General features: G+C 73.9%; 50 protein-coding genes and 2 pseudogenes. 26 read left to right on the forward strand and 26 right to left on the reverse strand.

Going from position 1 to position 55,974, the window contains the following annotated elements:
* Nucleotides 1-289: pseudogene (locus H300_RS0116705) on the forward strand (ISAs1 family transposase); the annotation flags it as partial.
* Here the strand turns inward: H300_RS0116705 and H300_RS27365 are convergent.
* Both H300_RS27365 and H300_RS0116715 read right to left on the reverse strand, forming a co-directional pair.
* Complete coding sequence (locus H300_RS27365; RefSeq protein WP_486583915.1) at nt 282-1,124, reverse strand: SDR family NAD(P)-dependent oxidoreductase; 843 nt, start codon at nt 1,122-1,124, stop codon at nt 282-284. The pseudogene H300_RS0116705 and the gene H300_RS27365 sit on opposite strands and share 8 nt — an antisense overlap.
* Nucleotides 1,121-2,128, reverse strand: coding sequence for an MDR family NADP-dependent oxidoreductase (locus H300_RS0116715; protein WP_028428341.1), 1,008 nt, complete (start codon nt 2,126-2,128; stop codon nt 1,121-1,123). Before H300_RS0116715 ends, H300_RS27365 begins: the two co-directional genes overlap by 4 nt.
* A gap of 227 nt (nt 2,129-2,355) precedes the next feature.
* Here H300_RS0116715 and H300_RS0116720 point away from each other — a divergent pair, with 227 nt between their 5' ends.
* On the forward strand, nt 2,356-2,961 hold the full coding sequence (locus H300_RS0116720) for a class I SAM-dependent methyltransferase (RefSeq protein WP_028428342.1): 606 nt from the start codon (nt 2,356-2,358) through the stop codon (nt 2,959-2,961).
* A gap of 198 nt (nt 2,962-3,159) precedes the next feature.
* Here the strand turns inward: H300_RS0116720 and H300_RS0116725 are convergent, their stop codons facing one another.
* Nucleotides 3,160-4,734: a DHA2 family efflux MFS transporter permease subunit gene (locus tag H300_RS0116725; protein WP_028428343.1), complete on the reverse strand. Its 1,575-nt coding sequence runs from the start codon at nt 4,732-4,734 to the stop codon at nt 3,160-3,162.
* Nucleotides 4,735-4,923: 189 nt separating this feature from the next.
* Here H300_RS0116725 and H300_RS0116730 point away from each other — a divergent pair, with 189 nt between their 5' ends.
* Together H300_RS0116730 and H300_RS0116735 are read left to right on the forward strand one after the other, a co-directional pair.
* Nucleotides 4,924-6,486 carry an FUSC family protein gene (locus H300_RS0116730; RefSeq protein WP_028428344.1) on the forward strand — a complete coding sequence of 521 codons (1,563 nt, stop codon included), beginning with the start codon at nt 4,924-4,926 and terminating at the stop codon, nt 6,484-6,486.
* Nucleotides 6,487-6,788: 302 nt separating this feature from the next.
* The gene (locus H300_RS0116735; RefSeq protein WP_028428345.1) at nt 6,789-7,835 is read left to right on the forward strand and encodes a lactonase family protein; all 1,047 of its coding nucleotides are present in this window, start codon (nt 6,789-6,791) and stop codon (nt 7,833-7,835) included.
* Between the two features lie 139 nt (nt 7,836-7,974).
* Here H300_RS0116735 and H300_RS0116740 read toward each other — a convergent pair whose 3' ends face one another.
* A complete protein-coding gene (locus tag H300_RS0116740) occupies nt 7,975-8,901 on the reverse strand; it encodes a sirohydrochlorin chelatase family protein (RefSeq protein WP_106966858.1) in 927 nt (308 codons plus the stop codon).
* Between the two features lie 249 nt (nt 8,902-9,150).
* Complete coding sequence (locus H300_RS0116745; protein WP_028428347.1) at nt 9,151-10,116, reverse strand: BadF/BadG/BcrA/BcrD ATPase family protein; 966 nt, start codon at nt 10,114-10,116, stop codon at nt 9,151-9,153.
* A 220-nt stretch (nt 10,117-10,336) separates the two neighbouring features.
* Between H300_RS0116745 and H300_RS0116750 the strand changes: the two genes are divergently transcribed.
* The gene (locus H300_RS0116750; RefSeq protein ID WP_028428348.1) at nt 10,337-11,014 is read left to right on the forward strand and encodes a uracil-DNA glycosylase; all 678 of its coding nucleotides are present in this window, start codon (nt 10,337-10,339) and stop codon (nt 11,012-11,014) included.
* 52 nt (nt 11,015-11,066) lie between these two features.
* Here the strand turns inward: H300_RS0116750 and H300_RS27370 are convergent, their stop codons facing one another.
* The 3 genes from H300_RS27370 to H300_RS0116765 all read right to left on the reverse strand — a co-directional run bounded on the left by H300_RS27370 (nt 11,067) and on the right by H300_RS0116765 (nt 13,494).
* Nucleotides 11,067-11,300 carry a hypothetical protein gene (locus H300_RS27370; protein WP_051270119.1) on the reverse strand — a complete coding sequence of 78 codons (234 nt, stop codon included), beginning with the start codon at nt 11,298-11,300 and terminating at the stop codon, nt 11,067-11,069.
* Between the two features lie 237 nt (nt 11,301-11,537).
* Nucleotides 11,538-12,623 (reverse strand): glycosyl hydrolase, encoded by a 1,086-nt coding sequence (locus tag H300_RS0116760; protein WP_028428349.1) that lies wholly within the window; start codon nt 12,621-12,623, stop codon nt 11,538-11,540.
* Between the two features lie 211 nt (nt 12,624-12,834).
* Nucleotides 12,835-13,494 carry a DUF305 domain-containing protein gene (locus tag H300_RS0116765; RefSeq protein ID WP_028428350.1) on the reverse strand — a complete coding sequence of 220 codons (660 nt, stop codon included), beginning with the start codon at nt 13,492-13,494 and terminating at the stop codon, nt 12,835-12,837.
* A gap of 188 nt (nt 13,495-13,682) precedes the next feature.
* On the opposite strand from H300_RS0116765, the gene H300_RS0116770 reads away from it, so the two are divergent.
* On the forward strand, nt 13,683-15,164 hold the full coding sequence (locus H300_RS0116770) for an LVIVD repeat-containing protein (protein WP_028428351.1): 1,482 nt from the start codon (nt 13,683-13,685) through the stop codon (nt 15,162-15,164).
* On the opposite strand, the gene H300_RS0116775 is transcribed toward H300_RS0116770, so the two are convergent.
* From H300_RS0116775 to H300_RS0116800, 6 genes are all read right to left on the reverse strand, one after another.
* Entirely contained in the window at nt 15,133-15,807 is a 675-nt protein-coding gene (locus H300_RS0116775; RefSeq protein WP_028428352.1) for a TetR/AcrR family transcriptional regulator, read from the reverse strand. The two genes, H300_RS0116770 and H300_RS0116775, sit on opposite strands and share 32 nt — an antisense overlap.
* Nucleotides 15,808-16,049: 242 nt before the next feature.
* Nucleotides 16,050-16,223 (reverse strand): hypothetical protein, encoded by a 174-nt coding sequence (locus tag H300_RS31535; RefSeq protein WP_158678377.1) that lies wholly within the window; start codon nt 16,221-16,223, stop codon nt 16,050-16,052.
* Nucleotides 16,224-16,451: 228 nt separating this feature from the next.
* The gene (locus H300_RS0116785) at nt 16,452-17,156 is read right to left on the reverse strand and encodes an HAD family hydrolase (protein ID WP_028428353.1); all 705 of its coding nucleotides are present in this window, start codon (nt 17,154-17,156) and stop codon (nt 16,452-16,454) included.
* A gap of 10 nt (nt 17,157-17,166) precedes the next feature.
* Entirely contained in the window at nt 17,167-18,108 is a 942-nt protein-coding gene (locus H300_RS0116790) for a M56 family metallopeptidase (RefSeq protein ID WP_028428354.1), read from the reverse strand.
* A gap of 120 nt (nt 18,109-18,228) precedes the next feature.
* Nucleotides 18,229-18,846 carry a DUF5134 domain-containing protein gene (locus H300_RS0116795; protein ID WP_028428355.1) on the reverse strand — a complete coding sequence of 206 codons (618 nt, stop codon included), beginning with the start codon at nt 18,844-18,846 and terminating at the stop codon, nt 18,229-18,231.
* A 103-nt stretch (nt 18,847-18,949) separates the two neighbouring features.
* Nucleotides 18,950-19,342 (reverse strand): glyoxalase superfamily protein, encoded by a 393-nt coding sequence (locus tag H300_RS0116800; RefSeq protein WP_028428356.1) that lies wholly within the window; start codon nt 19,340-19,342, stop codon nt 18,950-18,952.
* A 75-nt stretch (nt 19,343-19,417) separates the two neighbouring features.
* Between H300_RS0116800 and H300_RS0116805 the strand changes: the two genes are divergently transcribed.
* The gene (locus tag H300_RS0116805) at nt 19,418-19,975 is read left to right on the forward strand and encodes a GNAT family N-acetyltransferase (RefSeq protein WP_028428357.1); all 558 of its coding nucleotides are present in this window, start codon (nt 19,418-19,420) and stop codon (nt 19,973-19,975) included.
* On the opposite strand, the gene H300_RS0116810 is transcribed toward H300_RS0116805, so the two are convergent.
* Nucleotides 19,959-20,642, reverse strand: coding sequence for a glycerophosphodiester phosphodiesterase family protein (locus H300_RS0116810; protein ID WP_028428358.1), 684 nt, complete (start codon nt 20,640-20,642; stop codon nt 19,959-19,961). The genes H300_RS0116805 and H300_RS0116810 overlap by 17 nt on opposite strands.
* A 276-nt stretch (nt 20,643-20,918) precedes the next feature.
* On the opposite strand from H300_RS0116810, the gene H300_RS0116815 reads away from it, so the two are divergent.
* The 3 genes from H300_RS0116815 (at nt 20,919) to H300_RS0116825 (ending at nt 24,255) form a co-directional block, all read left to right on the forward strand.
* Nucleotides 20,919-22,340, forward strand: a complete 1,422-nt coding sequence (locus H300_RS0116815; protein WP_028428359.1) for a DUF6421 family protein — start codon at nt 20,919-20,921, stop codon at nt 22,338-22,340.
* A 77-nt stretch (nt 22,341-22,417) separates the two neighbouring features.
* Nucleotides 22,418-23,197: an SDR family NAD(P)-dependent oxidoreductase gene (locus H300_RS0116820; RefSeq protein WP_028428360.1), complete on the forward strand. Its 780-nt coding sequence runs from the start codon at nt 22,418-22,420 to the stop codon at nt 23,195-23,197.
* Nucleotides 23,194-24,255 carry a threonine aldolase family protein gene (locus H300_RS0116825; protein WP_028428361.1) on the forward strand — a complete coding sequence of 354 codons (1,062 nt, stop codon included), beginning with the start codon at nt 23,194-23,196 and terminating at the stop codon, nt 24,253-24,255. The genes H300_RS0116820 and H300_RS0116825 overlap by 4 nt, the downstream gene beginning before the upstream one ends.
* Before the next feature lie 48 nt (nt 24,256-24,303).
* On the opposite strand, the gene H300_RS0116830 is transcribed toward H300_RS0116825, so the two are convergent.
* Nucleotides 24,304-25,017 carry a lysophospholipid acyltransferase family protein gene (locus H300_RS0116830; protein WP_028428362.1) on the reverse strand — a complete coding sequence of 238 codons (714 nt, stop codon included), beginning with the start codon at nt 25,015-25,017 and terminating at the stop codon, nt 24,304-24,306.
* A gap of 274 nt (nt 25,018-25,291) precedes the next feature.
* On the opposite strand from H300_RS0116830, the gene H300_RS0116835 reads away from it, so the two are divergent.
* The 5 genes from H300_RS0116835 (at nt 25,292) to H300_RS0116855 (ending at nt 29,898) form a co-directional block, all read left to right on the forward strand.
* Nucleotides 25,292-25,612, forward strand: coding sequence for a thioredoxin family protein (locus H300_RS0116835; RefSeq protein ID WP_028428363.1), 321 nt, complete (start codon nt 25,292-25,294; stop codon nt 25,610-25,612).
* 196 nt (nt 25,613-25,808) lie between these two features.
* Nucleotides 25,809-26,339 carry a flavin reductase family protein gene (locus H300_RS27375; RefSeq protein ID WP_051270129.1) on the forward strand — a complete coding sequence of 177 codons (531 nt, stop codon included), beginning with the start codon at nt 25,809-25,811 and terminating at the stop codon, nt 26,337-26,339.
* A gap of 220 nt (nt 26,340-26,559) precedes the next feature.
* A complete protein-coding gene (locus H300_RS0116845; protein WP_028428364.1) occupies nt 26,560-27,345 on the forward strand; it encodes an electron transfer flavoprotein subunit beta/FixA family protein in 786 nt (261 codons plus the stop codon).
* Nucleotides 27,346-27,444: 99 nt separating this feature from the next.
* A complete protein-coding gene (locus H300_RS0116850; RefSeq protein ID WP_028428365.1) occupies nt 27,445-28,407 on the forward strand; it encodes an electron transfer flavoprotein subunit alpha/FixB family protein in 963 nt (320 codons plus the stop codon).
* Between the two features lie 207 nt (nt 28,408-28,614).
* Nucleotides 28,615-29,898, forward strand: coding sequence for a DUF6986 family protein (locus tag H300_RS0116855; RefSeq protein ID WP_028428366.1), 1,284 nt, complete (start codon nt 28,615-28,617; stop codon nt 29,896-29,898).
* A gap of 127 nt (nt 29,899-30,025) precedes the next feature.
* Here the strand turns inward: H300_RS0116855 and H300_RS0116860 are convergent, their stop codons facing one another.
* Nucleotides 30,026-31,012, reverse strand: a complete 987-nt coding sequence (locus tag H300_RS0116860) for a LacI family DNA-binding transcriptional regulator (protein ID WP_051270130.1) — start codon at nt 31,010-31,012, stop codon at nt 30,026-30,028.
* 175 nt (nt 31,013-31,187) lie between these two features.
* On the opposite strand from H300_RS0116860, the gene H300_RS0116865 reads away from it, so the two are divergent.
* A complete protein-coding gene (locus H300_RS0116865) occupies nt 31,188-32,129 on the forward strand; it encodes an ROK family protein (RefSeq protein WP_028428368.1) in 942 nt (313 codons plus the stop codon).
* Between the two features lie 107 nt (nt 32,130-32,236).
* Complete coding sequence (locus H300_RS0116870) at nt 32,237-33,391, forward strand: NUDIX hydrolase (RefSeq protein ID WP_028428369.1); 1,155 nt, start codon at nt 32,237-32,239, stop codon at nt 33,389-33,391.
* A gap of 10 nt (nt 33,392-33,401) precedes the next feature.
* On the opposite strand, the gene H300_RS0116875 is transcribed toward H300_RS0116870, so the two are convergent.
* Nucleotides 33,402-34,760 carry a dipeptidase gene (locus H300_RS0116875; protein WP_028428370.1) on the reverse strand — a complete coding sequence of 453 codons (1,359 nt, stop codon included), beginning with the start codon at nt 34,758-34,760 and terminating at the stop codon, nt 33,402-33,404.
* Nucleotides 34,761-34,935: 175 nt separating this feature from the next.
* Between H300_RS0116875 and H300_RS0116880 the strand changes: the two genes are divergently transcribed.
* Nucleotides 34,936-36,189: a geranylgeranyl reductase family protein gene (locus tag H300_RS0116880; RefSeq protein WP_051270121.1), complete on the forward strand. Its 1,254-nt coding sequence runs from the start codon at nt 34,936-34,938 to the stop codon at nt 36,187-36,189.
* 54 nt (nt 36,190-36,243) lie between these two features.
* Here H300_RS0116880 and H300_RS0116885 read toward each other — a convergent pair whose 3' ends face one another.
* Nucleotides 36,244-36,990, reverse strand: coding sequence for a maleylpyruvate isomerase N-terminal domain-containing protein (locus tag H300_RS0116885; RefSeq protein WP_028428372.1), 747 nt, complete (start codon nt 36,988-36,990; stop codon nt 36,244-36,246).
* A gap of 155 nt (nt 36,991-37,145) precedes the next feature.
* On the opposite strand from H300_RS0116885, the gene H300_RS0116890 reads away from it, so the two are divergent.
* The gene (locus tag H300_RS0116890; RefSeq protein ID WP_028428373.1) at nt 37,146-38,375 is read left to right on the forward strand and encodes an ROK family protein; all 1,230 of its coding nucleotides are present in this window, start codon (nt 37,146-37,148) and stop codon (nt 38,373-38,375) included.
* A 116-nt stretch (nt 38,376-38,491) separates the two neighbouring features.
* Nucleotides 38,492-38,875, forward strand: a complete 384-nt coding sequence (locus H300_RS0116895) for a PPOX class F420-dependent oxidoreductase (RefSeq protein WP_028428374.1) — start codon at nt 38,492-38,494, stop codon at nt 38,873-38,875.
* Nucleotides 38,876-38,952: 77 nt separating this feature from the next.
* Here H300_RS0116895 and H300_RS27380 read toward each other — a convergent pair whose 3' ends face one another.
* Both H300_RS27380 and H300_RS27385 read right to left on the reverse strand, forming a co-directional pair.
* On the reverse strand, nt 38,953-39,453 hold the full coding sequence (locus H300_RS27380) for an ATP-binding protein (RefSeq protein WP_486583916.1): 501 nt from the start codon (nt 39,451-39,453) through the stop codon (nt 38,953-38,955).
* Nucleotides 39,454-39,665: 212 nt separating this feature from the next.
* Complete coding sequence (locus tag H300_RS27385; protein WP_051270122.1) at nt 39,666-40,052, reverse strand: hypothetical protein; 387 nt, start codon at nt 40,050-40,052, stop codon at nt 39,666-39,668.
* Nucleotides 40,053-40,150: 98 nt separating this feature from the next.
* Between H300_RS27385 and H300_RS0116910 the strand changes: the two genes are divergently transcribed.
* Together H300_RS0116910 and H300_RS0116915 are read left to right on the forward strand one after the other, a co-directional pair.
* Nucleotides 40,151-41,293, forward strand: a complete 1,143-nt coding sequence (locus H300_RS0116910) for a PLP-dependent cysteine synthase family protein (RefSeq protein WP_486583917.1) — start codon at nt 40,151-40,153, stop codon at nt 41,291-41,293.
* Between the two features lie 129 nt (nt 41,294-41,422).
* Nucleotides 41,423-43,879, forward strand: a complete 2,457-nt coding sequence (locus H300_RS0116915; protein ID WP_028428376.1) for a hypothetical protein — start codon at nt 41,423-41,425, stop codon at nt 43,877-43,879.
* On the opposite strand, the gene H300_RS0116920 is transcribed toward H300_RS0116915, so the two are convergent.
* Nucleotides 43,849-46,269 (reverse strand): right-handed parallel beta-helix repeat-containing protein, encoded by a 2,421-nt coding sequence (locus tag H300_RS0116920; RefSeq protein ID WP_028428377.1) that lies wholly within the window; start codon nt 46,267-46,269, stop codon nt 43,849-43,851. The two genes, H300_RS0116915 and H300_RS0116920, sit on opposite strands and share 31 nt — an antisense overlap.
* Nucleotides 46,270-46,441: 172 nt before the next feature.
* Nucleotides 46,442-47,050 carry an Rv1733c family protein gene (locus H300_RS0116925; protein WP_028428378.1) on the reverse strand — a complete coding sequence of 203 codons (609 nt, stop codon included), beginning with the start codon at nt 47,048-47,050 and terminating at the stop codon, nt 46,442-46,444.
* A gap of 434 nt (nt 47,051-47,484) precedes the next feature.
* Between H300_RS0116925 and H300_RS0116930 the strand changes: the two genes are divergently transcribed.
* A complete protein-coding gene (locus H300_RS0116930) occupies nt 47,485-48,897 on the forward strand; it encodes a family 2B encapsulin nanocompartment shell protein (protein ID WP_028428379.1) in 1,413 nt (470 codons plus the stop codon).
* A 139-nt stretch (nt 48,898-49,036) separates the two neighbouring features.
* The gene (locus H300_RS0116935) at nt 49,037-50,404 is read left to right on the forward strand and encodes a family 2B encapsulin nanocompartment shell protein (protein WP_028428380.1); all 1,368 of its coding nucleotides are present in this window, start codon (nt 49,037-49,039) and stop codon (nt 50,402-50,404) included.
* A 93-nt stretch (nt 50,405-50,497) separates the two neighbouring features.
* Here the strand turns inward: H300_RS0116935 and H300_RS0116940 are convergent, their stop codons facing one another.
* Nucleotides 50,498-52,876, reverse strand: coding sequence for a phosphoketolase family protein (locus H300_RS0116940; RefSeq protein WP_028428381.1), 2,379 nt, complete (start codon nt 52,874-52,876; stop codon nt 50,498-50,500).
* 121 nt (nt 52,877-52,997) lie between these two features.
* On the opposite strand from H300_RS0116940, the gene H300_RS0116945 reads away from it, so the two are divergent.
* Both H300_RS0116945 and H300_RS30370 read left to right on the forward strand, forming a co-directional pair.
* On the forward strand, nt 52,998-53,447 hold the full coding sequence (locus tag H300_RS0116945) for a cyclic nucleotide-binding domain-containing protein (RefSeq protein ID WP_028428382.1): 450 nt from the start codon (nt 52,998-53,000) through the stop codon (nt 53,445-53,447).
* 686 nt (nt 53,448-54,133) lie between these two features.
* Nucleotides 54,134-54,491: pseudogene (locus tag H300_RS30370) on the forward strand (DUF779 domain-containing protein).
* A gap of 60 nt (nt 54,492-54,551) precedes the next feature.
* Here H300_RS30370 and H300_RS0116950 read toward each other — a convergent pair.
* Together H300_RS0116950 and H300_RS0116955 are read right to left on the reverse strand one after the other, a co-directional pair.
* Nucleotides 54,552-55,409 carry an MOSC N-terminal beta barrel domain-containing protein gene (locus tag H300_RS0116950; RefSeq protein ID WP_028428383.1) on the reverse strand — a complete coding sequence of 286 codons (858 nt, stop codon included), beginning with the start codon at nt 55,407-55,409 and terminating at the stop codon, nt 54,552-54,554.
* Nucleotides 55,410-55,476: 67 nt separating this feature from the next.
* Complete coding sequence (locus tag H300_RS0116955) at nt 55,477-55,932, reverse strand: DUF6643 family protein (RefSeq protein ID WP_028428384.1); 456 nt, start codon at nt 55,930-55,932, stop codon at nt 55,477-55,479.
* Between the last annotated feature and the right edge of the window lie 42 nt (nt 55,933-55,974).

Consider the following 55,974-nt stretch of genomic DNA (forward strand, 5'->3'; position numbering starts at 1 on the left):
GGTCTACGTGATCACGAGCTTGGACGTCTTCGACGCCACCCCGGCCGAACTCGCCTCCTGGATCAGAGGTCACTGGGGCATCGAGAACCTCCTGCACCACGTCCGTGATCGGACCTTCCGCGAGGACGACTCCAAGGTCCGCACCGGACACCTGCCCCGTACCATGGCCGGCCTACGCAACCTCGCCATCAGCATCTTCCGGCAGAACGGCGACACCAACATCGCCGCCGCCCTCCGGCACACCGGCCGCGACCACCGGCGGCCTCTGACAGCTCTGGGCCTTACGTGATCAACCCGGACAGATCGCGATCACGCAATGACCTTGGGCCGGGGACGCCGCGGAAGCGGAACGGTTCCGGCTCCCGGCCCGCCTGGATCACCCAGCACTCCCCGGTGCCGTCCCCGAGGACCAGGCGCAGCACGGTGTCGGCCACGGTCTGCGTGGGGATGATCGGGGTCCCCTGCCGGGCGAGGATGTCGCGCAGCTCGTCGATGATCGGAGTCTCCGCGTATCCGGGGCAGAGGGCGTTGAAGCGGATGCCTTCGGGCTCCAGGGCGGGGCCGAGGGAGCGGGTGAGGCCCACGACGGCGTGCTTGTTGGCGGCGTAGAGGGGGTCGAGGGGCACCGCGGCGAGCCCGGCCAGGGAGGCGGTGGCGATGATGCAGCCGCCCCCGCGTGCCCGGAGAGCGGGGAGGGCGGCGTGGGTGCCGAAGACGACGCCGTCGAGGTTGGCGCCCATCGCGCGGCGGTAGCGTGCCAGGTCGAAGTCCTCGCCGACCCCGCACCCGGTGGAGACACCCGCGTTGAGGACGGCGATGTCGACACCGCCGCACAGCTCGACGGCGTACTCGACCAGGGATCGGTTCGCGTGCGGGTCGGACACGTCGCAGGCGTGGAAGTGCCCGCCGATCCGGTCGGCCACCTCCTGCCCGCCCTCCGTGTCGAGATCGGCGACCACGACGTCCGCGCCCGCGGCGGCCAGGGTGAGGGCCGTGGCCCGGCCCAGACCGCCGGCTGCGCCGGTGACGAGGGCGGTCTTGCCGTACAGCGGAGTGGGGTCCTGCGCCGCGGTGCTGCCGGGAGCCGTAGCGGGGCCGGCCGCCGTCGGCCGGTCGCCGCTCACGTCAGTTCCAGGACGAGCTTGCCGGTGTTCTCCCCGCGGAAGAGCATCTGGAGGGTGGCGGGGAAGTCGTCGACCGTGCCCCGCACGAGGTGCTCCCTGACCTTGACGCGGTCCTCGGCGATCCAGCCGGCGACCTCCCGTGCGGCCTGCGGATAGCGCTTGGAGTAGTCGAGGACGACAAACCCCTCCATCCGGGCGCGGCGGACCAGCAGGGAGAGGTAGTTGGACGGTCCGCGGACGCCGGTGTCGCTGTTGTACTGGCTGATCGCCCCGCACACGACGACCCGGGCGTGCATCGCGAGCCGGGTGAGCGCGGCGTCGAGGATGTCGCCCCCGACGTTGTCGAAGTAGACGTCGATCCCGTCGGGTGCCTGTTCGCGCAGTGCGGCGCGGACGTCGCCGGTCCGGTGGTCGATGGCGGCGTCGAACCCCAGCTCCTCGGTGAGCAGGGCGCACTTGGCCGCTCCGCCGGCGATACCGACGACGCGGCAGCCCTTGACCTTGGCGATCTGGCCGACCATGGTGCCCACGGCGCCCGCCGCGCCCGAGACCACGACGGTTTCGCCCGGCTCCAGGGCGCCGACGTCGAGCAGGCCGAAATAGGCCGTCATGCCCGGCATGCCGAGGGCGCCGAGATAGGTCGGGGCGGGTGCGAGGGAGGTGTCGATCTTCCGGACGCCCTTGCCGTCGGAGACGATCTGCTCCTGTACGCCGAAGGTCCCCACCACATGGTCGCCCGGCTGGAACTCCGGGTGGTGCGAGGCCGTCACCTCGACGATCGACGCCGCCCGCATGACGTCACCGATGCCGACCGGCGGCAGGTACGAGGGGCGGTCGTCGAGCCAGCCGCGCATCGCCGGGTCGAGCGAGAGGAACCGGGTCCGCCCGGCGAAAGCGTGCGGTCCCGGCTCCTGAACGTCCGCGGAGACGTGTTCCCAGTTCTCCGGTTTCACGTCGCCCACGGGCCTGGACGCCAAACGGACTTGGCGGTTGGTCGCAGCCATGAAGCCTCCATGCGTCGATGACCCTCCGACCATACCGACCAGTAGGTACGTGCAGGGGTGTGAGATGTGTCACCCAGGGTGCCGCTGTCTGCCGCGCGCGGCTGGGACCGGGACGCGTCCCGGCGCAGCGCGGAGAAGCCGGAGCCCCGAAGCCCCAGTCGGTGACCACCGGCAGGCAGGCGGGAACGTCCGCCCTTCGGGGCGGAGAGGATGTCAGACTGGCTCGCATGAGCCGCTGGACGGAGTTGACCGGGAAGACGTCCGGGGAGGAGTACGCCGCACGGTTCGGGGCCCTGGCTCGCAGCGGTGTGGACGTGCACGGTGAGGCGCGGTTCTGCGCCGCGCTCGTGCCTGCCGGAGCGCGGGTGCTGGACGCCGGATGCGGTACCGGGCGGGTGATGATCCGGCTCGCGGAACTCGGGTACGACTGCGTCGGGGTGGATCTCGACGCGTCGATGCTGGCGGCGGCGCGGAAGCAGGCTCCGCGACTGCCGTGGTTCCAGCAGGACTTGGCAGAGTTCGATCCTGCGCTGCTCGGCATCGCAGCGGGCTTCGACCTGGTCGTCGCCGCGGGGAACATCTTTCCCCTGCTCGCTCCCGGCACCGAGACCGCCGTGGTGCGGCGGCTGTCCGCCGCCCTGCGCCCGGGAGGCCTCCTGGTCGCCGGCTTCGGCCTGGACGAGGTCCACCTGCCCGTGCCCCCGGGCCTCACGCTGCCGGAGTACGACGACTCCTGCGCCGCGGCCGCTCTCACTCTCGTCGACCGCTTCGCGACCTGGGACGCCGATCCCTACAACGGTGGCGGCTATGCGGTCAGCGTCCACCGCCGTTGACGGGCCGGATGTCCCGGCCGCCGGGGCCCCGGCGGCGCCGCGCGGCAGGTGGGGAGGCCGCCCCCTTAAGGCCTCCCTCCTCCCGACGGTGCGGGAGGGCACCCGGGGGGATTCGGAGCTGCTCGGGTGGAAGCCGTGGGGACGGCACCCCCGAAGCCCCCTGCCCGCTGCCCGGCGGGCGGTGGACGGAGGGCGCGGTCAGCCGGGCAGGGACCGGTCGACGGGCGGTGGACACCGCGGAGCCCCTCCGGGATCGAGCGGGGGTGCGCTCAGGGCGCAGTGCGTACGGCACTCGGGCGCCGCGGGCTGCGGCTCCGGGGCCGTGGTGCCGCCGGCCGCCAGCACGTCCCGCCGTACGGTCGCCGCGGCGAGGGCCGCGCCGACCACCAGCACCGCCGCGCACAGCACCATCGCCCGCCGGAAGGAGGCGTCGAAGGCCGCCGGGTCCCGGTAGGCGTCCTCGCCCATGCCGGAGAGCAGCGGCAGCGCCGCGACCGCCACCAGCCCGGCCGCCCGTGCCACCGCGTTGTTGATGCCGCTGGCCAGCCCGGCCCGCGAGACGTCCACCGAGGCCAGAACGGTCGCGGTGAGCGGGGCGACGAGCAGCACCATCCCGCAGCCCAGGACCAGCAGGGCGGGCAGCACCGCGGTCGGGTACGACGCACCCGGGCCCACCCGCACCATCAGGAGCATGCCCGCCGCGCACAGCAGGGGACCGGCAGTCAGGGGGAGCCGGGGACCGATGCGCCTGCCGAGGGCGCCGGACCGCGCCGACAGCAGCAGCAACAGCACGGTGGTCGGCAGCAGAGCGGTGCCCGCCGCGAGCGCCGAGTAGCCCAGCACCACCTGCAACTGCACCACGGAGAGGAAGAAGAACCCGCCGAAGGCCGCGTAGACGCAGAGCGTCACCGCGTTGACCGCGCTGAACTGCCGGGACCGGAAGATGCCGAGCGGCAGCATGGGCGACGCGATCCGCCGTTCCCGCACGACGAAGGCCACCGCCGGCACGATCCCCGCGACCGCCGCCACGGCCACGGCCGGGCCGGGATCCGGCTCGGCGGCGGCGATCAGGGCGTAGGTGATCCCGCCCAGCGCCAGCGCCGCCAGCGCGGCTCCGCCCGCGTCGAACCGGCCGTGCGCCGACGGATCGCGGGTCTCCGGGACGTGCCGCAGCGCCACCGGCACGCACAGCGCGGCGAGCGGCAGGTTCAGCAGGAAGACCCACCGCCAGCCGGGCCCGTCCACCAGCCAGCCGCCGATGAAGGGGCCGACGGCCGCCGCCACCCCGCCGAGCCCGGACCAGGCGCCGACTGCCCGTGCCCGGTCGTCCGGGTGGAAGGTGGCCTGGATCAGTGCCAGCGACCCCGGGGTGAGCAGGGCTCCGCCGACCCCCTGGAGTGCCCGGGCCGCGATCAGCGCACCGGAGTTCCAGGCCAGTCCGCAGAGCAGCGAGGCCAGGGCGAACCAGACCACTCCCACCACGAACACCCGCCGCCGGCCGAAGCGGTCGCCCAGCGCTCCGCCGAGCAGGATGAGCCCGGCGAGGGTGAGCAGGTAGGCGTTCACCGTCCACTGGAGCACCGACAGCCCCGCGTCCAGGTCCGCGCCGATGCGGGGGAGCGCGATATTGACGACGGTGCCGTCCAGCATCGCCATGCCCGAGCCGAGCACGGTGGTGAGCAGCACCCACCGGCCGCGTGGTGAGCCCATCCGGACCCGTTCGGCCGCTGGACCTCGGTCGGCGTCGGGGGAGGGTCGGGCAGCTTCGTCCATACCCGGATCATCCCCGCTCGCCGCCGCCGATGCGGCCCCGGCACTCCGGCCCGTCCGTGCCTGTCCGGCCCCGGGCGGCAGGCGGCCGGGTGCCGGCGGGCGGTCGGGCCCGACTGCGCTACGCTGACGGAAGGCGCTGCTGCTTCCGCGGCGCCTTTGCCATGCCGGGACGAGGAGAGGACGCAGCCGGTGCTCAAGAGGGTGTTCGTGGTTCCGGACCCGGGACGGCTGCGGCTGCGCAGCGCCATCCGGTCCGTCCTCGGCATCGGGGCCGCTGTGACCGCGTGTGCGGCTGCCGGGCACACGCTTCCCGCCGTCATCACCGGCGGGCTCGCCGCACTGCTGGCCCTCTTCACGGTCACCGACCCGACGGTGCGCGGCCAGGTCCGCACCACCGTGCTGCTTCCCGCTGTCGGGTTCCCGGTGCTGGCCCTCGCGGCCGGTCTGCACGACCACCCCCTGCTGCGCGACGCGTCGTTCCTCGCCGTGGCCGCGGCGGGCGTCTACGTCCGCCGCTGGGGTCCGCGCGGCCACGCGCTGGGCGTCTTCGGGTTCATGACCTTCTTCGTGGCGCAGTTCCTGCACACCCTCCCCGGCCAGCTCGTCGAGCTGTACACGGCGGTCGCCCTCGCGCTGCTCGCCTCCTCGACGGTCCGCTTCGGGCTGTGGTGCTACGAACGCCGGCAGCCGCCCCCGGCTGCTCCCGCGGTGCTGCCGGGCTCGGGCCTGGGGCGCACCACCACCCGGCAGGCGGTCCAGGTGGCCGCCGCCGGCGCCTTCGCCCTGGCCGCCGGGCAGCTTCTCTCGCAGGAGCGCTGGTACTGGGCGGTCGGGGCCGCGTGGTGGATCTTCGTGAACACCTCCTCGCGCGGCGAGACGCTGGTGCGCGGCTTCCGGCGGGTGTTCGGGACCGTCTGCGGGATCGCCGCGGGGCTGCTGATCGCTGTCCCGGTCCAGGGGGCCCTCGCGCCCACCGCCGCGCTGGTCGGCCTCTGCGTCTTCGCGATCTTCTACACGGCTCCGGTCTCCTACAGCTGGATGATGCTCGCGGTGACCCTGATGGTCGCGCTGCTGTACGGACTGCTCGGTGTACTCGACCCGGCTCTGCTGGCGCTGCGCCTGGCGGAGACCGGCGCGGGGGCGCTCGGCGCCGTGGCCGCGGTGCTGCTGGTGCTGCCCGTCACGACGCACGCCGCTACCCATGCCTGGGTCGAGCGCGCGGTGCATCTGGTGCACGGCTGCACCGCGGCCGCCGGGCGCCGCCTGGCGGGGGACCGGGACGCCGATCCGGCTCCGCTGGTCGCGGAACTGGAGGCGGTGCTCGGCCGGGCACGGGTCTCCCTGGCTCCTCTCCTGCACCCCCTGAGCCCGCTGCGCGCGCGCAAGGCGCGCGCCCGCCAGGTGATCGCGCTGCTGGACGACTGCGCGTACCAGGTGCGCGGGCTCGCCGCCGTCGCCGCCGATCCGCAGGCCTCGCACGACGACCGGCTGACGGAGGCCGCCCGGCGGGTCGAGTACGCCGTCCGCGCGGTGGTGCCGCGCGTACCGGCGTCCACCGGGCACCACCCGCCGCGCCCGGTGGCGATCGCGCCGCCGCCACCGGCACACATGCTCCGGGACCGGCACCGCCCCGCGGCCGCCGAGGCGGCCCTGGGGCACCTGCACGGTCTGGAGAGCCTGCTCACCGAGCTGGCCGGCCCCCTGCACAGCCCGCCGCGAGCCCCGCTGGCGGCGTCTCCTTCCGCCCGCTGAGCGAGTCCCTGCTCAAGTGGCCGGCTCGCCGCACAACCGTGTCGGCCGGGCGGCGCCCGTCCGCCTTGACCCCGCCCGTGCGGAGGAACCGCGCTCCAATCCGTACCGCGCCGGTGCGGGAGTGGAGTACGGCGCGTGGGCGGTATGTGACGGCGTGGGGCCTGTTCGACCAACAGACGGTAAAACCGCGAGGCGGCCCGGCCTTCGCCGCGAGTCTGGTCCAGACCAACTGTTACCGTCGGCTGGACAACTACCGGGGGTGTGATCTCTGCCCGGTGAACGGGCGGGAAAGAGGCGGTTCAGTGGGTGCCAGGGGCTACGGGCAAAGGGCGTACATCGGTTCCTTCACCTCCGCGGGTGGACTCGGCATCAGCACGGCCGAGGTCGACCCCGACGGCGGAGGGCTCCACCTGCTCGACCACACCGACGCGGTCGCCGACCCGTCGTACCTGGCGCTCGCGCCTGGTTCCGGGACCCTCTACGCGGTGAGCGAGACCGGCCCGGGAGCGGTCGCGGCCTTCTCGCTGGCCGATCCGGACCGTCCTGCGCTGTCCGGGCCCGCGGTCGCGGTCGGCGGCGACGCCCCGACCCACCTCACGGTCGCGGCCGGGAAGCTCTTCACGGCGAACTACGCCTCCGGCAGCGTCAGCGCCCTGCCTGTGGAGGCGGACGGGACCCTCAACGGCCACCCGCCCGCGGTCCTGCCCCACCGGGGCTCCGGCCCCGACGCCGAACGGCAGCAGGGGCCGCACGCCCACTCCGTGGTCGCCGACGCCGACTGGCGCTGGCTCCTCTCCGCGGACCTCGGCACCGACTCCGTATGGGTCTACCGGCTGGATCATGCGGCGGCCGAACCCCTCCCGCACCGCGAGTTCCCGCTGTGGTCCGGCAGCGGGCCCCGCCACCTGGCCTTCCACCCCGCGGACGAGTACCTCTACGTGATCAACGAGCTGGACTCCACGCTCGGGGTCTGCCGATGGCACGGAGTCGAGGGCACGCTGGAGCCGCTCGGCCGGTACAGCACCAGGACCGCCGGTGCGCAGGGCGACAACTACCCCTCCGCCCTCGTCGTCTCGGCCGACGGGCGGTTCGCCTGGGCGGCCAACCGGGGGGACGACAACATCGCGGTCCTGGCCCTGGACGGGGACGCCGTGACCCTCACGGAGACGGTCCCCTGTGGGGGCCACTGGCCGCGGGACCTGGCCGTCGACCCGGCCGGCCGGCACCTCTACGCGGCCAACGAGCGCTCCGGCGACGTGGCCTGGTTCGACGTCGACCCCGTCACGGGCGTCCCCCGGGCCGCCGGCAGCGTCCGGGTGCCGGCGGCGAGCTGCGTGGTCCTCGGCTGAGGGGCCGCCACCGACCGGAGCCGTCCCGGGAAGGCGGAACGGCTCCGGTCGGGGCCCGGAAACGGCGGAGCGGGCCCCGCCGCCTCCCGGGGCCCGCTCCCGCGTTTCGACCGTCCGCCGGTCGTCCGCCGCTCGCCGTTCAGTGCGCCGAGGCCCCCTGGGTGGGCTGCTCCTTGCCGATGCCCGCCTGGACACCGAACGCCGAGGCGACCAGCTTGCCCAGTCCCGGATAGGCGCCGAGCGGCTCCGCGGACTGGCAGTCGGCCTCCTTGGCCGCTGCGGAGAGCAGGCCCTCCGGGACCTCGGGGCCGATCAGGCAGGGTGCCAGGGCGAGCTGCTGCGAACCGGACGTCCGCAGCTGTTCCGCCGCACGGGCCACCGCGCCCTCGTCGTCCAGCGCCGCCGCCAGCACCGGCACCGCGAGCCGCGCGGCGAGCAGCATCCCGGTGATGCCGGCCACCTGCACCGCCTCCTCGCCGCCGAGGGTGACCAGGACGATCCCGTCCGCGGCGGTCGCCACGGTGAACAGCCTGGCCCGGTCGGCACGCGCCAGACCTGCCTCGGACAGCCGCACGTGCACGGCCTCGGCCAGCAGTGGGTGCGGCCCCAGCACATCGGTGAGCTGCGCGCCGGATCCGCTGTTCAGGACGGCCTGGCGGATCCTTCGCATCAGCGCGGCGTCCGGCCCGGCCAGCAGGGGCACCACGATCGCCGGTGCCTGTTCGGCGGCCTGTTCGGCGGCGCTGTCGTCGAGGCCGTCCCCCTGGGGGCTCCCGTGCTCGGAGCCGGCCTTCGCGAGGACGGTCTCCAGCTTCGGGAACTCCTCGTCGTCGCCCTCCAGGTAGCCGATGCGCGCGTTCAGCCCGGGCAGCTCGGAGCGGGCTATGCTCACGATCTCCTCGGCCAGTCCGCGGTGCTCCGCGCTCGGGGTGCCGGGCAGGGCCAGGACCAGGGCAGGGGCGCCCTCGGGCGCGACGACGGGCTCCGGCCGGCGGTGCCGTCCGGGCTGGCGGGGACGCGGCATTCGTACGGGCAGGCCACCTTCGGGCCCAATGGAGGAGCTCATGGCGCCGCATGCTAATGCCTTGATGGGCTTGGTTGTTCGGGCGGGGTCGAGGACTACTGCTATGTCACGATTCCTCCCGCGAGTCGCCGGATCGGAACGACGGCTGTCTTGGTTGCTTCCGCCAACGGCTGTCGGGGCCGGAACCGCGTTCCACCACGTCGCGACCGGCTGGCCGGCCCGCCTGCGGCCGTGCGGTGTTCCCCCGGGCGATGTGCCCTGCGGCGCTCGGGCCGGCGGGCACCGGGCGAGTCAGAAGACCTCGAGCAGGCCGCTCTCCCGCGGGAGGCGCAGCGAACCGGTGGTCAGCCGGGAGGCGATCAGCAGGGCCCCGGCCAGCGGGTCCCCCTCGGCCGGAACCGGTACGGCTGACGGAAGCCGCTCAGCCAGTGCCGACCGCAGCGGGCCGAGCAGCGGTTCGCCGAGCCGGAACAGGCCACCGGTCAGCGCGGGCCCGCTGCCCGCGCCCTCCGGGCACACGGCGGCCGCCGCGCAGGCGATCTCGCGGGCCGCCGCCCAGAGGATGCCGCCCGCCACCTCGTCCCGGGCGGAGCAGCGGGCCACGGCGGGCGTGAAGGAGGCGAGCACCGCGGCCCGGTCGGTGCGTGAGTAGAGCTGCGCAGGCAGCCCCGCGACCGGGCCGAAGAGGTCCTCGGCGGCGGCCAGCAGCGCGGCCGAGCCGCCCTCACGGCCGTCGTGCGCTCGCAGCGCCGCCTCCAGGCCCAGCCGTCCGATCCAGGCCCCGCCGCCCGCGTCGCCGAGCAGGTGGCCCCAGCCGTCCGCCCGCCGCCAGGACCCGAGGTCGGTGCCCAGCGCGATCAGTCCGGTGCCCGCGGCCACGACGGTGCCCGGTCGCTGGCCGAGCGCCCCGGCGTAGGCGGTGACCGCGTCGGCGGCCACGGCGATCCGGTGCACGCCAAGCGCGTCGCGCAGGGCGCCGGGGAGCTTGCCGCGGAGGTCGGCACCCAGCCCGGTCAGCCCGGCGGCGCCGAGGCAGACCGCGCCGACGCGCCCCGCGTGGCCCGCCGCTTCGGCCAGCAGCTCGCGCGCAGCGGGCAGCACGGCGGCCAGGACCGCGCCCGCGTCGATGCCGTCGGGCCCCGTGGGGGCCGGCGGGGCCGTGACGATCCGGCTGGCCGGCGGGCGTTCCCGTGCGGGAGCGACGGCGACGCGCAGTCCGGAGCCCCCGGAGTCCACGCCGAGCACCCAGTCGGTCACGTCGGAGGCCCGGCAGCCGGGGCGGGGCGGCGGCCGGTGGGCGGCAGGCCCCGACCGGGCACCCGCGGAGGCCGGCTCGTGGGGCGAACTGTGCGGGACCTCATGCACCGGCTCCGGAGGGAAGAAGGAGTGACGCTCGGCGGCAAGCGTAGGCCACGCTCCGGGCGGCCCTGCCCGCGTGATCGACCGTCAGGGGGCCGGGCCGGTAGAGTGACGCGACGTGGCAGCACGACCGTTGAGTGAACTTGTGGAGTCCGGCTGGGCCGAGGCCCTGGGGCCGGTGGCCGGGCGTGTCGCGGAGATGGGGGACTTCCTGCGGGCGGAGATCGCCGCGGGGCGGACCTACCTGCCCGCGGGGCAGCACGTCCTGCGTGCGTTCCAGCAGCCCTTCGACGAGGTACGGGTACTGATCGTGGGTCAGGACCCGTATCCGACGCCGGGCATGCCGATCGGCCTCAGCTTCGCGGTGGCGCCCGAGGTGCGGCGCCTGCCCGGCAGCCTGGAGAACATCTTCCGCGAGCTGCACACGGACCTCGGCCTGCCCCGGCCCTCCAACGGCGACCTGACGCCCTGGACCCGGCAGGGTGTCCTGCTGCTCAACCGGGCGCTGACGACGGCCCCCGGCAAGCCGGCTGCGCACCGGGGCAAGGGCTGGGAGGACGTCACCGAGCAGGCCATCCGGGCCCTCGCCGCACGCGGCAAGCCGCTGGTCGCCGTCCTGTGGGGCCGCGACGCGCGCAACCTGCGCCCGCTGCTCGGCGAGGTACCGGCGGTCGAATCCGCCCACCCCTCACCCATGTCGGCGGACCGGGGCTTCTTCGGCTCCCGACCGTTCAGCCGCACCAACGACTTCCTCCTCGGCCAGGGCGCCCCGCCGGTGGACTGGCGCCTTCCCTGATCTGCTGCTCGGGGGCGACTGCGGTGCGTACCGGCGGGGCCGTGCGGCGCGCTCAGCCGAAGGGCGCCACCAGCAGCGGTATCCGGCGCAGGTCCTCCAGGGTGAACCGCAGGCCCGCGAGAGCGCAGAGCGCCCGCATGCCGGCGTCGCCGTCGGTCTCGCCGGGCCCGAGCCAGTCGTACGCGAGCGTGCCAGTGGTGGTGAACGCGGCGTGCAGCTCGTCGGGCATCCCGTCGGGATCCGTGGCGAGGTCGAGGCAGTCGCTCTCGATGTCGGCGAGTTGCACCCCGTCGACGGCGTAGGACAGGCCGGGTCCGGTGTTGATCAGCTCGGCGGCCGCGGCGGCGGCGCGGCCGCGTCGTCGAGCGTGTGAGGGGTGAATCCTGGTGTGGGCACGGGGTCTCCTGTGCGGGTTCGCGCTGCGGCGCGGTGGCGTCGGTGGTGGTGCCGCAGCGGGGCCCGCACCGTCCCCGGCTCTGCCGGGAGGGCCGGGGCACGCGGGTGGTCGCCGGGGGAGGGCCCTTCAGAGGAGGGTGGCCCGGACGCACAGGACGTCCGGAAGGTGGGAGGCGAGCTGCGTCCAGGAGTCGCCGTCGTCGGCGCTGGCGTGGACCTCGCCGTTGCGGTTGCCGAAGTAGACGCCCGCCGGATCGGCGTTGTCGGTGCACAGCGCGTCGCGGAGCACCACGCCATGGTGCGGTCCCTCCGGCAGGCCGACGGTGAGTTCCGTCCAGTTCGTGCCGGCGTCCTGCGTCCGGTAGACCCGGCAGCGGCGCTCGGCCGGTACGCGGTCGGAGTCGGCGTTGAGCGGGAAGAGGTACGCGGTGTCCGCCCGGTGCGGGTGGGCGGCCACGGGGAAGCCGAAGGTGGACGGCAGTCCGGCCTCGATCGCCGACCACCTGCCCCCGGCGTCGTCGCTGCGGAAGACGCCCCAGTGGTTCTGGAGGTAGAGGCGGTCAGGGTCCACGCTGTCGCGGGCCACCTTGTGCACGCACTGGCCGAACTCCGGCTCCGGCTCCGGCATGAAGACGGCCGAGACGCCGCGGTTGGCCGGTTCCCAGCTCTCCCCGCCGTCCCCGGTGCGGTAGACGCCCCCGGTGGATACCGCCACCGTGACGGACCGGGAGTCGCGGGGGTCCACCAGGACGGTGTGCAGACCGAGCCCTCCGCCGCCCGGCTGCCACTGCTCGCGGGTCGGGTGGTCCCACAGGGCACGCGTCAGGGTGAAGGAGCTGCCGCCGTCGGTGGAGCGGTAGAGGGCCGCGGGCTCGGTGCCGGCGTAGACCACCTCGGGTTCGTCGGCGCCGCCCGGCGTGAGCTGCCACAGCCGCTCCAGCGACGCGCCGGTGTCCCCGGGGAAGCGGACGGCCGGCTGCGACGGTTCGTGCCAGGTGCGGCCGAGGTCGTCCGAGTGGAAGACCGAGGGGCCCCAGTGGCTGCTGTCCCCGCCGACGAGGATGCGGGGGGCGGCGCGGCGGGTGTCCACGGCCGCCGCGTAGACGGCCTGCTCCTTGTAATGCGGTCCGTCCACCTCCCACGAGGCGCCGTTTCTGCGCCGGAACAGGAAGAGACCTTTGCGGGTGCCCACTGCGAGCAGTACGTCCGTCATGGCGGTGACCTCCGGAGGCTGCTGTTGACCGGGATGGCAGCAAGTCTGCACCCGACCACCGACACTCGCGCCCCGACGCCGTCGCCGCAGGTCGGCGGGGTGCGCCCGGTCGCCGGGCCGGCAGGAGGACGGCGCTCACGGGCGGGGCGGGGCCGTGGCCGGACCCGCCCCGCCGCGGCCCCGCGACCCGCGGGACGGCGAGGGCCCGGACTCAGTCCAGCGTGCGCATTCTGGCCACTTCCGCGCTCTGCTGGGCGGCCATCTCGGTGGCCATCTCCTCGACCGTCACGTCGTTCCCGTCGGCCAGTACGTCCTCGGCCATGGTCACGGCCCCCCGGTGGTGGGTGGCCATCAGGGTCAGGAAGAGCTCGTCGAAGTCCGCGCCGCGGGCCGCCCGCAGCTCGCCCAGTTGCTCCTCGGTCGCCATGCCGGGCATGGCGGCGTGGTCGTGCCCTTCGGCGCCCTGGGCGCGCCCTTCGGCGTCGTTGCGCTTCAACCAGGCCCGCATGGTGGCGATCTCGGGGCGCTGGGCCGTCTCGATCCGTTCCGCGAGCTTCCCGACCGTTCCGTCGGAGGTGTGCCTTTCGGCCAGATCCGTCATGGTGAGTGCCTGCCGGTGGTGCTCGACCATCATCGTCATGAACCGGAAGTCCGCCCCGTTCGGCCGCCTCTGCTTGTCGCCCGCCTCGCGCGCCTCCTCGACCGAGACGGTGCCGGACGTCCGGCCGGGTTCTCCGGGGGCGATGACCCGCGCGCCGTCGTCCGGCTGCGCTGCCTGCCTCGATGCGCCGGTGCAGCTCGTGAGAAGCGCCGCGGAGGCCAGTGCGGAGGCCAGCGCGGCGGTGTACGCGGTGCGGGGGCGTGCGGTCACGTGATCCTCCGTGGGGGCCGGTGCGGTGTGTCCCTGTTCCCACCGGGGAGCCGGACCGGTCGGGTGGCGGGTGTCGGTCACAGGGGCGATTCCCACTGTTGGTGTGTACATGCCTACGCCATACTTCCGGGGTCCGTGAACCACCCGGGAGGGTCCGGGCGGCAGGTTGCGGATCAGAGGAGGAAGCAGTGACGCCGTTGCACACACCCCCCGTGCGGCGCAGACGTTGGGGCGTCGCGGCAGCCGCACTCGGCATGCTCGCCGCCCTGCTGACGGCCGGACCGGCCGCGGCCACCCCCGATCCGGGGGACGGCCCGCCGGCCACCGGGAAGGTCGACGGGAGCGACCGTGCGAGGGCCGAGGCCGCGATCCGCGACGGGGACGTCCCCGGTTCGGGCGAGATCGACCACAGCCGCAACATCACCCACCTGGCCAACGTGCCCAAGGGCGCCCTCCAGGGGACCAATTCCGACCTGGCCTTCCAGGGCCGCTACGCCTTCGCGGGCAACTACGACGGCTTCACCGTCTACGACATCAGCCGTCCCGAGTCGCCGAGGACCGTGAGCGAGGTGCTCTGCCCCGGCGCGCAGAACGACGTCTCCGTCTCCGGTGACCTGCTGTTCCTCTCGGTCGACTCCTCGCGGAGCGACGACAGCTGCCGCAGCACCTCGCAGCCGGCCACCGAGGAGGAGTCCTGGGAGGGCGTCCGGGTCTTCGACATCAGCGACAAGGCGAACCCCCGCTACGAAGCGGCCGTCGAGACGCCCTGCGGCTCGCACACCCACACCGTGGTGCCCACCAGGAAGAACGTTTACGTCTACGTCTCCTCCTACTTCCCCAGCGCCTCCTTCCCCGACTGCCAACCACCGCACGACGGCATCTCGGTGGTCAAGGTGCCGCGGGAGTCGCCGCAGAAGGCCTCGCTCACCGGGTTCGCCGGGCTCTTCCCCGACGGGGGCTTCCCCGGGGACCCGGACCGGCCGGAGAAGCGCGAGACCTCCGGCTGCCACGACATCACGGCCTTTCCCGCGCTGAAGCTGGCCGCCGGAGCCTGCATGGGCGACGGGGTGCTGCTCGACATCAGCAGGCCCGAGCGGCCCACGGTCGTCGACCGGGTCCAGGACCGGGAGAACTTCGCCTTCTGGCACTCGGCCACGTTCAGCAGCGACGGCCGCAAAGTGGTCTTCACCGACGAGCTGGGCGGCGGTGGCAGCGCCACCTGCAACGCCGAGGTGGGCGAGGAGAAGGGCGCGAACGGGATCTACCACGTCCGCGGCAAGGGGAAGAAGTCGCAGCTCTCCTTCCGGGGCTACTACAAGATCCCCCGCCACCAGGCCGACACCGAGAACTGCGTGGCGCACAACGGCTCGCTCATCCCGGTCAGGGGCCGCGACATCATGGTGCAGGCCTGGTACCAGGGCGGGGTCTCCGTCTGGGAGTTCACCGACTCCGAGCGGCCCCGGGAGATCGCCTACTTCGAGCGCGGCCCGGAGAGCACCGACGTGCTCTCCTTCGGCGGCTCGTGGTCGGCCTACTACTACAACGGACGGATCTACTCCAACGACCAGCGGGGCCTCGACGTCCTGCGCCTCGACGACCGGAGGACCGACCCGGCGAAGCGGGTACGGCTGAACGAGCTCAACGTGCAGAGCCAGCCGCGCTATCACTGAGCTCCGCCGGAGCCGCGAACGAAGACCCCTCGGGCGGACCGCTGTCCGGGGGGTCCCCCATGTCCCAGCGCAGTCCGTACCGGCCGAACAGCTCGGCCCTCAGCCGCGGCAGCGGCATCGGCGCCCCGGGCAGCAGCACCGCGACGACGGCGCCCATCAGCAGGGCGCGCAGCAACGGGTACTCCACGTCCGGTTGCGCGCTCCCGTAGCGCACCATCGCCCCGTGCAGCAGGGCGGCCAGCCGCTGCTGCTCGTCGCACTGGACGAAGCCCTCCTGCTGGAGGATGCCCGCCATGTGGGTGCGCATCAGCTTCGGTTCGTCTCGCGCGAGGCTCAGGATCGCGTCGATGGCACGGGCCAGGGTCTCCCGGCCGGCGTCGGGGCCCGTGGGCGGCGGCTCCCTGTCGAGGCCTGCCGTGAGGGTCAGGCGCATCAGCCGGTGGACGGCGGACTGGAGGAGCTGCCGCTTGCCGGGGAAGTAGTAGGAGACCAGCCCCCGGGCCGCGCCGGCCCGGTCCGCGATGTCGCCGAGCGTGGTCGCCTCGAAGCCGCGGTCGCGGACGAGCTCGATCGTCGCCTGGAGCAATCGCTCGCGCGAGCGCCGGCGCAACTCTTCATTGACCGATGCGCTCCGAGGGGACATCCTGTACTCCTGCGTTGACTGGCTACGAGCCAATATACTCAGCGAGGTCTTGCGGAGGGCCGTGGGTCGGTCGTTTCCGCAATCCGACTCCGGTACGGGCGACGCGGGGGATCGCCCGTACCGGGGCTGTGCGCGGCAGGGTGGTCGGTCGGCAGACCGGTTTCGGGGCGCCCGCAGCCGAGTGCGGCGCGCGCTCGGCCGCGCGGCTCGGCGGCGGGACGCGCTGAAGTGGAGAGGCGCGCTCAGGCGGCCTTGGCCATCTCCCGCAGCGCGGCGTCGAGCCAGTTCTCCCTGAGCTTGGCGAACTCGGCCAGCTCCTCGGGCGTCCAGGACCGGGGCACCGCCGCGAACGCACGCATGTCACGGTTCGCCTCGTGGGCCGTGGGCGCGGGGGAGTTGTCCGGTGAGGTGGTCATGTGTCCCACAGTAGACGGAGCCACCGACAGTGCCGATGCGCCCGATTCGCCCGATCTGGCGCATTGCCGCAGGTCGGGCCGCAGATGCCCCCACTGGTGGGCGTGCGCCGGTGTGACGCAGATCCCTCCGGGAACACCCCCGCTGCACGGTTCCCGCCCGTGGCAGCGGGTAGGAAAGATGCCTTCGCCTGCCCTGGTCGTGTGCTCCGACGCGCGGAGCCGGCCGCTTCAGCCCACCAGGTCCAGCACCGGACGAAGTCCGTGGGGGCGTTCGTCCACCGGGAGGTGGTCGACCAGGTGCAGCGCGCAGCCGAGCGCCGTCGCCCCGCCGTCCGCGACCCTGTCGTCGCCCACCATCAGCACCCGCTCCGGCGCACGGTCCAGCGCCCGACAGGCCACCCCGAACAGCCCCGCCGCCGGCTTCTGGAGCTCGTGCTCGAAGGACAGCACGTAGGTCCCCACCCCCGCGTCGAGCCCGTGCGCCCGGAAGACGGGCCGGACGTCCCAGCCCACGTTGCTCACCACGGCCACCGGCACGCCGGCTTCCCGCAGCGCGTCGAGCACCTCCCGCGCGTCCGGGTACGGCCGCCACGACTCCGGCAGCAGGTGCCGGTCGTAGAGGAGGTCCGCCAGTGCGGGATCCGGCAGTCCCGCCCGCCGGATGAGGGCCGTGTACGCGGCGCGGTGGTTCTCCGCCGTGGTGTCCCGCTCCCGCCACAGCGGCTCCAGCTCCGCAGGAAGGGCGCGGGGGGCGGGGCCGCCGGGCAGTGCCCCGAAGTGCACCAGCTCCTCCGCCAGATTCCGCTGCTCGTCCTCGGGCAGCCGCAGCCCGGCCTCGTCGAGCGCCGACCGGAGCCAGGTGTCCGTGGGAACGACCCGCAGGAGGGTTCCGGAGAAGTCGAACAGCACGCCGTCGATCCGCGAAGTGGTCATGCGCCCGAAACTACCCCAGGGCCCGGAGACCGGGCAGGAAGGCCACCAGCAGCGGCAGGACCGGGACGCACGAGGCGAGTGCCGTCACCCGCAGCCGCCGGGCGACCGAGAGGCGGTCGGCGGGCGCCAGCAGCCGGTTCACCCGCTGCGGCACCTGGGTGCCCTGCGACGGGCAGGGGCCGAACACGCCGCGGTCCTCGTTGAGGCCGACGAGCGCCAGTGCGGTGGTGAGCCGCCCGTACCTGCGCGAGGCGACGTCGTCGGCGGCCAGCTCCACCAGCCGGTGCATCTGATGCCGGAAGGCGCGGAAGACCAGCATCCGCGGGAAGCCCGCGGCGAGTGCGGCCGAGCAGTGCAGCAGCCAGTCGTGCCGGGCCCGGACGTGGCCCTCCTCGTGCGCGAGCACCGCGTCCAGCTGACGGCCCCGCAGACGGCGCAGCGCGGCAGTGGTGATCACCAGTCGGGGGGTGCTCCCAGGGCGCCAGCGCGCCTCGGCGCGCTCGTCCTCCAGGACGATCAGCCGCTCGTCGGAGTCCTTCTCCTCGCCGGGCAGCAGAGGGGATCGGGTCTGCAGCTCGGTGCGGCGCCGCCGGCGGCGCGTCCGCGCGCCGAGGATCTCGCGGCCGAGCATGGCCGCCGTCCAGGCGCCACCGCCGAACAGCGCGACGGCGAGCACCGCCGCCCACGTCTGCCCGTCCGCGGAGAGCGCGTACGCCTCCAGCACCTGCTGGGGGGCCGGTCCGAACACCGGGCCGCGGATGGCGTGCCAGGCCTCAGCGGCGCTGAGCGCCATCGCCAGCACGCAGCACAGCAGGACCGCCGCCACCACGCACTGCCACACCCACAAGGCCAGCACCGGTTCCCGGTCCGGCCAGGAGGCACGGGCCAGTACGCGCGGCGCCGTCGCCGCGGTCAGACCGCCCAGAACCAGAAGCGCGAGCGCGACCATCATGCCTGCCAGGTTAGAGCGGCCCGCTGACCCGGGGTACGTCACCACCACCGAAGTGACGCACGCCTCACGTCACGCCCCCGCGCCCCGGAGAGCCCTCTCGGGTCTGCGCCGAGCGCCCGCTCACGCCCCGGCGAGCATCGCGAACATCCCCAGCGCCAGCGTCAGTCGGCACGCGGTCGCGACCTCGGGCGGCGCGAGCGGCCCGCGGGCGGAGCCGTCTGACGACGGGCCGCAGGAGGTCCCGCCGGCGGGCCGCAGGACACCGTGTCCGGCGGGTGCGGCCGCCGGTACCAGTGCGGCCCCCGCGCGGAGCGCGTAGAGGCCGAAGTAGAGCAGGAGGGCCCCGGTGGCCAGGGACGCCGCGGCGTTCGGGGACGGGGCGTGCCCGGCGTGCTGCCCGCCGGAGGCCGCGGCCATGGCGAGCGACATGTGGACCATCGCCAGCGCCTCCACCAGGTGGTGAAGCTGGTGCGGTGCCCGGCGGAGCAGCAGCACCAGGCAGCGGAGCGCCGTCGCGGCGAAGAGCGCGGCGAACGCGCCCGCCCGTGCGGCGGGCGGCAGCAGCGCGGAGGTGTCGAGCGGCAGCGCCATCGCGGCCATCGCCCCGCCCATCAGCGCCTCGACGGCCGAGGTGCTGCGCTGAGCGGGCGCCGCACCGCGCATCCGCAGCAGGCAGACCGCAGCTGCCGACGCGCACACCGCGGCCAGCAACCAGCCGACCAGCGGTTGACCGTGCATCGCGCACCTCCCCATTCGGACCGACGGGAAGGCTGCCCGGTCGCCGGGCCGGCGCACCACCTGGGCGGGGAGCGCACCGGTGCACGGACGGGAGCGTGCGGGATCAGAGGGCCGGGCGGTAGCGCATCGGGTGGTCGGCGGGGATCTCCACGACGCAGATCCGGACCTCGTCCGGGGCGGCGAGCCACATTTCCACCAGCCCCCACGGCTCGCGGACCGGCGGACGCAGCACCCGCACCCCGCGCCCGGTCAACTCGCGGTGCGCCGCTTCGGCGTCGGCCACCTGGAGCCACAGCCGAAGCCCCGGCGACGAGGGGGCGTCCGCGCGTCCGGAGACCTCCAGGAAGCCGCCGCCGAGGAAGTAGACGGTGGCGCGTCCCTCACCCGTCTCGAACTCGCGGTGGATGTCCAGGCCGAGCGCGCTTCCGTAGAAGTCCCGAGCGGCCTGCGGGTCCGTCGGGTGCAGGAGCACCCGGCTGCTCAGTACGTGCACCATGCCCTGAGCCTACGGATCGCACCGGGACGCCGCCGCGGCCGCGAAGGGTTCCGGCGGGCCCCGTAGGCTCGGGGCATGGACGTCGCACAGAATCCCGCGCTCGCTTTCCGGTACGCCACCGAAGCCGATGCCGCGGCGCTGGTCGCCCTGGTGGAGTCCGCCTACCGGGGCGACGCGAGCCGGGCCGGGTGGACGACCGAGGCGGATCTGCTGGACGGGCAGCGGACCGATCGGGACGCGGTGCGCGCGGTGCTCGGTGCTCCGGGGAGCCGTGTGCTCGCCGCGGAGCGCGAGGGCGAGCTGCTGGCCTGCTGCCACCTGGAGCGGCGGGCGCGGCCCGGCGGACGGCCGGTGGCCTACTTCGGCATGTTCGCGGTACGGCCGGGGTGCCAGGGCGGCGGCCTCGGCAAGCAGGTGCTGGGCGAGGCGGAACGCGTCGCCCGGACGGAGTGGGGTGCGGGCGAGATGCAGATGACGGTCATCACCGCCCGCACGGACCTCATCGCCTGGTACGAGCGGCGGGGGTACCTGCGCACCGGGACGACGCACCCGTTCCCCTACGGCGACGAGCGCTTCGGTGTCCCGCGCCGTCCCGACCTGCGGTTCGAGGAACTGGTCAAGCACCTCGGCTGACGGCCGCCGCGATGCTCGGCAGGTCGGTCACGACCCCGTCCAGGCCGAGTCCGCGGGCGGTGGCGAGTTCCTCGTCGGTGTTGACCGTCCAGCTGATCACCTTGATGCCCTCCTGCCTGCACTGCCGGACCGTCTCCGGGTCGAGCCGGGGCAGCTCGCAGGAGACCATGTCGGCGCCCAGTTCCCGCGCCCGCTCCGGCGCGGTTGGGGTGGACCTGCCGGTGACGACGGCGATCGGGAGGTGCGGCAGCAGCGCCCGGGTGCGCCGCAGCGCCTCGTCGTGGAAGGAGATCACCCGCACCCGGTCGTGCAGCTTCCCGCGTTCGATCACGGCGGCGAGGACCTCGGCGGCCGCGGTGTCCTTGATCTCGGCCTGGAGCGGTGCCCGCACGGCTTCGACGACCTCCTGGAACACCGGCACCCGTTCGCCCAGCCCGGCGTCGAGTCCGCGGATCTCGGCGAGCGTCAGGTCGCCGACGGGTCCGGTGCCGTCCGTGGTGCGGTCCAGCTCCGCGTCGTGCAGGACGACCAGTCCACCGTCCCTGCTGAGGTGGAGGTCGAGCTCGATCACGTCGAGGCCCTCGCGTTCGGCGCGCCGGAACGAGCGCAGGGTGTTCTCCGGTTCGACGCCCATGACTCCGCGATGGCCGACGGTGATCATTGACACAGTGCTCCTGCTCCCCTCGACGGCCCCGGGGCCGGACGTCGTGCGAGCTCAGCCTATCCGGCGCCGCGGGGCAGCCGGTCGTGGCCGGGGCGCGCGCGGGACGGTCGCCGCCGTGGGGCCCGCCGGCGCCGCGAACGGGTGGTGGCGGTGAGGGGGCAGGAAAATATCAATCCAAACCCGGGTTGCGGCCGCAAGATTTCCTGTGCGCGGTTGAGTATCCGGAGGTTATGTGTCTACCGTGGAGGTCGGCCAACTTTCTCCCGTGAAGGGGCAGTGATGACGCAGACTCTTTCGTCCAGTGCGACAGATGAAGGTGCTCTTCCTCTTCCGCCTCTTGTCGACGAGCCCGCATGGCGGGAACTGAAGGACGCGGTGGAGCGAATACGCCCCTGGCAGTCGAAGGACGGTTCGATCGACTTCGACGCCGAGGACGCCCCGGCCCCGGCCGCCGTCCGCGCCGAGGTGGAGCGGGTCACCGCCGCGGTCGAGGCGCTCGCACCGCTGCTCCCCTGGAACGAGGCCTACCACCGGGCGCTGGCCGGCGACCTGCGGCGCTGGGCCGACGGCGGCTTCGCCGTTCCCGACTTCCTCGACTCCCTGCTGGCCTTCCAGCCCGCGGCGGCACGCGTGAACAATCGCCAGCACCTGGTCGTCTTCCCGATGTACACCCAGAACGGGAACCCGGACCGCAACCTCGAAGCCGTCGTCCTGCGCATGGTGTGGCCCGACTGGCTGGCGGAGCTGGAGCGCACCCGCTACGACAACCCGCTCTTCCTCGGCATCACCTTCGAGGATTTCACCAGCGGCTACGACACCCACTCCGCGGTGCTCTTCCCCGAGACCATCGCCGTCCGCGAGGCCCCGGAGCGGTTCACCTGGGGCGGCATCTTCTGCGACCGCGAGGCCGCCAGGTTCCGCCGGGTCGTCGATGCGGCCTGCGAGGTCACGAGCCTGGAGCTGCCGGAAGGGGCACGGGGGCTGCTGGCCGACCAGGAGCGGACCCAGGAGACCTTCGTGCTGTGGGACATGGTCCACGACCGTACCCACAGCCACGGCGACCTGCCCTTCGACCCGTTCATGATCAAACAGCGCCAGCCGTTCTGGATGTACGGGCTGGAGGAGCTGCGCTGCGACCTCACCGCCTTCCACGAGGCGGTGAAGCTGGAGGCCGACGGCTTCCCGCAGGGCCGCGACGTGCAGGACGCCGTGCTCCTGGAGCGGATGTTCCGTTTCCCGGTCACGGGCGAGCGCAACCGCAACTACGACGGCCTCGGCGGACAGCTCCTCTTCGCCTACCTGCACCGGAACGACGCGCTGCGCTGGAGGGACAACAAGCTGACCATCGACTGGGAGCGGGCCCGCGAGGTCACCGTCCGGCTGCGCGAGGAGATCGAAACCCTCTACCGCGACGGCATCGACCGCCCCAAGCTGGTGCACTGGTTCAAGGCCTACGAACTGGTCTCCGCCTATCTCGCACCGCACCCTGGCTCCACCTGGGCCAAGGGCCCGGACGCGCTGGACCTCGACCTGCCGCCGCGCAAGCTGGTCGACGAGGTGCATCCCGACGAGTTCCCGCTCAGCATGTTCTACGAGGCGCTCAAGAAGAAGCTCCGGTCCACGATCGCCTCGACCGAGGGCATCCGGGCCGACGGCACACGCCGGGACGCCGGCGTACCGGCGGCGCCCGCCGCGGCGTGAGGCGCCCGCGGGCCGGGTACGGCAGAACGGGAAGCGGGCACCGCGCGGGAGCCCGGACAAACGAGGAGGCGGCGAACATGAGCACTGCGACCACCGGCAACGGCCCCCGCGAGGGGGCGGGACCACTGGAAGGGGCCGTCGTGGCCGTCGCCGGCGCCGGCGGTCCGGCCGGGCACGCGGTGCTGCTGCGCCTCGCGCAGGCCGGCGCCGTCGTGGTCGGCGCCGACTCCGACGCCGCCCGGCTCGCCATCGGGGTCGACGCGGCCCGCTTCGCGCACGGCGGGGCCACCGTCACCGGGGACACCGTCGACCTGCTGGACCTCGACGAGACCCGGGTCTGGGCCGACCGCACCGAGAAGGAGTTCGGGCGGGTCGACGGGCTCATCCACCTCGTCGGCGGCTGGCGCGGTTCGGCCGGGTTCGCCGAGACCGACCTCGCGGACTGGGACCTGCTGGAGAAGCTGCTGATCCGCACCGTCCAGCACACCTCGCTGGCCTTCGAGGGCGCGCTCGGCCGCAGCGGCAACGGCAGGTTCCTGCTGACCAGTGCCGCCGGGGCGGGCAGGCCCACCGGCGGCAACGCCGCGTACGCCGCCTCCAAGGCCGCCGCCGAGGCGTGGACGCTGGCGCTGGCGAGCGCCTTCCGCAAGTCCGGGGGCGAGGAGGGGCCGCGCGCCGCGGCTGCCATCCTGGTGGTGAAGGCCCTGGTGCACGAGACGATGCGCGCCGAGCGCCCCCAGGCCGAGTTCGCCGGTTTCACCGACGTCGCGGACCTCGCGGAGGCGGCCGTCGACACCTGGAACCGGACCACCGAGGAAGTGAACGGGAAACGCCTGTGGCTCACACCCCAGCCGTGAGGACGGACGCCAAGCGCCGCCACGACCCGCAGCTGCGCGGGTTCGCCAGCGACAACTACGCGGGGGCGCACGAGGAGGTCCTGACCGCGCTCGCCCTGGCGAACGGCGGCCATCAGACCGCCTACGGCGGCGACGACTACACCGAGCAGCTCCAGCAGGTGTTCCGTCGGCACTTCGGGGCCCGGGCACAGGTCTTCCCCGTCTTCAACGGCACCGGTGCCAACGTGGTCGCCCTCCAGGCGGTCACCGACCGCTGGGGCGCGGTCGTCGCCGCCGACTCGGCGCACATCCACGTGGACGAGGGCGGTGCCCCCGAGCGGGTCGGCGGCCTCAAGCTGCTCACCGTGCCCACCGAGGACGGCAAGCTCACCCCGGAGCTGATCGACCGGGAGGCGTACGGCTGGGAGGACGAGCACCGGGCCATGCCGCAGGTCGTCTCGCTCACCCAGAACACCGAACTGGGGACCGTCTACACCCCGGACGAGATCCGCGGGATCTGCGACCACGCCCACGAGCGCGGGATGGCCGTCCACCTGGACGGGGCCCGGATCGCCAACGCGGCTGCCTCACTGGACGTGCCGATGCGCGCGTTCACCAACGTGGCCGGCGTCGACATCCTGTCCTTCGGCGGCACCAAGAACGGCGCTGTCCTCGGTGAGGCCGTGGTCGTGCTCGACCCGGACCGGGTCCGGGCGATGAAGCACCTGCGCAAGATGTCCATGCAGCTCGCCTCGAAGATGCGCTTCGTCTCGGTGCAGCTCGAAGCGCTGCTCGCGGGCGACCTGTGGCTGCGCAACGCCCGGCACGCGAACGCGATGGCCCAGCGGCTGGCCGAGGGTGCCCGCGCCGTCGAGGGCGTGGAGATCCTCTACCCCGTCCAGGCCAACGGCGTCTTCGCCCGGCTGCCGCTCGAGGTCGCGGAGCGGCTCCAGAAGCGCCACCACTTCTACTTCTGGGACGAGGCGGCGGGTACGGTGCGGTGGATGTGCTCCTTCGACACCACCGAGGACGACGTCGACGCCTTCATCGGCGCCCTCCGGGAGGAGTCGGCGAGGTGAACCGCCGCGCCGGGGCCGCCCGGGACGTCGTCCCGGGCGGCCGGCCGGTCAGGGGTGGGCGGCCGGAAGCGGCGCGGTCCCACCCAGGTGGGCGGGGAGCCACCAGGAGTCCTCGCGGTCCCTCGGCGTCGCCGGATAGGCCCGCTGCGCGTTCTCCAGCAGGTCCTGCATCCGCTCGCGGACCCGTTCCGTCACACTGGCCACCGGCTCGTCCGCCCCGGGAGTGAGCTGCTCGCCGACGCGGATGGTGACCGGGAAGTGATGGCGCCCGAAGTCCCGTTTGCGGCCCTTCGTCCAGATTCGCTGCGTCCCCCACAGCGCCACCGGAAGCAGGGGTACTCCGGCTTCCTGCGCCATGCGCGCGGCGCCGGTCTTGAACTTCTTCAGAGTGAACGACTGCGAGATGGTGGCCTCGGGGAACACGCCGATGATCTCTCCGTCGCGGAGCGCCCGGACCGCGTGCTGGTAGGCGTCGACGCCGGCGGAACGGTCCACGGGAATGTGCTTCATCGCCCGCATGAACGGCCCGGACACCCGGTGCCGGAACACCGACTCCTTGGCCATGAACCGCACCAGCCGTTTCGCCGGTCGCGCCGACAGCCCCGCGAACACGAAGTCGAGGTACCCGATGTGGTTGCTGACCATGACGGCGCCGCCCTGCTTCGGGATGTTCTCGGTTCCGGCGATGTCGAACCGCAGATCGAGCGCCTTGAACAGACCACGCGCCGCGCCGATTGCGGTCGAGTAGACGATCTCTGCCATGCGGGGACCCTTCGTGAGGCGGCCTGGGGAGGGATCTCCCGGCGGTGGATGCCCTTGAACCTACGCTGGCGTAATTTCTCGTGCCACCCCCGGGGGCACGAGACACCTGTCACGCCGGGGCCAGACGTGTCGCGCACCCGGTCTGTCCGGTGCCCGCGGAGGGGTGTTTCACACGGGCGGGATGCGGCGCGTCGGGAATCCCGGATCGCCGGGAGGCGTTCACCGCGGGGGCGCCCCGGCCGGGAGCCGGGCAACGACGACGAGAGGGGAGCGCGTGGGCGAGGACGAGGGGTCTGCGGCCGCCGCCGTTCCGGTGGCCGAACGGGGGGAGCGGGCCACGCTGGTGCAGTTCTCCAGCGCCTTCTGCCGGCCCTGTGCGGCCACCCGGCGGGTGCTGGCCGAGGTGACCGAAATGGTCGCCGGGGTCGCCCACGTGGAGATCGACGCCGAGGAGCGACTGCCGTTGGTCCGGGAGCTGGGGATCGTGCGGACTCCGACAGTCCTCGTCCTGGACGCCCGGGGCAGGGAGGTGCGGCGGGCGGTCGGACAGCCGCGCACCGCCGACGTGGTCGCCGCCCTCGGGGCCGTGCTGTGAACGGGTATCAAGCCCCGGTCGTCCGAAGGGGCTGCGCGCCGCTCGGCACCGCCCGCGCCGGAGCCGCCCGGCGCGGGCCCCGGCGGACGGCGGCAGTGACGGTGCCCGCATCCGCCCGGGGCCACTTGACGGCCCTCCCTGGATGTCGTCAGCCTGACACGATGTGGTCGGGAATACTCCGGTGAGCGCGTTCGGCATCCGGTCCGGGACGGAGTCGGCGCAGGCCCGGTCGCACGCGCCCCCCTCGGCGGGCGGCCCCGACGTGCTGCGGGCGGCCTTCCGCAACCACGCGGCCGGTGTCGCGGTGGTCACCGCGGCCGACCGGGACGGCCGTCCGGCGGGCTTCACTGCCACCTCGGTCGCCTCGGTCGCAGCCGACCCCCCGATGCTCTCCTTCGGGATCGGCACCACCTCCTCCACCTGGCCGGTGATCGCCGGAACCGGGCACGTCGGGGTGCACATCCTCGCGGAGGACCAGTGCGAACTCGCCGCCACCTTCGCCCGAAGCGGTGCCGACCGGTTCGCGCCGCCCACCCTCTGGCGGGAGGGCCCGGCCTCCGTCCCGGTGCTGGACGGGGTGCTGGCCTGGATGGTCTGCCGGGTCGCCGCCCTGGTGCCGGCCGGCGACCACCGGCTGGTACTGGCCGAGGTGACGCACGGCGAGGCCGCGGACAGCGGCCGCCCCCTGCTCTACCAGCGCGGACGCTTCCACGCGCTGCGCGACTGACCCCTCGTCCTGTGCCCGGAGCCGGGTGGCGCGCGACCGGCTCCCGGGTTGGCAAGGTCACAGTGTGACGGGCTTGTCCGGGGGGGATTCGCTCGTTGTACTGACGAGTAATAAACTGTGCGGACAGACCCGGTGCGACGACCGGGAACCGCCCCCGACAGCCGCCTATGCTGCCTGCACGAAGGCAGCCCCGTAATGACGAAGCAGTAGGAGAGCCGGCGTGAGCTTGAGGATCGTTGTCTGTGTGAAGTACGTGCCCGACGCCACCGGCGACCGGCACTTCGCCGAGGACCTGACCACCGACCGCGACGCGGTGGACGGCCTGCTGTCGGAGCTCGACGAGTACGCGGTGGAGCAGGCGCTCCAGATCGCTGCGGAGGCCGACGACGCCGAGGTCACCGTGCTCACCGTCGGTCCGGAGGACGCCAAGGACGCGTTGCGTAAGGCGCTGTCGATGGGCGCGGACAAGGCCGTCCACGTGGAGGACGACGACCTTCACGGCACGGACGTGATGGGCACCTCGCGCGTGCTGGCCAAGGCCGTCGAGCACACCGGCTACGACCTGGTCGTCTGCGGCATGGCCTCGACCGACGGAACCATGGGTGTGCTGCCCGCGATCCTGGCAGAGCGGCTGGGTGTCCCGCAGGCCACCCTGCTGTCCGAGGTCTCCGTCGCCGACGGGAAGGTCACCGGCCGCCGGGACGGCGACGCGGCGACCGAGCAGCTTCAGGCCGCGCTGCCGGCCGTGATCTCGGTGACCGACCAGTCGGGCGAGGCGCGCTACCCCTCGTTCAAGGGCATCATGGCCGCCAAGAAGAAGCCGGTCGAGTCCCTCGACCTGGACGACCTCGGCATCGAGGCCGAGGAGGTCGGCCTCGACGGAGCCTGGACCAAGGTCGACGACGCCGTCGCGCGCCCGCCCCGGACCGCCGGCACCGTCGTCAAGGACGAGGGCGAGGGCGGCAAGCAGCTCGCCGAGTTCCTCGCGGGTCAGAAGTTCATCTGAGCGGTTCGCCCCGGTACCGCCGGCCGGTCGCACCGCGCCGCCCCCGCCGGCAGGCCCTCGCCCATCACGTCCGCACCATCTTCGCAGGAGTGCATTCCCATGGCTGAAGTTCTCGTCTACGTCGACCACGTGGACGGTGCCGTCCGCAAGCCGACCCTCGAACTGCTGACCCTCGCCCGCCGCATCGGCGAGCCCGTCGCCGTCCACCTCGGGCCGGGCGGCGACACCGCCGCGGCCACGCTGGCCGAGTACGGCGCCGTCCGGGTGCTCACGGCGGACGCGCCGGAGTTCGCCGACTACCTCGTGGTGCCCAGGGTGGACGCCCTGCAGGCCGCCTACGAGGCCGTCTCGCCGTCCGCGGTGCTCGTCCCCTCCTCCGCGGACGGCAAGGAGATCGCCGCCCGCCTCGCGGTGCGGATCGGCTCGGGCATCCTCACCGACGCCGTCGACCTGGAGGCCGGTGACGAGGGGCCGGTGGCCGTCCAGTCGGTGTTCGCCGCCGCCTTCACCACCCGTTCGCGGGTCTCGAAGGGCACTCCGGTCATCACCGTGAAGCCGAACTCGGCCGCACCCGAGGCGGCTCCCGCTGACGGCACGGTGGAGCCCCTCGCCGTCTCCTTCGGCGAGCAGGCGAGCGGGACGAAGGTCGTCTCGCGCACCCCGCGGGAGTCCTCGGGCCGCCCCGAGCTGACCGAGGCGGCGATCGTCGTCTCCGGCGGCCGCGGCCTCAACGGAGCGGAGAACTTCCACGTCATCGAGTCCCTGGCGGACTCGCTCGGTGCCGCTGTGGGCGCCTCCCGTGCCGCGGTGGACGCCGGCTGGTACCCGCACGCCAGCCAGGTCGGGCAGACCGGCAAGTCGGTCTCGCCGCAGCTCTACCTCGCGGCCGGCATCTCCGGCGCCATCCAGCACCGGGCCGGCATGCAGACCTCGAAGACCATCGTCGCGGTCAACAAGGACGCCGAGGCGCCGATCTTCGACCTGGTCGACTACGGCGTCGTCGGAGACCTCTTCGAGGTGGTGCCGCAGCTGACCGAGGAGGTCAGGACCCGCAAGGGCTGACCGCCCGCCCCGCTTGCACCGGCGCCGGGCTTCCGCCCGGTCGCACCGGCGTCCGCACGACGGCCGGGTGCGCGGCGCTCCTCGGAGGAGCGCGGCACACCCGGCCGTCGTGCGGACGGGGCCCCGTCCGGGTGTTGACGTGCCGCCCCGCGGGGATTAGCGTCCCGACCATTCTTCAACGTTTTGTTGATTTCCGTGGGAGTGCACATGACGCAGGGCGGAGCGGTCCCCACCACCTTCGACGACTCGGTGGGCCGGGAGATCGGCGCCGCCCTCGCGGCGGTCGACGCCGACCTGGCCCGCCGCTACCCGGGCGACCCCGGAACCCGGCAGCCCGTGCACACCGTCTACGTGCCCGCCGACAAGCTGACGGCGGACACGGTGCGCACCTGGGGCGACCGGGCGCTCGCCCTGCTCGACGCGCACGCGCCGGACGCCGCGGCCCTGGCGGACGTGCTCGGCCTGGACCCGGCGGAGGCCGGGGAGGTGTACGGCCGGGTCCGCGCCAAGCTCGTTCGGGAGCCCGTCGAGGACCTGCGGATCGACTTCGAGGACGGCTACGGCGAGCGTCCGGACGTCGAGGAGGACGCAGCCGCGGCGGCTGCCGCGGCGACGGTGGCCGACGCGGTCGCCGCGCAGGACCCCGCCCGCGCCCCCGCCTTCCTCGGCATCCGCCTCAAGTGCCTGGAGGCAGCGGTCCGCGACCGGGGCATCCGCACGCTGGACATCTTCCTCACCGGGCTGATGGCGGCCGGGGGGCTGCCCGAGGGGCTGCTGCTGACCCTGCCCAAGGTCAGCTGCCCGGAGCAGGTCACCGCGATGGGGCGGCTCTGCGAGCAGTTCGAGAGCGCTCGCGGGCTGCCGCCGGGGCGGATCGGGTTCGAGATCCAGATCGAGACCACCCAGGCCGTTCTCGGTGCCGACGGCCGGGCCACCGTGGCCCGGATGATCGAGGCCGCGGGCGGCCGGGCCACGGGTCTCCACTACGGCACCTTCGACTACAGCGCCGCCTGCGGAGTCGGGGCCGCCCACCAGGCGACGGATCACCCGGTGGCGGACCACGCCAAGGCGGTGATGCAGGTGGCCGCGGCGGGCACCGGGGTCCGGCTGTCCGACGGTTCCACCAACGTGCTGCCGGTCGGAGGTGCGGAGCAGGTGCACGCCGCGTGGCGGCTGCACCACCGCCTGGTCGGGCGCTCCCTGGCCCGCGCCTACTACCAGGGCTGGGACATGCACCCGGGGCAGTTGCCGACCCGCTACGCCGCCGTCTACGCCTTCTACCGCGAAGGCCTGGAGCAGGTGGCGTCCCGGTTGGCCGACTACGCGCACCGCACCTCCGGGACGGGCGTCCTGGACGAGCCGGCGACGGCGAAGGCGCTCGGCGGCCACCTGCTGCGGGGGCTGCACTGCGGGGCGGTCGACGAGGCGGAGGTCGCGGGGCTGACCGGGCTCGGCAGGGCGGAGCTCGCGGCTTTCGCCGCCCCCCGCTGACCCGCTTCGCCGTCCGCGGCCGGACCGCCGGCGGCGCCGCGGTCCGGCCGGCCGTCTCCCGTCGAGCCGCCGCACGTGCGCCCCGGGGCCGGTCGCCCTCCCGCTGCCGTGTCCCGGCCGGTGCGGGTCAGTCCGCCGGCGGCAGCTCGCCGGAGCCCCGGGCGATCAGGCGGGTGGGCAGCTGGAACGTCCGCGGTGGTTCCCCCGCCCCCGCGAGGCGGCGGAAGAGCAGTTCCGCCGCTTTGCGGCCGAGCAGGGTCGCGTCCTGCGCGACCACGGTCACCGGGGGATCGAGCAGGTCGGCGAGTTCGAGGTCGTCGAAACCGATCAGGGCGACACGCCGGTCCAGGGCGGCCAGTACCCGCACCGCGGTCGCGGTCACCCGGTTGTTGCCGGCGAACAGCGCCGTCACCGGCTCGGGACCGCTCAGCATCGCCTCCGCCGCGGCCGCCACCCGTGCCGCGTCGGTGGGGCCGGGAGCCACCCGGGCGTCCGGCACGGGCAGACCGGCGGCCTCCATCGCGGCCCGGAAGCCGCGCAGACGTTCCGCGGTGGTGTGGATGCGCGGCTGGTCGCCGATGAAGCCGATCCGCCGGTGGCCGTGCGCGATCAGGTGCGCGACGCCGTCCCTGGCCCCGGCGAAGTTGTCGGAGAGCACCGTGTCGGCCTCGATGAGGCCCGGCGGCCGGTCGACGAAGACCGTCGCGATCCCGGCGGCGATCTCCGGTTCGAGGTACTGGTGGTCGCCACTGGCCGGCACGACGATCAGTCCGTCCACCCGGCGGGCGCAGAACGCCAGGGCGAGTTCCTCCTCCCGCTCGGGGTCCTCGGCGCTGGAGCCGTTGAAGAGCAGGGCGCCGTGCGCGCGGGCCACCTCCTCGACCGAGCGGCTGAGCGGCCCGTAGAAGGGGTCCGCCAGGTCCTCCAGGACCAGTCCGATACTGGCCGTCCGCCCCTTGCGCAGGATTCGGGCGCTGTCGTTGCGCCGGAATCCCAGCGCGGTGATGGCCTCCCGCACGCGCCGCTCGGTGTCGACCGACACCCCCGTCTCGCCGTTGACCACCCGGGAGACGGTCTTCAGGCCCACGCCCGCACGGGCGGCGACGTCCTTCATGGTCGGCCGGTTGCCGAACGGGACCGGTGCCGGTGAGCCGTGGTGGGGTGCGCGGGTGAGGTCTGCCACGTCGGGGTCCGTCCTGTGCGTCGTTGCGGTGCGGGGGACCGTTCGAGGATAGGCCCTGGCCAGGCCGTCTGGACAACGTTGTCTTTTTGCGGTGGACTGGGTCGCCATGGACATCGACTTCGCCGCGGCCCTCGATATCGGGGGCACCAAGATCGCCGGTGCGCTGGTGGACGACAGCGGAAAACTGCACGTCCGCGTCCAGCGGCCGACACCTCCCGGCGGGGACGGCGACGCCGTGCTCGGGGCGGCGAACGAGGTGCTGGGCGAGCTGCGTGCGGCGGTCCAGTGGAGCCGGGTCGGCGCGCTCGGCATCGGCAGCGCCGGGCCGGTGGACGCCAGGAACGGCACGGTCAGCCCGGTGAACATCCCCGGCTGGCGGGACTTCGCCCTGGTTGAGGGCGTGCGGCGGGAGATCGGCGAGCTCCCGGTCGTCCTGGTGGGCGACGGCGTCGCGATGACGGCGGCCGAACACGCCCAGGGCGCCGCCCGCGGGCACGCCAACGCCCTCGGGATGGTCGTGTCCACCGGTGTGGGCGGCGGACTGGTTTTGGAGGGCCGCCCGTTCCCGGGAACCACCGGTAACGCCGGCCACGTCGGCCACATCAGCGTGGAGCTGGACGGGGAGGCGTGCCCGTGCGGCGCACGCGGATGCGTGGAGCGCATCGCCAGCGGTCCGAACATCGCCCGGCGTGCGCGGGCCGCCGGCTGGCGGCCGGGCCCGGACGGGGACGCCTCGGCGGCGGCGGTGGCCGCGGCGGCCGAGGCCGGCGACCCGGTCGCCCTCGCCTCCTTCGAGCGGGCGGCCCGGGCCCTCGCCGCCGGGATCGCCGCTACGGCCGCGCTCGTGGAGATCGACATCGCCGTCATCGGCGGCGGGGTCGCCCAGGCGGGCGACGTGCTGTTCGGACCGCTGCGCAGCGCCCTTGACGACTACGCCACCCTCTCGTACGTGCGCGGGCTCACGGTGGTGCCGGCCGCGATCGGGACGGACGCCGGGCTGGTGGGTGCAGCCGCGGCCTGCCGCACGCTCCCTCCTGCGCGCCGTTAGCGCCCCTGCGCACTGCCGAGCCCGGCGTGTGCACCGCTGAGCCTCGCGCGTTTCCGTGGCAGGGTATTGCGGGCACTGATCCGGGGGGCGAGCGAGGAGGGGGAATCGTGATCGTCTGGTTGAACGGCGCCTTCGGCGTGGGCAAGACCGCAGCAGCGCGGGAACTCGTCCAGTTGCTCCCCGACGCCACGCTGTACGACCCGTGGTCCGCGGGTGCGGGGCTGCTGCGGATGCTGCCCAAGGAGCGGCTCGCGGAGCTCGACGAGCCGCAGGACCTGCCGGCCTGGCGGCGGCTGGTGGTCGACACCGCGGCGGCTCTGCTCAGCGAGGTGCCGGGTCCGCTGGTCGCGCCGATGTCCCTGCTGCGGCAGGAGCACCGGGACGAGATGTTCGGCTTGCTGGCCGCCCGCCGCATACCGGTGCGGCACTTCCTGCTCGATCGCCCCGCGCGGCGGTCCGGCTCCGGGCCGGCAGGAGCGGACGAGGGGCTCCTGCCGGACCGGGAACCGCGGGTAGCCCGGGAGGAAACGATCCTTCCGGGTCGGGGCGACCGCCTTCCCGGCGATCCGCCCGGGGCACAACGGGCCGCCGGACCGGGCGGACCGGGTGGACCGGACGGACCGGGTGGGCGTCGCCACCCGCCCCCGGACGCCGGGGCGCCGCCCTGGCTGCGGGCCGACGCGGTGCACCTGGACGTGACCGGGCTCGGTCCCCGGCGCGCGGCCCGCGCGGTGGCGGACGCGCTCCGGGAGGGCCGGGGCGCCTGCGAGATCGTGCAGTCCGGCGAACCCTCCGCGGAGACGGTGGCCGCCGGCGTGCTGCTCTTCGACGAGCAGGACCGAGTGCTCCTCGTCGACCCCACCTACAAGCCCGGTTGGGAGTTCCCCGGCGGCATCGTGGAACCGGGGGAGAGCCCCTCCCGCGCCGGCGTCCGCGAGGTGCACGAGGAACTCGGGCTGCGACTGGAGGGCGGGCTCCGGCTGCTGGTCGTCGACTGGGAGCCGCCCAGCAGACCGGCCTTCGGCGGGTTGCGGCTGCTGTTCGACGGGGGCCTCCTGGCCGCCGCCGACGTCGAGCGGCTGCTGCTGCCCGGTGCGGAACTCCGCGACTGGCGCTTCGTCACCGAGGCGGAGGCGCGGGTGCTGCTGCCCGCGAACCGGCACGAACGGCTGCGCTGGGCCCTCCGCTCCCGCCAGGGCGGCGGCCCGCTCAACCTGGAGGCGGGCGTCCCGGTCGTGGCGCCGCCGGGGACCGCCGCCTGACGGGAGCCCGTCAGCGGGCCGCGGCGTACCGTTGGAGGAAGAGCGCCTCGGCCACCGACATCCGCTCCAGTTCCTCGGGACTGACGCTCTCGTTCACGGCGTGGATCCGGGCCTGCGGCTCGCTGAGGCCGGTGAGCAGGATCTCCGCCCGCGGGTAGAGCTCGGCCAGGGTGTTGCAGAGCGGGATCGATCCGCCCATGCCCGCCACAGCCATTTCCACGCCGTCGTAGGCCTCACGCATCGCCTCCGCCATCGCCGCGCAGGCGGGCCCGGTGGTGTCGGTGAGGAACGGCTGCGCCTGGCCGACCTGCTCGACGACCACCCGCGCACCCCAGGGTGCGCGGGCGTGCAGGTGTGCCGCGAGCAGACCCGCGGCCTCGGTGGCGTCGGCGCCCGGCGGCACCCGCAGGCTCACCAGTGCGCGGGCTCCCGCCTGCACGGACGGCGTGGCCCCGACGACAGGCGGGCAGTCGATGCCCAGGACGGTGACGGCGGGCCGGGCCCAGAGCCGGTCCGCCACCGTGCCCGCGCCGATCAGCTCCACCCCGTCGAGCACTCCGGCGTCCCGACGGAAGTCCTCCTCCGGGTACGCGATGCCGTCCCAGACCCCCTCGGCCGCCAGCCCGTCGACAAGGGTCGAGCCGTCCTCGGCCCGCAGCGAGTCGAGCAGCCGCACCAGGGCCGCGAGGGCGTCCGGGGCGGCGCCGCCGAACTGGCCGGAGTGCAGGTTGCCCTCCAGCGTGTCCACCTGCACCCGGACCATTGCCATGCCGCGCAGCACGCTGGTGACGGTCGGCAGCCCGGCCCGGAAGTTGCCCGAGTCACCCACCACGACGGTGTCCGCGGTGAGCAGTTCGGGGTGTTCCTCGGCGTACCGTTCGAGACCGCCGGTGCCCTGCTCCTCGGAGCCCTCGGCGATCACCTTGACCGTCACCGGCACCCCGCCGTCCGCCCTGAGCGCGCGCAGGGCGAGCAGGTGCATGATCAAGCCGCCCTTGCAGTCCGCGGCCCCGCGCCCGTACCAGCGGCCCTCCCGCTCGGTCAGCTCGAACGGCGGGGACAGCCACGCCTCCTCGTCCAGCGGCGGCTGGACGTCGTAGTGCGCGTACAGCAGCACCGTCGGGGCCCCGACGGGGCCCGGCAGCAGGCCGTAGACGGAACGGGTGCCGTCCGGGGTGTCCAGCAGCTCCACCTCCGTGAAGCCCTCGGCCCGCAGGACCGCGGCGATCCAGTCGGCCGCGGCCAGGCACTCGCCGGGCGGGAACTGCTCGGGATCGGCGACCGAACGGAACCGGATGAGTTCCGCCAGCTCGTCCTTGGCCTGTGGCATCAGCGTGGCGACGGTGGCCGCCAGGGCGTCATGCGCCATCGGGAAAGCTCCTTGCACGTGCGCGTGGACAACCGGACGCGCAGGGGTCTCCCCGCGTCCGCAATGATCTGCTGATACTCCCACAGCGGGAAGAGCGGCCGAGGGGCCGTAGGATGCCGGACTGGGGCCAGGCCTCACCGAGAACCGGCCGGTCGAGCGGGAGCAGCAGCAGATCGTGAGCAGCGAAGACACTTCGGGCACAGCCGACGCGAGCGCGGGCGGAAACCCCGCGGAGGAGGGCCCCGTCTGGGACGTGATCGTGGTCGGTGCCGGACCGGCGGGCGCCTCCGCGGCGTACGCCGCTGCCGCCGCCGGCCGCAGGGTGCTGCTGCTGGAGAAGGCGCAGCTGCCGCGGTACAAGACCTGCGGCGGGGGCATCATCGGCCCCTCGCGGGACGCCCTGCCGCCCGGCTTCGCGCTGCCCCTGCGGGACCGGGTGCACGCCGTCACCTTCTCCCTCGACGGCCGGCTGGCCCGCACCCGGCGTTCGCGGTCGATGCTCTTCGGCCTGGTCGACCGCCCGGAGTTCGACCAGGCGCTGGTGGAGTCCGCGCAGCAGGCCGGTGCGCGGCTGCGCACCGGTGCCACCGTCTCGCGGGTGGAGCAGCACGGCCCCGAGGTCCCCGACCGGCGGACGGTGGCGGTCGTGCTGTCCGGCGGCGAGACGCTGCTGGCGCACGCCGTGGTCGGTGCGGACGGCAGCGCGGGCCGGATAGGCGCCCACGTCGGGGTGCGGATGGACCAGGTGGACCTCGGCTTGGAGCACGAGATCCCGGTCCCGTCGACGGTGGCCGAGGACTGGTCGGGGCGGGTGCTGATCGACTGGGGTCCGCTGCCCGGTTCCTACGGATGGGTCTTCCCCAAGGGCGACACCCTGACCGTCGGCGTGATCTCCGCCCGCGGCGAGGGCGCGGCGACCAAGCGCTACCTGGAGGACTTCACCGCCCGCCTCGGGCTGGCCGGCTTCGAGCCGAGCGTCTCCTCCGGGCATCTCACCCGCTGCCGATCCGAGGACTCGCCGCTCTCCCGCGGCCGGGTGCTGGTCTGTGGCGACGCCGCCGGACTGTTGGAACCGTGGACGAGGGAGGGCATCTCCTTCGGTCTGCGCTCGGGACGGCTCGCGGGGGAGTGGGCCGTGCGCATCGCCGAGGCGCACGACGCGGTGGACACCCGGCGGCAGGCGCTGAACTACGCCTTCGCCGTCAAGGCGGGCCTCGGGGTGGAGATGGGCGTCGGACGCCGTCTGCTCTCCGTGTTCGAGAAGCGCCCCGGACTGGTGCACGCCGTGCTGACCGGTTTCCGCCCGGCCTGGTCGGTCTTCGCCAGGATCGTCCGCGGCTCCACCACGCTCGGCGAGGTCGTCCGCGACCACCCGCTCGCCCGCCGGGCGCTGGACGCGGTGGACCGCCGCGCGGCCGCCGAGCGCTGACCGGCCCCGGCACGCGGGCATCGGGGCCCGCCCCGGGCCACGGCACGCGGCCCGTCAGCCGATCGACGAGGTGCGCTGCCACAGCTCGACGACGGAGCGGTCCCCTGTGACCTCCACGCCCGAGTGGAAGGACGTCCGGTTCCACAGCGCCAGGTAGAGCACCTCCGCCGGGCCGCTGATCTCGCAGTCCGGCGGGTCCTGTGCGCCGCACACCGCCCTGACCGGCCGGTCGGTGATCCGCGCCGTCCAGACGCACTCCTCGTCGGTGTCGGTGGCGCGCACCCGCACCACCAGCGGGCGGTCGCTGCGCACCCGGCTCCGCTCTCGGGCGTGGAAGCCGGTGAGCAGTTCGTCGATGCCGTCGGCCGCGACGTGGCGGGGCACCGGCGACAGCGTGTGGCCCTCGGCCTGCTCGGCGTCGACCCGGTGGATCGTCGTCTCGTGCGTCTGACGGCGGGCCCAGAACGCCAGCGGGCTCGCCCCGCCCGGGAGGAAGGTCCAGCAGCGCAGGTCGTCGCCGGCGCCACGCAGGGCGTCCAGCAGGGACCGGTGGCCCTGCCGGAACCAGTCGGACAGCTCCCCGTCCGGCACCGGATCGTCCGGCACCGGGCCCGGCCGCTCCCGGGCCTCGGCCACGAAGCCGGTGGCCCAGCGGTGCACCGCGCCCTGGTGGCGGACCAGGTCCCGTACCCGCCAGCCGGGGCAGGAGGGCACCTCCGCGTCCGGTCCAGCGTTCCCGGCCGCGGCGATCAGCGAACGGCCCTCGCGGTCGAGGGCGGTGAGGAACTCGGCGGTCTCCATCGGCCGGATTCTGCCAGCCGCACCGGGAACCGTCCCCGGTCCCGCGCGCCCGATGCGCTCCCGGGGCGGTGGGACGGCCGGCGGGAGCAGTTCCGGGGGGCGCGCGCCGCTGCCACCTGTTTTGTTCACGGTCAACACAAAGGGACAATAGTGCGGTGAACCAGACTCGCAGCAGGCCGGACCGGGGCCGGAGCGCACTCGGACCTGCCCTGGAACTCGTACACACCGGGCGGGCACCGACACGGGCGGTGCTCACCGCGGCCCTCGGCGTCACCCGGGCCACTGCCGGGGCGGTGGCCGCCGAGCTCCAGGCGCTCGGGTTGATCAGAGTGGACTCCCGGCCCGCCAGCCCCGCCGGGGCGCAGGGCAGGCCCTCGCACCGGCTGTCGCTCGACCCCGGCGGCCCGGTGGTGCTCGCCGCGCAGGTGCACGCGGACGGGTTCCGTGCCGCCCTCGTCGGCCTCGGGGGCAGGGTGGTCGCCACCGCGCCGGGGTGCGTTACCGTCGACGCCGACCCCTCCCAGGTGCTGCGCGCGGTGGTGGCGGCCGGTGCCGGGCTGCTTCGGGAGACCGGCCGCCGCTGCGTCGGAGCCGGGCTCGCCGTTCCCTCGGCGGTGGCGGAACCGGAGGGCACCGCGCTCAACCCGCTGCACCTCGCCTGGCCGGCCGGGGCTCCGGTGCGGGACATCTTCTCCCGCTGCCTGGCCGAGGCCGGGGTCACCGGGCCGGCGCCCGGGAGCGCGGCCGCCGGGTTCGCGGCGAACGACGTCAACCTCGGTGCACTCGCGGAGCACCGGCACGGAGCAGGCCGGGGCGCCCACCACCTGCTGTGCGTGGCCACCGGCCATCGCGGGGTCGGTGGTGCGCTGGTGCTGGAAGGGCGGCTGCACAGCGGCAGTTCGGGCCTGGCGCTCGAGGTCGGCCATCTCACGGTCGACCCGCAGGGCCGGGCCTGCCACTGCGGCAGCCGCGGCTGCCTCGACGTGGAGACCGACCCGCTGGCGCTGCTGGAGGCCGCGGGCCGCGCTCCGGGCCCCGAGGTCTCGCTGCTCGACGAGGCGCGCGGACTGCTCCGCACCGGCTACGCCACCGACCCCCGGGTGCGCGACGCCGCGAGGCTGCTGATCGACCGGCTCGGCCTCGGACTGGCCGGACTGGTGAACCTCCTCGACCCGGACCGCATCATCCTCGGCGGACTCCACCGGGAGCTGCTGCTCGCCGACCCCGGGCGGCTGAGGGACCGGGTCGCCGACCGGAGCCTGTGGGGCCGCAGCGGCGGAGTGCCGGTGCTGGCCTGCACCCTCGACCACAACAGCCTGGTGGGCGCCGCGGAGCTGGCCTGGCAGCCGGTGCTGGACGACCCGCTGGTCCTTCAGGAGGTCTGAGCGGGCCGGAGCGGTCCCGGCCGGCGGGCGCGGCCGACCGTGCGGAAGCGTCCGTCCAGGGCGCGTCGTTGCGGAGGGGGAGGCGGCGCGGGCGGCGGGCACGTAGCCTCGCGGGCATGATGCCCACCGAGCTCGCCCGCAGCAGCTACGTCAGTCTGGTCACCTACCGCCGCGACGGCACGGCGGCGGCCACCCCGGTCTGGGCGGCTCCGGACGGTGAGGAACTGCTGGTGTGGACGCGGGAGGACTCGTACAAGGTCAAGCGGCTGCGCCGCGACGACCGGGCGACCGCGACGGTCTGCGACGTCCGCGGACGAATCCCCGAGGACGCTCGGCCGGTGGAGGGGCGCGGGCGGCTGCTGGAGACCTCCGAGGAACTCGACCGGGTGCGCATGGCCCTGGCCCGGAAGTACGGCTGGCGGTTCCGGCTGGTCGAGGGCGGCGGTGCGCTGCTGCGGCGCGGCAAGCGGCCCCACGTGGGCGTCGCGCTCCGCTTTTGAGTCCCGGGCGCCTCGTGGTGCGGGCCGCGAGGCCCTGGACCCGCCCCGGGCGGGCGGTCCGCGACGGCCCGGGCGGTTCAGCCGGGCAGCGCGCGGGCCGCCTCGTCGGCCGCTCCGGCCCGCTGCCCCCGCCGCTCCCCAGGCGGCTCCACCGGCAGGGTGAACCAGACGACCTTGCCGCTGCCGCCGCGCTGGGCACGCATCCCCCAGCTCTCGCTCACGGCGGCGACGAGCGCCAGCCCCCGGCCGCTGGTGGCCAGCGCTCCCGCGGTGCGGACCTGCGGCAACCGCGGGTCGTGGTCCCGCACCGAAACGGTGAGCCGGTCCCAGAGCAGCACCAGTTCCACCGTGCAGTGCTTGTCCTCACCGGTGTGCCGGTGGACGTTCGCGAGCAGCTCCGAGACGCCCAGCGCGACGGTGTCCTGCAGCGGATCGAGCTTCCAGTAGCGGAGCTGGGCGGAGACGATGCGGCGGACCTGCCCGATGCGGGACGGCAGGGCCTGGAACTCGACGGCGCAGTGCCGACTGGGGGCGGGGCGACTGATCACGGCTGCGACTCCCTGGGGCCGGGGCGACATGCGTGGCGGCGGGCCGGACGCCGGTGACCGGTAGGCACCGGCCGAACCGGCGCACCCCGGGACGCGCACGGGCGCCGCGCGGCGCCGCGGGCCCGTCGGAGGGCGGCCGCACCACCGGGAGGCGCCGTCGCTCGCGACGACGGGATGCCCTGACCTCAAGAGTGATCCGAGTCACAGGGAAGTGCAAATCGAGCACACCGTCCGCCCCGGTGTCAAGGGTGTGCGGTGCGCCGTTCGACCGTGACCTCGGCGGCGCCGATCCGCCGGACGGTCCCGGCCCGCCCGGCCGCGCCCCCGCTGGGCGCGCCCGGGCTCCGCCTCCTGGCGTTCCCCACCGCCGCCAGCAGCCCGTCGGGACCCGCGGCGGGCAGGCGCAGCAGGTAGTGGCTGCCGTTGAGGCTCGCCAGCGCACGGTTGCCCGGCACGTACCAGGGGCGGCGCACCTGCACCTCGCGGACTGGCGCGCTGTCGATCTCCCTGTCGTAGCTCGTCAGCAGCACGAGCCGGCCCTCGCTGACCCGCACCTGCCCGGCCCGGGTCAGCGAACGCAGCAGCCGCGTGATCCGCACCCCGGTTGCCTCGAAATCGGGTTCCCTCATACCGTGCCACCCTCCGCAGTCCCCGCTCGCCACCGTGCCCCGCTTGGCAGTCTGCCCGCGCCGCGAGCCTATGGCCAGAGGCCGCCTATGATCGTCCGGTGAGCAGTGAGCAGATCAGCGTCCCCGCCTCCGGCGGCCCCGCCGCCGCGACCGACGACGTCGACCGCAGCGATCAGCGCTACCGGGCCTGGCTCAAGGAGGCCGTACGCCGTGTCCAGGCGGACGCCAACCGGAGCGCGGACACCCACCTGCTGCTCTTCCCGCTGCCCGAGCACTGGGGCATCGACCTGTACCTCAAGGACGAGTCGACCCATCCGACCGGCAGTCTCAAGCACCGGCTCGCGCGCTCGCTGTTCCTCTACGGGCTGTGCAACGGCTGGATTCGGCCGGACAAGCCGGTGATCGAGGCGTCCAGCGGCTCGACCGCCGTGTCCGAGGCGTACTTCGCGAAGTTGATCGGGGTGCCGTTCATCGCGGTGATGCCGCGTACCACCAGCAGCGAGAAGACCCGCCTCATCGAGTTCCACGGCGGCCGGTGCCATCTGGTGGACGACCCGCAGACGGTGTACGCGGTCTCGGCCCGACTGGCTGCCGAGACCGGCGGCCACTACATGGACCAGTTCACCTACGCGGAACGCGCCACCGACTGGCGCGGGAACAACAACATCGCCGAGTCGATCTACCAGCAGCTCCGGCTGGAGCGCTTCCCGGAGCCGGCCTGGATCGTGGCCGCCGCCGGCACCGGAGGCACCTCGGCCACCATCGCCCGCTACGTGCACTACATGCAGTACGACACCCGGATCTGCGTGCCCGACCCCGAGAACTCCTGCTTCTTCGAGGGCTGGGTCACGGGGAACTCCGAAGCCGTCAGCGACTGCGGTTCGCGGATCGAGGGCATCGGCCGGCCGCGGATGGAGCCGAGCTTCGTCCCCGGCGCGATCGACCGGATGATGCGGGTACCGGACGCGGCGAGCATCGCGGCGGTGCGGGCGCTGGAGACCGCCACCGGCCGTCGGGCCGGCGGCTCCACCGGCACCGGGCTGTGGAGCGCCTGGAAGCTGATCGCCGAGATGCGCGAGCGAGGGGAGCGCGGCTCCGTCGTCACCCTGCTGTGCGACCCGGGCGACCGCTACCTCGACAAGTACTACTCCGACCGCTGGCTGGCCGAACAGGGTTTGGACATCGCCCCGTTCCTTGCCGCCGCCGACACCTTCCTGTCCACCGGCGCCTGGCGGCGCTGACCTTTCGACCGTCATCCGGCGCCGCCACGTCACGATTTCGGTGAATCTTCCACCCGGCGGCTGCAGGCGCCCGTTCCGGGAACGATGCTGGGGTGGACCGACCCACAGGCCCCCGGGGGGAGATCGACCATGCCGACGTCCGTACCCGAGCGCCGCCGTCCCGAGCCCGGCACTCCGGCCCCGGCGCTGGAACTGCTGGTGCACGGAGTCGGCGGGGCCACGCCGGAGGAGATGCTCGACGCCCCGCGCACCCGCCGGCTCACCGGCGACCGCACCGCCGGAATCCACCGCAGGGCCGAGGACGTCGACGCGGAGGACCGCCCGGGCGGCACCACCGGCAAGCCGGTGCCAGAGGCCTACTGCTGGTCCAACCTCACTTCGGGCAACGGAGCCAGGGCCCTGTGGCTCATCCTCCTGCCGTTCATGATCGCCAATCTGGCGCACTGGATGCGTCCCGCCGCCCCGCGCAAGGGGCTCGCCCAGCGCGCGTACTCGGTACTCGTGCGGCTGCTGGCCCTCTCGCTCACCGTCCTGCTGATCGCCGCCGCCTGCGAGGTCTCGCTCGACCTGATCGCCTGGCAGTGCGCGGGGGCCGCGGAGTGCGCCCGCGAGGCATCCTGGCTCACCTTCCTGGCCGCGGACGGCCAGGGGTGGTGGAGCCTGCCCGGCCGCCGGCTGGTGGTGGGCGCCCTCCTCCCGGTCGCCCTGACCCTCCTGCTGTGGTCGCTCTCGCACCGGACCTGGAGCGCCTACGAGTCCGCCTCCCCGCCTCCCGGGAACTCGGCACCGGCCGGCCCGCGACCGGACTCCGCGGACCGGCCGCCGCTGAGCCTGCCCGGGTTCTGGTACGGCCGCCGCCTGGTGAGCCGGCTGCGGGCCGCGCACACCGCCGCCGGGCTGCTCACCGTCGCCACCGCGCTGCACCTTGCCGCCGTGCCGTACGACACCCGCGTCGGCGGCCCCCTCCTGCCCGCCGGCCGGCTCCTGGGCGTCGCGCTCGCCACGTGCTGGCTGCTTGCGGTGCTGGTCGTCGTCCACCGGGGCCGCAGCGAGGACCGTCCGGACGACCGACCCGACCGGCTCGCGACTCTGGGCCTGCCCTGGACGGCCGCGGGGCTGCTCGTGCTCGCGGCGGTGCACACCGGCTGGGACCGGCCGGGCTGGGAGTCCGGCGCCCAACTCCCCGGTACCTCCTTCTTCGCCCTCTACGCCGTCGTCCAGTGCGTCCTGATCGCGATGCTGGCCGGTGCGGCCCTTGTCCTGAACCGGCGCGCCCCCGCCGGGCATCGCAGCGCACTGCACGGCCTGGGCGGTGCCGCGGTCGCCCTCCTCGCCTGCGCCACCGGCGGTGTACTCTCCGGCGGTGCCGCCCAGCGGGTCTCCGAGTGGCTGGGCCCCGGCTCCTCGGGCGGCGGCACCGGCGCCGCCGCGATAGCCGGGCCGCCGGTGGTCCTCGTCTGGCAGGCGGCGGTCATCCCGGCCCTCCTGGTCACGGTGCTGCTCGTGGTCCTCGCCGGTGCGGTGCGGACCTGGCGGACGGGCGCCCGCCTCGCTCCCGACGTACGGGCCGGCTATCCCGGCGAGCACGCCGACGGCCCGCCGAACGAGGAGCGCAGCCGCAGCATCGCCCGGACGGTGGCCAGGGCCCGGTTGACCGACTCGGCTCCCGTCCTGGTCGGGGCGGTGGCCGTGCTGACCCTGCTGCTCGGCGCCGGAGCCGTCCTCGGCGCCACCGCGACCGGAACGGCGCCCGCCGAAGCCGTCGTCGGTGTGCCGCCGCCGCTGCCCGCCCTCGGCGCTCTCGCCCAGGCCGTGGGTTCCTGGCTCACCGGCGCCCTGGTCATACTGCTGCTGACGACCGGCAGGCGCGCCTACCGGGACGCCGGCGCCCGGCGGACGGTCGGCATCCTCTGGGACGTGGGCACCTTCTGGCCGCGCGCCGCCCACCCCTTCGCCCCGCCCTGCTACGCCGAGCGCGCGGTGCCCGATCTCAGCTGGCGGATCAGCACCTGGACCCGGCTCACCGCCGGCCGGCTCGTCCTGTCCGGGCACTCCCAGGGCAGCGTGCTGGCCGCGGCGGCGGTGTGGCAGCTCGCCCCGGAGACCCGCCGCAGGGTGGCGCTGCTGACCTACGGTTCGCCGCTGGAGCGCCTCTACGGCCGCTGGTTCCCCGCCTGCTTCGGTCCGGAGGCCCTCCGGTCCCTGCACCGCGAACTGGACTGCTGGCGGAACCTCTGGCGGGAGACCGACCCGATCGGCGGCCCGGTGCGGGTCCCCGGCGCCTCCGGCCCCGGGGTGGACCGCGGACCCCTCAAGGACCCCCTGCGGTACGGTCGCACCCTGCGGTACCCGCTGCCCTCCGCCGTGCTGGGCCACAGCGACTACGAGGCCGATCCTGCGTTCGAGGAGGAACGGCGCGGCCTGCTGGCGCGGTTGGCCGGTGCCCAGGCGCGCGTACCCGGGGCGTCGGCAGCCGAGCGGCCCCGTGCGGGTGCCGACGCCGAGGGAAGCACGGCGGCGGCACCCGCCACGGAGTCCGGCGCCGCGCTGCCGCCTCAGGACGGCTCGGGAAGGTCCTCCGCGTAGAGCAGCGTGAGCTCCTCGGTGCTGGGATCGGCGAGTTGGGCGACCCGGCCGGCGTGCCGCTCCACCATCGCCTCGAAGGTCTGGCGGGCGGTGCGGCCGTTGCCGAACGAGGCGTCGCGCGGAATCGCCGCGAAGTGCTTGAGCAGCGCGTCGGCCGTGCCCAGGCCGAGGTGGTACTGCTGTTCCTCGGCCTGCTGCTGCACGATCTCCAGGAGCTCCTCCGGCTCGTAGTCCCCGAAGGTGATGGTGCGGGAGAACCGGGAGGCCACACCGGGGTTGACGGCGAGGAAGCGCGCCATCTCCTGGGTGTAGCCCGCGGCGATCACCACCACCTCGTCGCGGTGGTCCTCCATCAGCTTCACCAGCGTGTCGATGGCCTCCCGGCCGAAGTCCCTGCCGGAGTCCTCGGGGGAGAGCGCGTAGGCCTCGTCGATGAAGAGCACCCCGCCGCGCGAGCGGTCGAACGCCTCCTGGGTGCGGATCGCGGTGGAGCCGATGTGCTCGCCCACCAGATCGACCCGGGAGACCTCCACCAGGTGGCCGCGCTCGAGTACCCCGAGCGCGTGCAGGATCTCGCCGTAGAGCCGGGCCACGGTCGTCTTGCCGGTGCCCGGCGAGCCGGTGAAGACCAGGTGCCTGCGGGCGGAGGCGGCCTTGAGCCCCGCCAGTTGGCGCCGGCGCCCGACCTCGATCATGTCGGTCAGTGCTCTGACCTCGCGTTTGACACTGTCGAGGCCCACCAGGGCGTCGAGTTCGGAGAGCACCTCCGGTGCCGCCCGTGCGGGCTCCGGCTCGGGCCGCGGTTCCGGCGCGGGCCCGGCCGTCGGGGCTGCGCCGGCCGGGGCCTGCCCCGGCACGGTGCTGAGCAGCCCGGCCACCTCCACCGCGGGTGCCCGCGGTGGAGGTGGCGCGGGCGCGGCAGCCGTCTCGTCGCTGCTGCACTCCTCGGTCGTCGGCCCGTCCTCGGCGAACTCGTAGCCGCCGCGGCTGCACCGCTCGGTACGGCAGCGGGTGAGCACCGACCGGCAGCCGTCGATGACGTGGAAGCCGTAGCCCCGCGACCCGGTCACCCGGCAGCCGGTGAAGGTCCCCCGCCCCTGCGCCGAGACGTAGAAGCCCGCCTCGGCCGGGTTGGTGACGGTGCTGCGCTCCACCGTCGGGTCGGCGCCCTTGGTCACGATGACACCGGTGGCCACCTCGTCGATGGTGCAGCCCGAGAGCGTGCCGCCGCTGCCGTGGTCGCGGAACCACGCGCCGGTGGCGGCCTCCCGGATGCGGCAGTCGTCCAGTTGCACGATGCCGCCGTCGCTCACCGAGACCGCGGTGCCGCGCACCTGGCCGATGTCGCTGTCCACCACGTCCGCCCGCGACCCGCGGTCCAGGACGAACAGGGCGTCCGGCACCTCGTGCACCCGGCAGGTGTCGAGCACAGCGGTGGCGCCGTCGCTGATCCACACCGCCGGGTAGTCGCCGGTGCTCTCGTGGATCTCGCAGCGGTTGGCGTCCACCCGCGTGCCGGGGTCCCATACCGAGAGCCCGTTGCGTCCGAAGCGGCGCACTACCGACCGGGTCAGGGTCAGCACCGAGCGGGAGCGGAGGTCCACCGCGTTCTCGGGAATGTCGTGGATGTCGCAGTCGACGAGGGTGAGGACCGCGTCGGTGTCGAGCGTGATGCCGTCCGTCGTCGTCCGGTGCACCCGGCAGTCGGTGAGCTGCCCGGTGGCACGGGCGGCGGCCTGCACCCCCGTGCCCTTGATCTCGTAGAACTCGCAGCCGACGGCCTCCACCGCACTGCCCTCGCCGGTCAGCGCCAGACCCGCGCCGGAGGCGTGGTGCACCCGGCAGCGCTCCAGCCGCGGGTGCGCGCCGTCCCGCACCGCGATGCCGGACTGGCCGGCGGCCACCACCTCGCACTCCTCGAACAGGCCCCCCGCCCCGCCGGAGACGCTGATGCCCAGCCCCGCTGGGTTGTCCACCGTGCAGCGGCGCACGGTGGGCCGGGCCCCCTCGCGCACCTCGACACCGGCGGCCGACCGCGTCATCACCCGCAGCCCGGTGAGTTCCGGAGCCCCCGTCTCGACCAGCAGCGCGGGCGCGGAGGCGTCCTGCCCCTCGATTTGGAGGTCCCGCACGACCGCCGAGGAGCGCACGGTCAGTGGGACGCCCTCGGCAGGGGTGATGCGCACCGAGCCCGTCGTGGCGCGTTCGGGCCCGCGCAACGTCACCGCGCGGTCTATGACGAGGTTCTCCCGGTAGGTGCCGGGCGAGAGGGTGAGCACGTCACCGTCACCCGCCGCTTCCAGGGCGGCGGACAGCGAGGCGTAGTCCCCCGTGCGCCGCCGCCACCGCGACGTGCTGGTGTGTGTCACCTGGACCGCGCCCTGTGCCATGGACCGTTCTGCCCCAACCTTGTGCGGTGGTCGCCCGTGCACGGACTGCCGGTGCGACAACTGACTGTGCTGCGTGGAATGTGTGTGCTGCCGAGCCTGCTGGAGGCTCCACGGTAGCGTGTGCCACGCTGCCCGGATGACGGATCCGGCCCTGTCCGGCCGCCCGGCCCGGTCAGCTCGACGCGTCGGTACGGCCCCAGTCGGGCCCGAGCCGTTCCCACGCCTCCTCCCACCGCCGATACCGCCGCCGCAGGATTCCCGCCACGGTCACCCGCCGCACCGTCTCGACCGCGGCGCCCGCCGCCGCGGCGGCGACCAGGCCGGCCAGCGCACCGTGCGCGCGAGCGGTCGCGGCGCTCATCGGCGCCGTCGTGAGCCGGCCCGCCCGGTCCGTCCAGACACGGACCCGGTCGCCGGCGCCGGCGCCGGCGACCGTCGCGGACCGGCGGCTGCCGGTGCGCGCGGTGCCGTCCGGAGCCTGCCAGGCGACCAGCATCCGGGGACTGTCGTGCCGGTCGTCGGACGGACCCGGGCCGGCGCCGTCCGCCGTGCCGGGGTCGGCGACGACGGTCGCCCAGGTCCGCAGCCGGGAGGAGTGCTGCTCGCTCGCGAGGTCGAGCAGCGAGCGATGTGCCGCGCCACCGAGCGCGGCGCCGACCAGTGGTGCCCCGACGAGGGCGAGGAGCGCCGCGCCGAGCGCCAACCAGGACTCCAGCCGGTGACTGCGCGAGCACAGCGGATTGCGGCGCCAGCGCCACAGCCCGATGATCGCGCGAAACACCCGCCACTCCGCTCGCTCTGCCCCGGCTCCCGCGCCCGGCCGCGAACCGGGCGGGCCTTCGGGAGGCGTCCGGCCGCCGCACGGCGGACCGGGAGCGACTCGGGGAACAACCGTACTGCTCCGCGGTCCGATTGTCGTCGCCGAGGGACACCGACGAGTGAATTGTGATCTCGGAGCGCTGCGCGGTGCCGAGCGGACGGGAGGGCCCCGGACCGGTGATCGACAGCGCAGCGTGACAGGCGTCCGGCCCGGCGCTACGCACTGTTGGTGTTACCTGCTGTAAAGCGCGTTGGCTACCCGTCAATCACCGGGCGCATTCCAGCTATTGTCCTCTCTTTTGAGTGATTGCCGTTGATCGTCTCTTCTGGCTACTTTTCTCGCGCACCTCAGGGGAACCCCCCTCGCGTTCGCACTCAAGACAGGTGGTGTCCTGCGTGACGGCTTCGGTCGAGACAAACTCCGGCAACAGCACTCCGAGCCCACCGCTCAGCCTGGCCACTGCCGCCGCCCGGCAGTTGGCCACCACCACCAAGACGCCTCCGCAGATGCAGGGCATCTCGTCCCGGTGGCTGCTCAAGGTGCTGCCCTGGGTCCAGGTCTCCGGCGGCACCTTCCGGGTGAACCGGCGCACCAGTCACACCCTGGGCGACGGCCGGGTCGAATTCGTGTCGACCGGCGCGGAGATCCGGGTGATCCCCGCCGAACTCGGCGAACTTCCCATGCTCCGCGGCTACGAGGACTCCGCGGTGTTGGAGGAGCTGGCCGGCCGGTTCGTCCAGCGCGACTTCACCCCCGGCGAGATGATCCTGGAGGCGGGCCGGCCGGCGGACCGCGTGGTGCTCATCGCCCACGGAAAACTCGACCGGGTCGGGGTCGGCGCCTACGACGGCGAGACCTCGCTCGGCGTCCTGGCCGACGGCGACTACCTCGGTGACCGCCACCTGCTCCAGGAGAGCCCGGGGCAGTGGCAGTTCGGGCTCCGCTCGCTCACCAGCGGCACCGTGCTGACCCTCGCCCGCCAGGGGTTCGAGGAGACGCTGGAGCGGGCGCCGGGGCTGCGCGCGCACCTCACCGCCTTCCGCACCGCACTTCCGGTGCAGCGCACCCCGGAGGGGGAGCGCGAGATCGAACTGGCCGCCGGCCACCACGGGGAGCTGGAACTGCCCGGCACCTATGTGGACTACGACGCCACGCCCCGCGAGTACGGCCTGAGCGTGGCGCAGACGGTGCTGCGGGTGCACTCCCGGGTGGCGGATCTCTACAACGAGCCGATGAACCAGGTGGAGGAGCAGCTCAGGCTCACCGTGGAGGCACTGCGGGAGCGCCAGGAGAACGAACTGGTCAACAACCGGGAGTTCGGCCTGCTTCACAACGCCGACCTCGACCACCGCCTGCACACTCGCACCGGCCCGCCCACCCCCGACGACTTCGACGACCTGCTGGCCAGTGTCTGGAAGGAGCCCGGTGTCATCCTCGCCCACCCGAAGGCGATCGCCGCCTTCGGGCGGCAGTGCACGGCCCGCGGTATCCTTCCCGCCGGCACCGAGATCCAGGGGCACGCCGTCCCTGCGTGGCGGGGAGTCCCGATCCTGCCCTGCAACAAGATCCCGATCAGCGAGACCGGCACGACCTCGGTGCTCGCGATGCGCACCGGCGAGCAGTCCCAGGGCGTCGTGGGGCTGCACCGCACGGGCATCCCGGACGAGTACCGGCCCAGCCTGTCGGTCCGTTTCATGGGGATCAACGAGAAGGCGATCATCTCCTACCTCGTGAGCGCCTACTTCTCGGCCGCGGTACTGGTGCCCGACGCGTTGGCCGTCCTGGAGGACGTCGAGATCGGACTCTGACCCGCCGCATGTCCCGCCGGACTCGCACCGCGACCCGGCCCTGACCGCACCCCGGGCCGTGCGCCCGACCCGTCCGCCGCCGCTCGACGGGGGCGGCGGACGGACGCGCGCACTCTCTCCAACGGAAGGCTTCCGCCGCATGTCCCACTCCGCCACGACCAGTCTCGACACCGCCGCCGCCCGGCAGTTGGCCACCACCACCAAGACGCCCCCGCAGATGCAGGGCATCTCCTCCCGGTGGCTTCTGAAGATCCTGCCCTGGGAGCAGGTCTCGGCCGGCACCTACCGGGTGAACCGCAGGCTGAGCCACACCGTCGGAAACGGACGCGTCGAGTTCGTCACCACCGGCGCCGAGGTGCGCGTCATTCCCGCACAGCTCACCGAACTGCCGCCGTTGCACGGTTTCGAGGGCACCGAGGAGCTCCAGCAACTGGCGAGCCGCTGCGTCCAGCGCGAGTACGAGCCCGGTGCGGCCCTCGCGGAGAACGGCCGACCGATCGAGGAGGTGCTGCTGATCGCGCACGGCAAGATCAACAAGGTCGGTGCGGGCGAGTACGACGCCGAGACGGACCTCGGAGTACTCGCCGACGGCGACTGGGCCGGTGAGCACGCGCTCTTCGGCGAGGAAGTGGAGTGGGGCTGCACCCTGCGGGCCGTGACCCGCTGCACGGTGCTGGCCCTTCCGCTCTCCGAGTTCGAGGCGGTGGCCGCCCAGGCCGGCGGCCTGCGGGCACACCTCGACGGGTTCGTCTCCCGTACGCTGCCGCGGCAGAATCAGCGCGGCGAGGCGGACATCGAGCTCGCCTCGGGCCACCACGGCGAACTCGAGCTACCGGGCACCTTCGTCGACTACGACACCACCCCCCGCGAGTACGAACTGAGCGTGGCGCAGACGGTGCTGCGGGTGCACTCCCGGGTGGCGGATCTCTACAACGAGCCGATGAACCAGGTGGAGGAGCAGCTCAGGCTCACTGTCCAGGCACTGCGGGAGCGCCAGGAGCACGAGCTGATCAACAACCGGGACTTCGGGCTGCTCCACAACGCCGACCTCAAGCAGCGGCTGCACACCCGCACCGGCCCGCCCACCCCCGACGACCTTGACAACCTGATCTCCCGCCGTCGCAAGACGCAGTTCCTGCTCGCCCATCCGCGGGCGATCGCGGCCATCGGGCGCGAGTGCAGCAGCCGTGGGATCTACCCGCCGGAGACCGAGCTGAACGGCACCACCGTGCGCAGCTGGCGTGGCATCCCCCTGCTGCCCTGCAACAAGATCCCGGTCAGTCCCACCAACACCAGCTCGATCCTGGCCATGCGGGTCGGCCAGGAGAACGAGGGGGTCGTCGGACTGCACCAGACCGGTATCCCCGACGAGTTCGAACCGAGCCTCAACGTCCGCTTCATGGGAGTCAACGAGAAGGCGGTGATCTCCTACCTGGTCAGCGTCTACTACTCCGCGGCCGTCCTGGTACCGGACGCGCTCGGGGTCCTGGAGGACGTCGAGGTCTGAGCGGACACCGCCGCCCTGCGGCACAGCTGCGGGGCGGCACGGGAGAGCCGCGGGGCCGGGCCCGGCCCCGGTCCCGCACAGGAACCGGCCGGATCAGCCCGGCCACTGCCACGCGGTGACCTCCGGCAGATCGGTTCCGTGCGTCCGGGTCCACTCGTGGTGGCGGACGCGGACGTCCGCCATCGCCTGCCGCACGGCGGTTGCCCGGCCCACCGGAGCGGGCAACCGGTCGATCACGTCCATGACCAGCCGGTACCGGTCCATGTCGTTTCGCACCACCATGTCGAAGGGCGTGGTGGTGGAGCCCATCTCGCGGTAGCCGCGCACGTGCAGCCGCTCGGCCGCCGCCCGTCCGTGCGCCAGCCGGTGGATGAGCCACGGGTATCCGTGGTAGGCGAAGACCACCGGCCGGTCCCGGGTGAAGAGGGCGTCGAATTCGGTGCCCGTCATGCCGCGCGGATGCCGCCCGCGGGGGACGAGCCTCGTCGGGTCGACCACGTTCACCACCCGCAGCGCCACCTCGGGCAGGTGCTCGCGCAGCAGCGAGGCCGCGGCCAGCACCTCCTGGGTGGGCACGTCGCCCGCGCACGCCAGGACCACGTCCGGTTCCCGGCCGGGCTGCTCGGTGCCGGCCCACTCCCACATCCCGGCGCCGCGCGCGCAGTGCGCCCTGGCCTCGGCCGGGCCCAGCCAGTCGAACCCGGGTTGCTTCCCGGCCACCACGACGTTCACCACGTCCGTGCTGTGCAGGACCTCCTCCGCGACGCACAGCAGGGTGTTGGTGTCCGGCGGGAAGTGGACCCGGGCCACGTCGGGGCTCTTGTTCAGCACGTGGTCCACGAACCCGGGGTCCTGGTGCGAGAAGCCGTTGTGGTCCTGGCGCCAGGCGTGCGAGGTCAGCAGGAGGTTCAGCCCGGCCACCGGCGCCCGCCAGGGCACCGTGCGGGCGCTTTGCAGCCACTTCGCGTGCTGGGTGGCCATGCTGGAGACGATGTTCGCGAAAGCCTCGTAGGACGCGAACATCCCGTGCCGGCCGGAGAGCACGTACCCTTCCAGCCAACCCTCGCAGAGGTGCTCGGAGAGCACCTCCATCACCCGGCCGTGGTGGTCGAGGTCCATGTCGGTGCCGCGCGTACCGGCCTGCCAGGCCCTCTCCGATGCGTCATAGGCGGCGGAGAGCCGGTTGGAGTCCATCTCGTCCGGCGAGAAGAGGCGGAAGTCCCGCCGGTCGGCGGTCTCCTCCAGGACCCGGCGCAGCATCCTGCCCAGCTCCTTGGTCGGTTCGTGGACGCTCCCGCCCGGCCTGTCGACCGGCACCGCGAACTCCTCCGGAGCGGGCAGCGGCAGGGTGCGGCGCAGCCGTCCGCCGTTCGCCCGCGGGGCCGCGCCGAGCCGCAACGGCCCCGACGGGATCGTCGCCACCACCTCCGCACGGGGGCTGCCACCCTCGTCGAAGAGCTCGTCCGGCCGGTAGGAGCGCAGCCACGCGGCCAGTTCCGCCCGGTGCCCGGCGTCGTCCGCGACCCCGGAGAGCGGGATCTGGTGGGCCCGCCAGGTGTCCTCCACGGCCTGCCCGTCGACCTCGTGCGGCCCCGTCCACCCCTTCGGGGTGCGCAGGACGATCATCGGCCATCGGGGGCGCTCGGTGCGGCCCTCGGCCCGGGCGGCGTGCTGGAGCTCCGCGATCCGGTCCAGCGCCGCGTCGAGCGCGCCGGCCATCCGGCGGTGCACCTCAGCCGGGTCGCTGTCCGGTTCGGCGGACACGTGCAGCGGCTCGTGCCCGTACCCGCGCATCAGGAAGTCCAGCTCGTCCTCCGGGATGCGGGAGAGTACCGTGGGACCGGCGATCTTGTAGCCGTTCAGGTGGAGGATGGGCAGCACCGCGCCGTCGTTCACCGGGTCGAGGAACTTGTTGGCGTGCCAGGCCGCGGCGAGCGGTCCGGTCTCCGCCTCACCGTCGCCGATGACGCAGACACTGAGCTGGTCCGGACTGTCGAAGGCCGTCCCGTAGGCGTGCGAGAGCGAGTGCCCCAGCTCGCCGCCCTCCTGGATCGAGCCGGGCACCTCCGGTCCGGTGTGGCTGCCCACGCCGCCAGGCTGGGAGAAGTCCCGGAAGAACCGGACCATACCCGCCTCGTCGCGCCCGAAGTCCGGCGCCAGCTCGCCGTAGGACCCGTCCAGCCAGGCCCCGGCCAGTACCGCCGGTGCGCCGTGGCCCGGCCCCCACACGCACAGGGTGGGCTGCTCACGGGAGCGGATGACGCGGTTGAGGTGCGTGTACACGAGCGCCAGCCCCGGGCACGTGCCCCAGTGCCCCAGCTGGCGGGGTTTGATGTGTTCGGGGCGCAGCTCCTCGCGCAGCAGCGGGTTCCCGGTCAGGTAGAGCTGGCCCGCGGCCAGAAAGTTCATGGCCCGCCAGTGCGCATCGAGCTGCCCGCACTCGCGTTCGGTGAGAGAATGGATGGTCTCCATTGGTCCTCCAGCGGCGGTGTCCGAGCTTCCCGGCACCGGGTCCCCGATACGCCGCCCGTCACACCCCGCGGCCGGTGCCGGCCGCGGTCGAAGGGAACCCCGCGGAGAAAGGGCACCCGACATGCGCACGTTGACAGGACTGCTCGGCGCGTTGGCCCCCGAGCACGCGGACCGGCTGCGTGCCCTGGGACGGCAGGTCGCGTTCCCCGCCGGGGAACGCATCTTCGAGGAGGGGGAGCGCGCCGACCGGTTCTGGGTGATCCACACCGGTTCCGTGACCCTTGACCAGCACGTGCCGGGCCGCTCCCCGCAGGTGCTGGAGACGGTCGGCCACGGCGAGCTACTGGGCTGGTCGTGGCTGTTCCCCCCGTGCACCTGGCACATGGGGGCCGAGACGGGCAGCCCGGTCCGGGCGCTGGAGTTCGACGCGGCACGGGTGAAGAAGCTCTGCGACGCCGATCCCGCGCTGGGCTACGCCCTGGCGCTCGCGGTCGGGGAGATCGTCTCCCATCGGCTGCGGCGCTCCCGCTCCCGGCTGCTGGACAGCTACGGCCCCCATGCCATGGGCTGACCGCGTGCCCGGCTGACGGCGCTTCCCGCCCGCACGGATGTCGGGGCGCTCCGCCGCGCCGCGGGCGTTGCCCCCGGGTGCGGACCCCGCCGAGCGGGCCGGCGCGGTCCGCCGGGCCCACCAGGACTTCCTGAGGCTGGGCACCATCGGGCTTCCGGTCCGCAACGTCGTGGCCGAATCCTGGCGCCGCTGCGCGGGGGCGCGCGTCGAACCGGACGGACCCGCCCGGGTCGACCTCACCGCCGACGACCTCGCCGCACGCCGGGCCGAGCACCCGCTGGCCGGTGTGATGCCGCTGATCCGCGACATTCTGGGCACGGTCGCCCAGGACGGCGCGCACCTGCTCTCGGTGGGCGACGAGACCGGCCGGATGCTGTGGGTCGAGGGCCACGCCCAGGTGCGGCGCCGGGTGGAGCGGATGAACTTCGTCCCCGGCTCACGCTGGGCGAACCGTGCACCGGCACCAACGCCCCGGGCACCGCACTCGCGGTCGACCACGCGGTCCAGATCTTCGCCGCCGAGCACTACCGCCACCTTGTCCAGCGCTGGACGTGCGCCCCCGCCCCGCGTCCCTCCCCGGCCGGACGTGCCTCCCCGGCCGTCGTCCCGGTGCGTGGAGGCGGGTCCGGCGGGCGCCCGCCGGACCCGTCCGACCCTCCGAGGAGACGCACACGAGCGGCGAGCGGGTGGTACTCACCCCGGCGGCAGCGGACCTGCTGCGCGAACTCACCGGCAGACACGGCCCGCTGATGTTCCACCAGTCGGGAGGGTGCTGCGATGGCAGTGCCCCGATGTGCTATGTGCGGGGGGAGTTCCTGACCGGGTCCTCCGACGTCCTGCTGGAGGAACTGCCCGTGCCCGGGGTCGCCGACCCGGTGCCGTTCTGGATCTCGGTGAGCCAGTACGAACTCTGGCGGCACACCGACCTCACCGTCGACGTGGTGCCGGGGCGCGGCAGCCGGCTTCTCCCTCGAAGCGCCCGAGGGCGTGCGCTTCCTGATCCGGTCCCGCCTCCGCGAGCAGACCGGGGAGCACCCGGGCTGAGCAGCTCCGGGCCGAGCAGGCACCCGGACCGAGGAAGCCGGGGCCGCACCCGTCGGGGGCTCAGGGCGTTCGCGCCCGGTCGGGCACCTCGGCCCTGGCGAGCACCTCGCAACGATCCCCGCTGCGCACCCTGCCGGTGGTCTCCGGGATCAGGTTCTGGCCGAAGACCAGCTGATCCCCCGACCGACGGTGGCGGGCAAGGGTGCGCAGCGGTTCCACCCCCCGCACCGCGCTGCGCTGGTCCGTGCTGGTCACGACGCAGCGGCCGCACGGTTTCACCACCCGGAACACCACGTCGCCGATCCGGACGCGCCGCCAGCCGTCCTCCACCCACGGAGCGGTTCCGTCCAGCACGAGGTTGGGACGGAAGCGGTCCATCGGCAGCGGTCCCTCGTCGGCGTGGTCACCCCGGGCGATCAGGGCGTTGAGGGCGTTCAGCGAGGCGGTGGTGGTGAGCAGCAGCGGAAAGCCGTCGGCGAAGCCCACGGTCTCGCCCTCGCGGCCGAACGCCGGATCCACCGGACGTGCGAGCGGGTCGTCCAGCAGCACCGCCCGCACCGGCGTCCCGAGGTACTCGGAGAACCAGCGGCTCTGCTCGTCGGCCGCGCGGAGCGCGGGCACCCGGGAGTTCCAGATCCCGACGACCACGCGTTCCGCGGATGCGCCCGGCGGCCGCAGTTCCCCCGGAGGCATTCCGGGCGCGGTCAGCCGCACCGCATCCCCCGGCGCGGGTGCGGCCGACACCAGAGCGAGGCGCGGCTGCCGGCGCTGCGTCACCTGGCGGTCGTCCGTGCCGACCAGCATCCACCGTCGGTCCCCCGCCAGCCCCCACGGCTGCACCTCGGCCGTCCCGGGCGACCAGCCGCCCAGGGCCTTCACGGGGTACACATGCAGGGTGCGGAGCACGGGCGTCGGCATGCCGCCATCCTCCCATTCGGGCGGCATGGCACGGCGAGCCCGGGCGCTTCCCCTGTGATCGGCCGGCTCAGTACCCGGGAGCGGGGTGCTGCCGTCCGTACGGGTCCTCGTACATGCCGGGCATCTGCCGCGGGACGGCGGGCCGCGGCGCCACCGGGCGCATCGGCTGCTGGTACTGCGGCTGCTGCGGGGCCTGCTGCTGGTACTGCGGGTACGGCTGCGGGGCCTGGTAGCCGCGGTCGGGCCCGGCCTGCTGCGGGAAGTACGACGGGGTGGGCTGCTGCGCGGTCTGGTACCCCCGCTGGGGGAAGTGGGAGGAGGGTCCCGCCGCGAGTGCCGGCAGCGCCGACGGCAGGGCGGGCAGGTTACTGCTCGGCGCTTCGTAGGCGGCCGGTACCCGGATGGGGGCGATCTGCGGGGTGCCCCGCTCGGCCACCAGGCTGTCGTAGATCGGAGTGTCGGCAAAGGGCCGTGCGGTGTAGTAACCACCGCCGTAGCTTCCACCGAGGGAGGGGGAGGTCATGCTCCACAAGTTAAGCGGAAGATGTGCCGGTTGAGGACCCCG

This window comes from Streptomyces sp. TAA040 (genome assembly GCF_000424845.1).

Coding starts and splice junctions, on each gene's coding strand:
- H300_RS0116715 (WP_028428341.1), bottom strand. CDS start 2,128: ATGGCTGCGACCAACCGCCAAGTCCGTTTGGCGTCCAGGCCCGTGGGC.
- H300_RS0116720 (WP_028428342.1), top strand. CDS start 2,356: ATGAGCCGCTGGACGGAGTTGACCGGGAAGACGTCCGGGGAGGAGTAC.
- H300_RS0116725 (WP_028428343.1), bottom strand. CDS start 4,734: ATGGACGAAGCTGCCCGACCCTCCCCCGACGCCGACCGAGGTCCAGCG.
- H300_RS0116740 (WP_106966858.1), bottom strand. CDS start 8,901: ATGAGCTCCTCCATTGGGCCCGAAGGTGGCCTGCCCGTACGAATGCCG.
- H300_RS0116760 (WP_028428349.1), bottom strand. CDS start 12,623: ATGACGGACGTACTGCTCGCAGTGGGCACCCGCAAAGGTCTCTTCCTG.
- H300_RS0116775 (WP_028428352.1), bottom strand. CDS start 15,807: ATGTCCCCTCGGAGCGCATCGGTCAATGAAGAGTTGCGCCGGCGCTCG.
- H300_RS31535 (WP_158678377.1), bottom strand. CDS start 16,223: ATGACCACCTCACCGGACAACTCCCCCGCGCCCACGGCCCACGAGGCG.
- H300_RS0116785 (WP_028428353.1), bottom strand. CDS start 17,156: ATGACCACTTCGCGGATCGACGGCGTGCTGTTCGACTTCTCCGGAACC.
- H300_RS0116790 (WP_028428354.1), bottom strand. CDS start 18,108: ATGATGGTCGCGCTCGCGCTTCTGGTTCTGGGCGGTCTGACCGCGGCG.
- H300_RS0116795 (WP_028428355.1), bottom strand. CDS start 18,846: ATGCACGGTCAACCGCTGGTCGGCTGGTTGCTGGCCGCGGTGTGCGCG.
- H300_RS0116800 (WP_028428356.1), bottom strand. CDS start 19,342: ATGGTGCACGTACTGAGCAGCCGGGTGCTCCTGCACCCGACGGACCCG.
- H300_RS0116805 (WP_028428357.1), top strand. CDS start 19,418: ATGGACGTCGCACAGAATCCCGCGCTCGCTTTCCGGTACGCCACCGAA.
- H300_RS0116815 (WP_028428359.1), top strand. CDS start 20,919: ATGACGCAGACTCTTTCGTCCAGTGCGACAGATGAAGGTGCTCTTCCT.
- H300_RS0116820 (WP_028428360.1), top strand. CDS start 22,418: ATGAGCACTGCGACCACCGGCAACGGCCCCCGCGAGGGGGCGGGACCA.
- H300_RS0116830 (WP_028428362.1), bottom strand. CDS start 25,017: ATGGCAGAGATCGTCTACTCGACCGCAATCGGCGCGGCGCGTGGTCTG.
- H300_RS0116850 (WP_028428365.1), top strand. CDS start 27,445: ATGGCTGAAGTTCTCGTCTACGTCGACCACGTGGACGGTGCCGTCCGC.
- H300_RS0116855 (WP_028428366.1), top strand. CDS start 28,615: ATGACGCAGGGCGGAGCGGTCCCCACCACCTTCGACGACTCGGTGGGC.
- H300_RS0116860 (WP_051270130.1), bottom strand. CDS start 31,012: ATGAAGGACGTCGCCGCCCGTGCGGGCGTGGGCCTGAAGACCGTCTCC.
- H300_RS0116865 (WP_028428368.1), top strand. CDS start 31,188: ATGGACATCGACTTCGCCGCGGCCCTCGATATCGGGGGCACCAAGATC.
- H300_RS0116875 (WP_028428370.1), bottom strand. CDS start 34,760: ATGGCGCATGACGCCCTGGCGGCCACCGTCGCCACGCTGATGCCACAG.
- H300_RS0116885 (WP_028428372.1), bottom strand. CDS start 36,990: ATGGAGACCGCCGAGTTCCTCACCGCCCTCGACCGCGAGGGCCGTTCG.
- H300_RS0116895 (WP_028428374.1), top strand. CDS start 38,492: ATGATGCCCACCGAGCTCGCCCGCAGCAGCTACGTCAGTCTGGTCACC.
- H300_RS27380 (WP_486583916.1), bottom strand. CDS start 39,453: ATGTCGCCCCGGCCCCAGGGAGTCGCAGCCGTGATCAGTCGCCCCGCC.
- H300_RS27385 (WP_051270122.1), bottom strand. CDS start 40,052: ATGAGGGAACCCGATTTCGAGGCAACCGGGGTGCGGATCACGCGGCTG.
- H300_RS0116915 (WP_028428376.1), top strand. CDS start 41,423: ATGCCGACGTCCGTACCCGAGCGCCGCCGTCCCGAGCCCGGCACTCCG.
- H300_RS0116920 (WP_028428377.1), bottom strand. CDS start 46,269: ATGGCACAGGGCGCGGTCCAGGTGACACACACCAGCACGTCGCGGTGG.
- H300_RS0116935 (WP_028428380.1), top strand. CDS start 49,037: ATGTCCCACTCCGCCACGACCAGTCTCGACACCGCCGCCGCCCGGCAG.
- H300_RS0116940 (WP_028428381.1), bottom strand. CDS start 52,876: ATGGAGACCATCCATTCTCTCACCGAACGCGAGTGCGGGCAGCTCGAT.
- H300_RS0116945 (WP_028428382.1), top strand. CDS start 52,998: ATGCGCACGTTGACAGGACTGCTCGGCGCGTTGGCCCCCGAGCACGCG.
- H300_RS0116950 (WP_028428383.1), bottom strand. CDS start 55,409: ATGCCGACGCCCGTGCTCCGCACCCTGCATGTGTACCCCGTGAAGGCC.
- H300_RS0116955 (WP_028428384.1), bottom strand. CDS start 55,932: ATGACCTCCCCCTCCCTCGGTGGAAGCTACGGCGGTGGTTACTACACC.